At 61.3% G+C, this 49,182-nt stretch carries 42 protein-coding genes; 13 read left to right on the top strand and 29 right to left on the bottom strand.

All coding sequences use genetic code 11. The annotated features are described in order from the left end of the window. From QZ638_RS03920 to QZ638_RS03910, 3 genes are all read left to right on the top strand, one after another. Positions 1-429 (top strand): molybdopterin dinucleotide binding domain-containing protein (locus QZ638_RS03920; RefSeq protein WP_295807124.1); only part of this gene is annotated, 429 nt, incomplete at its 5' end. Between the two features lie 4 nt (positions 430-433). Then, positions 434-1,255: a formate dehydrogenase accessory sulfurtransferase FdhD gene (gene fdhD, locus QZ638_RS03915; RefSeq protein ID WP_295807122.1), complete on the top strand. Its 822-nt coding sequence runs from the start codon at positions 434-436 to the stop codon at positions 1,253-1,255. Then, a complete protein-coding gene (locus QZ638_RS03910; RefSeq protein WP_295807120.1) occupies positions 1,245-1,490 on the top strand; it encodes a formate dehydrogenase subunit delta in 246 nt (81 codons plus the stop codon). The genes fdhD and QZ638_RS03910 overlap by 11 nt, the downstream gene beginning before the upstream one ends. 19 nt (positions 1,491-1,509) lie before the next feature. On the opposite strand, the gene QZ638_RS03905 is transcribed toward QZ638_RS03910, so the two are convergent. From QZ638_RS03905 to QZ638_RS03895, 3 genes are all read right to left on the bottom strand, one after another. After that, the gene (locus tag QZ638_RS03905; RefSeq protein WP_295807117.1) at positions 1,510-3,858 is read right to left on the bottom strand and encodes a S8 family peptidase; all 2,349 of its coding nucleotides are present in this window, start codon (positions 3,856-3,858) and stop codon (positions 1,510-1,512) included. A 95-nt stretch (positions 3,859-3,953) separates the two neighbouring features. After that, on the bottom strand, positions 3,954-5,006 hold the full coding sequence (gene pyrC / locus QZ638_RS03900; RefSeq protein WP_295807114.1) for a dihydroorotase: 1,053 nt from the start codon (positions 5,004-5,006) through the stop codon (positions 3,954-3,956). Between the two features lie 130 nt (positions 5,007-5,136). Continuing rightward, positions 5,137-5,997 (bottom strand): MurR/RpiR family transcriptional regulator, encoded by an 861-nt coding sequence (locus QZ638_RS03895; protein WP_295807110.1) that lies wholly within the window; start codon positions 5,995-5,997, stop codon positions 5,137-5,139. A gap of 173 nt (positions 5,998-6,170) precedes the next feature. Between QZ638_RS03895 and murA the strand changes: the two genes are divergently transcribed. Further along, positions 6,171-7,427: a UDP-N-acetylglucosamine 1-carboxyvinyltransferase gene (gene murA / locus QZ638_RS03890; protein WP_295807108.1), complete on the top strand. Its 1,257-nt coding sequence runs from the start codon at positions 6,171-6,173 to the stop codon at positions 7,425-7,427. Beyond that, on the top strand, positions 7,424-8,317 hold the full coding sequence (locus tag QZ638_RS03885) for an N-acetylglucosamine kinase (protein WP_295807106.1): 894 nt from the start codon (positions 7,424-7,426) through the stop codon (positions 8,315-8,317). Before murA ends, QZ638_RS03885 begins: the two co-directional genes overlap by 4 nt. Before the next feature lie 45 nt (positions 8,318-8,362). On the opposite strand, the gene QZ638_RS03880 is transcribed toward QZ638_RS03885, so the two are convergent. Beyond that, complete coding sequence (locus QZ638_RS03880) at positions 8,363-10,288, bottom strand: long-chain-fatty-acid--CoA ligase (protein WP_295807103.1); 1,926 nt, start codon at positions 10,286-10,288, stop codon at positions 8,363-8,365. Between the two features lie 207 nt (positions 10,289-10,495). Further along, positions 10,496-11,047, bottom strand: a complete 552-nt coding sequence (locus QZ638_RS03875; RefSeq protein WP_295807100.1) for a DUF924 family protein — start codon at positions 11,045-11,047, stop codon at positions 10,496-10,498. A gap of 228 nt (positions 11,048-11,275) precedes the next feature. Here QZ638_RS03875 and QZ638_RS03870 point away from each other — a divergent pair, with 228 nt between their 5' ends. From QZ638_RS03870 to QZ638_RS03850, 5 genes are read left to right on the top strand one after another with little or no spacing between them, the layout of a single operon-like run. Then, positions 11,276-12,871, top strand: coding sequence for an ABC transporter substrate-binding protein (locus QZ638_RS03870; protein WP_295807097.1), 1,596 nt, complete (start codon positions 11,276-11,278; stop codon positions 12,869-12,871). Positions 12,872-12,929: 58 nt separating this feature from the next. After that, positions 12,930-13,934 (top strand): ABC transporter permease subunit, encoded by a 1,005-nt coding sequence (locus QZ638_RS03865; RefSeq protein WP_295807094.1) that lies wholly within the window; start codon positions 12,930-12,932, stop codon positions 13,932-13,934. Between the two features lie 2 nt (positions 13,935-13,936). After that, complete coding sequence (locus tag QZ638_RS03860) at positions 13,937-14,872, top strand: ABC transporter permease subunit (RefSeq protein ID WP_295807089.1); 936 nt, start codon at positions 13,937-13,939, stop codon at positions 14,870-14,872. A gap of 1 nt (position 14,873) precedes the next feature. Next, positions 14,874-15,734 carry an ABC transporter ATP-binding protein gene (locus QZ638_RS03855; protein WP_295807086.1) on the top strand — a complete coding sequence of 287 codons (861 nt, stop codon included), beginning with the start codon at positions 14,874-14,876 and terminating at the stop codon, positions 15,732-15,734. Beyond that, positions 15,731-16,558, top strand: coding sequence for a dipeptide ABC transporter ATP-binding protein (locus QZ638_RS03850; RefSeq protein ID WP_295807083.1), 828 nt, complete (start codon positions 15,731-15,733; stop codon positions 16,556-16,558). The genes QZ638_RS03855 and QZ638_RS03850 overlap by 4 nt, the downstream gene beginning before the upstream one ends. Before the next feature lie 120 nt (positions 16,559-16,678). Here QZ638_RS03850 and QZ638_RS03845 read toward each other — a convergent pair whose 3' ends face one another. After that, positions 16,679-17,599: a LysR family transcriptional regulator gene (locus tag QZ638_RS03845; RefSeq protein ID WP_295807080.1), complete on the bottom strand. Its 921-nt coding sequence runs from the start codon at positions 17,597-17,599 to the stop codon at positions 16,679-16,681. 163 nt (positions 17,600-17,762) lie between these two features. Between QZ638_RS03845 and QZ638_RS03840 the strand changes: the two genes are divergently transcribed. Beyond that, positions 17,763-17,942: a hypothetical protein gene (locus tag QZ638_RS03840; protein WP_295807077.1), complete on the top strand. Its 180-nt coding sequence runs from the start codon at positions 17,763-17,765 to the stop codon at positions 17,940-17,942. Between the two features lie 101 nt (positions 17,943-18,043). On the opposite strand, the gene QZ638_RS03835 is transcribed toward QZ638_RS03840, so the two are convergent. The 8 genes from QZ638_RS03835 to QZ638_RS03800 form a co-directional block, all read right to left on the bottom strand. Next, positions 18,044-18,481 carry a universal stress protein gene (locus tag QZ638_RS03835; RefSeq protein ID WP_295807076.1) on the bottom strand — a complete coding sequence of 146 codons (438 nt, stop codon included), beginning with the start codon at positions 18,479-18,481 and terminating at the stop codon, positions 18,044-18,046. A gap of 10 nt (positions 18,482-18,491) precedes the next feature. Continuing rightward, complete coding sequence (locus tag QZ638_RS03830; RefSeq protein WP_295807075.1) at positions 18,492-19,775, bottom strand: TRAP transporter large permease; 1,284 nt, start codon at positions 19,773-19,775, stop codon at positions 18,492-18,494. A 15-nt stretch (positions 19,776-19,790) separates the two neighbouring features. Next, entirely contained in the window at positions 19,791-20,381 is a 591-nt protein-coding gene (locus QZ638_RS03825; protein WP_295807073.1) for a TRAP transporter small permease, read from the bottom strand. 76 nt (positions 20,382-20,457) lie between these two features. Beyond that, positions 20,458-21,477 (bottom strand): TRAP transporter substrate-binding protein DctP, encoded by a 1,020-nt coding sequence (gene dctP, locus QZ638_RS03820; protein ID WP_295807071.1) that lies wholly within the window; start codon positions 21,475-21,477, stop codon positions 20,458-20,460. Between the two features lie 542 nt (positions 21,478-22,019). Continuing rightward, positions 22,020-23,660: an ABC transporter ATP-binding protein gene (locus tag QZ638_RS03815; protein WP_295807069.1), complete on the bottom strand. Its 1,641-nt coding sequence runs from the start codon at positions 23,658-23,660 to the stop codon at positions 22,020-22,022. A 1-nt stretch (position 23,661) separates the two neighbouring features. After that, entirely contained in the window at positions 23,662-24,804 is a 1,143-nt protein-coding gene (locus tag QZ638_RS03810) for an ABC transporter permease (RefSeq protein WP_295807066.1), read from the bottom strand. After that, positions 24,797-25,714, bottom strand: coding sequence for an oligopeptide ABC transporter permease OppB (oppB, locus tag QZ638_RS03805; RefSeq protein WP_295807063.1), 918 nt, complete (start codon positions 25,712-25,714; stop codon positions 24,797-24,799). The genes QZ638_RS03810 and oppB overlap by 8 nt, the downstream gene beginning before the upstream one ends. A 74-nt stretch (positions 25,715-25,788) precedes the next feature. Next, on the bottom strand, positions 25,789-27,375 hold the full coding sequence (locus QZ638_RS03800) for a peptide ABC transporter substrate-binding protein (RefSeq protein ID WP_295807060.1): 1,587 nt from the start codon (positions 27,373-27,375) through the stop codon (positions 25,789-25,791). A 409-nt stretch (positions 27,376-27,784) separates the two neighbouring features. On the opposite strand from QZ638_RS03800, the gene QZ638_RS03795 reads away from it, so the two are divergent. Then, complete coding sequence (locus tag QZ638_RS03795; protein ID WP_366936195.1) at positions 27,785-28,486, top strand: Crp/Fnr family transcriptional regulator; 702 nt, start codon at positions 27,785-27,787, stop codon at positions 28,484-28,486. Here the strand turns inward: QZ638_RS03795 and QZ638_RS03790 are convergent, their stop codons facing one another. Together QZ638_RS03790 and QZ638_RS03785 are read right to left on the bottom strand one after the other, a co-directional pair. Further along, positions 28,487-32,650 (bottom strand): cytochrome P450, encoded by a 4,164-nt coding sequence (locus tag QZ638_RS03790; protein ID WP_295807058.1) that lies wholly within the window; start codon positions 32,648-32,650, stop codon positions 28,487-28,489. It abuts the gene before it with no gap. 106 nt (positions 32,651-32,756) lie between these two features. Beyond that, complete coding sequence (locus QZ638_RS03785; protein WP_295807056.1) at positions 32,757-34,502, bottom strand: adenylate/guanylate cyclase domain-containing protein; 1,746 nt, start codon at positions 34,500-34,502, stop codon at positions 32,757-32,759. Between the two features lie 225 nt (positions 34,503-34,727). On the opposite strand from QZ638_RS03785, the gene QZ638_RS03780 reads away from it, so the two are divergent. Continuing rightward, positions 34,728-35,543 (top strand): response regulator transcription factor, encoded by an 816-nt coding sequence (locus QZ638_RS03780; protein WP_295807053.1) that lies wholly within the window; start codon positions 34,728-34,730, stop codon positions 35,541-35,543. 103 nt (positions 35,544-35,646) lie between these two features. On the opposite strand, the gene QZ638_RS03775 is transcribed toward QZ638_RS03780, so the two are convergent. From QZ638_RS03775 to QZ638_RS03715, 13 genes are all read right to left on the bottom strand, one after another. Further along, positions 35,647-36,129 (bottom strand): DUF411 domain-containing protein, encoded by a 483-nt coding sequence (locus QZ638_RS03775; protein ID WP_295807050.1) that lies wholly within the window; start codon positions 36,127-36,129, stop codon positions 35,647-35,649. Between the two features lie 146 nt (positions 36,130-36,275). Beyond that, the gene (locus tag QZ638_RS03770) at positions 36,276-36,593 is read right to left on the bottom strand and encodes a hypothetical protein (protein WP_295807048.1); all 318 of its coding nucleotides are present in this window, start codon (positions 36,591-36,593) and stop codon (positions 36,276-36,278) included. A gap of 59 nt (positions 36,594-36,652) precedes the next feature. Then, positions 36,653-37,441, bottom strand: coding sequence for an IclR family transcriptional regulator (locus QZ638_RS03765; RefSeq protein WP_295807127.1), 789 nt, complete (start codon positions 37,439-37,441; stop codon positions 36,653-36,655). 53 nt (positions 37,442-37,494) lie between these two features. Further along, positions 37,495-38,697, bottom strand: coding sequence for an aminotransferase class V-fold PLP-dependent enzyme (locus tag QZ638_RS03760; RefSeq protein WP_295807046.1), 1,203 nt, complete (start codon positions 38,695-38,697; stop codon positions 37,495-37,497). Further along, positions 38,684-39,196: a RidA family protein gene (locus QZ638_RS03755; protein WP_295807042.1), complete on the bottom strand. Its 513-nt coding sequence runs from the start codon at positions 39,194-39,196 to the stop codon at positions 38,684-38,686. The genes QZ638_RS03760 and QZ638_RS03755 overlap by 14 nt, the downstream gene beginning before the upstream one ends. A 36-nt stretch (positions 39,197-39,232) precedes the next feature. Further along, on the bottom strand, positions 39,233-40,231 hold the full coding sequence (locus QZ638_RS03750) for an ABC transporter ATP-binding protein (RefSeq protein ID WP_295807040.1): 999 nt from the start codon (positions 40,229-40,231) through the stop codon (positions 39,233-39,235). Next, complete coding sequence (locus tag QZ638_RS03745; protein WP_295807038.1) at positions 40,228-41,244, bottom strand: ABC transporter ATP-binding protein; 1,017 nt, start codon at positions 41,242-41,244, stop codon at positions 40,228-40,230. The genes QZ638_RS03750 and QZ638_RS03745 overlap by 4 nt, the downstream gene beginning before the upstream one ends. Further along, on the bottom strand, positions 41,241-42,458 hold the full coding sequence (locus tag QZ638_RS03740) for an amidohydrolase/deacetylase family metallohydrolase (protein WP_295807036.1): 1,218 nt from the start codon (positions 42,456-42,458) through the stop codon (positions 41,241-41,243). The genes QZ638_RS03745 and QZ638_RS03740 overlap by 4 nt, the downstream gene beginning before the upstream one ends. Beyond that, positions 42,458-43,576 carry an ABC transporter permease gene (locus QZ638_RS03735; RefSeq protein ID WP_295807033.1) on the bottom strand — a complete coding sequence of 373 codons (1,119 nt, stop codon included), beginning with the start codon at positions 43,574-43,576 and terminating at the stop codon, positions 42,458-42,460. The genes QZ638_RS03740 and QZ638_RS03735 overlap by 1 nt, the downstream gene beginning before the upstream one ends. Before the next feature lie 10 nt (positions 43,577-43,586). Further along, positions 43,587-44,573 (bottom strand): ABC transporter permease, encoded by a 987-nt coding sequence (locus tag QZ638_RS03730; RefSeq protein ID WP_295807029.1) that lies wholly within the window; start codon positions 44,571-44,573, stop codon positions 43,587-43,589. 90 nt (positions 44,574-44,663) lie between these two features. Beyond that, a complete protein-coding gene (locus QZ638_RS03725) occupies positions 44,664-46,565 on the bottom strand; it encodes an ABC transporter substrate-binding protein (RefSeq protein WP_295807028.1) in 1,902 nt (633 codons plus the stop codon). Between the two features lie 487 nt (positions 46,566-47,052). Next, positions 47,053-48,090: a LacI family DNA-binding transcriptional regulator gene (locus tag QZ638_RS03720; protein ID WP_295807026.1), complete on the bottom strand. Its 1,038-nt coding sequence runs from the start codon at positions 48,088-48,090 to the stop codon at positions 47,053-47,055. A 382-nt stretch (positions 48,091-48,472) separates the two neighbouring features. Beyond that, positions 48,473-49,182, bottom strand: a 710-nt coding sequence (locus QZ638_RS03715; protein WP_295807023.1) for an alpha/beta hydrolase, incomplete at its 5' end; no start/stop codon positions are given.

Raw genomic sequence — 49,182 nt, 5'->3', positions numbered from 1 at the left:
CGCTTCCCGCTGTTGCTGACCACCGGGCGCATTTTGAGCCAGTACAATGTCGGTGCGCAGACGCGGCGCACGGCGAACGTCATGTGGCATGACGAGGACGTGCTGGAGATCCATCCGCACGATGCCGAGCAGCGCGGCATCCGCGACGGCGACTATGTGCGGCTTGCCAGCCGTTCCGGCGAGACCTCGCTGCGCGCGCTGATCACCGACCGCGTGGCGCCGGGCGTCGTCTACACGACGTTCCACCACCCGGGAACGCAAGCGAACGTGATCACCACCGACTATTCCGACTGGGCGACCAATTGCCCGGAATACAAGGTGACCGCGGTGCAGGTGACGCCGTCCAACGGGCCGACCGAATGGCAGGTCGAGTACGAGGAACAGGCAAAGCAGTCGCGCCGTATCGTTCACGCGGAACCTGCTGAGTAGGCCGATGTCGCCGGAATCGCTGCGACCCTTCGAAAGGCAGTTCCGCCGCGCCGGGCGCGCGGGCTCCGGCCCGCGCATGCTGGCGGAGGAAACGCCGGTGGCGCTTTCCTATGGCGGCACAACGCATGCCGTGATGATGGCCACCCCGGCGGATCTCGAAGACTTCGCCCTCGGCTTCAGCGTCACGGAAGGCATCGTTTCCAGTGTCGACGAGATCGACACGGTCACCGTTCAGGAACTCGGCCCCGGCATCGACTTGCAAATTCGGCTGCGCGATGCAGCGAACAGGCGCTTCGAGGTGCGGCGCCGGCGGCTAGCCGGCCCTGTCGGCTGCGGCCTATGCGGCATCGAGAGCATCGACGAAGCGATGCGCGGTGTACCGGAAACGACGTCCACACGGCGCTTCAATGCCACCGAGATCACCGGTGCGGTCGGCGAGTTGCACGGTTTTCAAGCACTTCACCAGGCCACCGGTGCCGTTCACGCGGCCGGTTTCTATATTCCCGGCGAAGGCATTGTCGCCGCGCGCGAGGATGTCGGCCGGCACAACGCGCTCGACAAACTGGCAGGTGCGCTTTTGAAAGCCGGCATCGACGGCACATCCGGCGCGGTCGTCGTCACCTCCCGCGTGTCCGTCGAAATGGTCCAAAAGACTGCGGCCATCGGCGCGCCGCTCATCGCGGCCGTGTCGGCGCCGACGGCGCTTGCCATCCGCACGGCGGAGACTGCCGGCATGACGCTTGTCGCCCTCGTGCGGGGCGAGGAGTTCGACATTTTCACCCATCCCGAACGCGTGATGATTGGAGCGGCCAAACATGTCGCATGACGAAAAGTTCAAATCCGGCGACGAGCGCCTCGTTTACATGGCCAATCAAATTGCCACCTTCTTCGCCTCCCAGGCCAAGGAAGAACGTGTGGCGGGCATCGCTGATCACATCAACAAATTCTGGGAGCCGCGCATGCGCAGCCGCCTGGTCGAAATCATCGAACAGGGTGGCGATGGCCTTTCGCCGCTGGTCCTGGACGCGTCCGGGACGATCAACCGTCCCAAGGCAGCCTAGGTTCCATCCCCGTGCCGACCTAGAACGCTTTGCTCAGGCTTACGGCAAAATCCGCAACACCGTTTTCCGGCGCAGCGGCAAAGAAATCCATATTGGCGTTGACCCGCAAATCGAAGTCGTTGCGGGTGCGTTGGGTGTATGAGAAGCCGAACCGTACCGGAAAATCGCCCTCCGCGAGATCGACATCCGCCACCTCATAAGTGATCGCTCCCATCTTGCTACGTCCGACAGGAAGGCGTAGCGCCGCGTGACCCGTCAGTGCCTTGGGCTTCATGCCGGCGTAAAGTCGCGCATTGTCGACGGGCGTTACAAGCCCGGCCTTGTCCAGCACCACGCCACCGCTCGCATAGGTGAGCGCGCCATAGTCGACCAGCGTCCATGGCGCTTCCCGCGCATGGGCGACACCGAACTCGCCATAACCGGAGAGCGACCAGCGATAACCCAGTGGTGCGCTGAGTGTCAGGCCTGCGGAAAGCCGGCCATTGCTTTGCGCCATCGCGAAAGGGCTTTCTGTTTGCAGGCCGAAGAGCCCGCCGCGTGCGTGCCCCGCCGAAACCGTCAACTCGCTGACCAGACCCCTGCGCCGCGTCAAACGTGAAATCGCGAACTGCATCGCCTCGCCGGCGCTCGTCTCCGTCATGCTTCCCGCAAATTGCAGATGGGCATCCCGTCCAATCGGCATCAGACGAGAGAAAGCAAGACCGTTCTCGAACTCAGTGAACCCCTGGGAGAACAGGAGTTTCACCGAAGCGGTGTCACGCAGTTTCTGCAAGGCGGGGTATGGCATGTTGGCGAAGGCGAAGCCGAGCTTCTCCTGCTCTGCCATGAGCTGCTTTGCAAAGCCTGATCCTGCGGATGTCGGGCCCTCGCTTTCCGACGCAAATCTCGCGCCGTCCAGATAGAAATCCCCACCCAACGCATCGACCGCCATTAGAAGTCGGCTCGAAAGCGCTTTGGATATAGCGTTGCCGATTATCGGCGGGGTACCCGTGACGGCAGCGCCGAGAGGTGTCCGCGGGCCCGTGAACACATTTTCTCCCGATGCGATGGCCAGGCCGCCCACAGGTGAAAGCGCCGCTTTCATGTCCGGAACGCCGTGGCCGTACAATCGTGAATAGGCACGGCGAACACCGGGAGCGAAATCCGAGTGCCCCGACACGCTGTCTTGAAACCCGGTCCAGTCGCGCCGCGCGGTGGCGAGCAGGCGCGTGGTCCATTCCGCTGGCGAAAGATCGGGAAACGCCTGCGCGAGGATGGCGATTTCACCGGCGACCTGTGGTGCCGCATAGGATGTGCCGGTGCCAAGCGTATATGCCGTATCGGCTGCATCGGTCGGGATCCTCAGCGTTCCGTCGGCCACAACGCAATACCGCGCTGCCGACCCGCACGGTGCTGAGAGCAGATCGGCTTCGAGGATTGCGCCAGCATCGTCCACGGAAAAGAGGGCATTGCCCACCGCAATCCAGGCTTCGGATAACTCGGGCAGGAAATCGGGCAACGACGCCCAAGCGGCGGAATCCCCCAAACCCCGATTGTTGGAGTTGGCGAAAACGATGACGCCGCCTTGCTGAAACGCGTTATAGGCGTTGAACAATTCGCGCCATTCGCCGGGATCGCCTCCCTGGCGCATGGCGAGATGATTGGCGTAATCGGTTTCACCCGAGCCGGCGAAGTCGTCGACTTCGTTGTCCGCGCGCTTTTCGGATTCCCACCCCCAGGAATTGTTCTGTACCACGGCACCATGGTCACGCGCGTCCCGGGTGGCCATCGACAGATGCGCAAGAAGATCGCTGTCAAACACATCTCGCCATGAGGCGACATGAAGGCGCGCCGCCGGCGCGATGCCCATCATGCCCAGTTCATCCGCCTGCCCGGCTGCAATAGCGGCAACCGCTGTGCCGTGACTGTCGCGTCCGATGGTCCGCCCGGGTGCCGTGTGGCGGATAATCTCCTTGCCCGCCAATTCCTGATGCGTGAAGCGAAACCCATTGTCGACAACCGCAATTGTCTGGCCGAGGCCAACCAAAGGCTCGCCGTCCTGCCGCGTCGCCGTGTGGGCAATGTGAATGTTTTGCAATGCGTAAGCCGAACTGCCGGCGCAACCCGGATTTGTCGAGGTGGCGCAAAGCGGTTTCTCGCCGAACTGCAGACGAATGTGGTTCTCTTCCGCCTCCCCCGGGTCCGAGCGCAGAAACTCCGGGCTCAGCCGATAGGATTCCGCCTCGTCGCTGTGAAAGACCGGGTATCCCGTCACTGGCGACTGCGGCGGCGGAGAACCGCGCCCTGCATCCACCCGGCCACCCTCGTCACAGGCGACGAGAGTAAAGCCGGTAACGGCAAGAAAAGCGTAGGGGAAAGCACGGCCCATGGCGAAGGCGTTCCGTCGTCGTGTTTGACGGGATCAACGCGAAAGAACGCCTTATGTGCAAGACAATCCGGCGTTATGGGCAGCCACGATGCGCTTCAGCCGATTGGTTGATTGTCCACCGCCCAGTGCAGAGGGAACATGGGGTCGAAGACCGTGATCGTTCCATCGGCGCTGTAAACCGAATTGGGGAATTCGACCGGTGTCTCGCGGCGCACCAGCGTGATCGTCTCCTCGTTGGCAGGCAGGCCATAATAAGCTGGTCCATTGAGTGAGGCGAACGCTTCGAGCTTATCCAGCGCGCCTTCCTCCTCGAACACATGCGCCAAGCAGGACATGGTGTTGATGGAGGTGAAGATGCCCGCGCAGCCGCAGGCCGATTCCTTCGCCGGATCGAGATGCGGTGCCGAATCGGTGCCCAGGAAAAAGCGTTTGTCGCCCGATGTCGCGGCCTTCCGCAGCGCCAACCTGTGCTCCTCGCGCTTGGCGACAGGCAGGCAGTAGTAGTGTGGGCGGATACCGCCGGCCAGAATGGCATTGCGGTTGATGATCAAGTGGTGCGTGGTTAGCGATGCCGCGAGGTTCTGCTTTGCGCTTTGCACATAGTCGACGCCGTTCTTCGTCGTCACATGCTCCATGATCACCTTAAGCTCGGGCAGTCGCTCGCGCAGCGGATTGAGCACCCGCTCGATGAACACCGCCTCACGGTCGAAAATATCGATGGAGGCGTCCGTCACCTCGCCATGCACACACAGCGGCAAGCCGATCTCGGCCATTCGCTCCAGCACCGGCTGCACCTTCATGAGATCGCGCACGCCGCTCTGGGAATTGGTGGTCGCGCCCGCCGGATAAAGCTTCACCGCCGTGATTTGCCCGTCGCGGTGGCCCGCGGCCACATCATCCGCATCGGTCTGCTCGGTCAGATAGAGCGTCATCAGCGGCGTGAAATCGTGGCCCTCGGGCTTCGCCGCGACGATGCGGTCGCGATAGGCGAGCGCATCCTTCACCGTCACCAACGGCGGCACCAGGTTGGGCATGATGATGGCGCGGGCAAAATCGGCGGAGGAATGCGGCAACACCGCTTCCAGAACGGCACCGTCACGCAGATGCAGGTGCCAGTCGTCGGGGCGGCGGATGGTCAGGCTTTTCACGGAACGTCTACTCCGGACAGGAAAATTCGGCGCGCAGAAGCTGCGCTTTCCTTTTCCTTCGCCCATGCCGCGGTGGATTTCAAGTGGAGGAGCCGGCACGAGACCGCCCTCAAGGCCGTATAATGAAACGTCATTTCGCCGCCGGCATCTTCAACGCCGCAACCGACGCCTCGCTGTTGTGGACATAGTCATTGGCATCGCGCTGGCGCTGTAGGATCAGGATAAACAGGAAATCCATCAGCGTAAGCTGCGCGTCGCGTGAGGTAATGGCCGAGGAGCGCACACGTTCCTCGTCGGCCACCGTGTGCAGACGAATATCGGCGACGCGCATCAACGGGTTCTGCTGCAGTCCGGTTACGGAAATGACGCGAGCGCCACGCGCCTTGGCCAGTTCCGCTATGCGCACCGTCTCGATACTGGTGCCCGAATACGACAACGCGAAAAGCACATCGTCTTTGCCCAACGAGGAAACATTGGCCATCTGCACATGGCTGTCGCTGTCATGGAGTGCATTCCGGCCAAGCTTCTGCAGCTTGTAGGAGAAGTCGCGCGCCACCAGCGAGGACGCGCCCACCCCGGCAATGTGAACGCGCCGCGCGCCGTCGAGCGCATCCAACGCCCGAGCGATTTCGGGCTCGTGATTGGCTGCGATGGTCTGCTGCATGGAGAGCAGCTTGCTGCTGATCAGCTTCTGCGAAATCGTCGCATGGCTGTCGCCCATCTCGATGGTCGAGTGGATCATTCCCGGCGGCACCTGCCATTCCTGTGCCTTGGCCTTGCTCACTGCCAGTTTCAGTTCCTGATAACCGGCGTAACCGAGTTTCTGGCTGAACTTGACGACGCTTGATTGGCTGCGGCCGGTTTCCTCGGCAAGGGCCGCCGAAGAGAGACTGAGCACCCGGTCGGGATAGTCGACGATGAACTGGCCGATCTGACGGTCCGCCGGGGCCATGGACTCGAGCTGCGCGTCGATGATCTTAAGGACGGACATGACTTCCTTTCGCGAGATGCCGGGCGCGGGCAGTGAAACTAGAACAGTTTCCGGATCGTGGGAATCCCACAGGAATTGCACGATGGAATAATATATTCCCGCAAGGGCTTGATCAAAGGAATTCCTCAATAGAGACTGAGAAACTGCCAAACGGTGTTTCCGGAAGCATAATCATGGACAGACTGAAAATTACGGGCGGGCAGGCGCTCAGGGGCACGGTAACGATCGCCGGAGCGAAAAACGCCGCGTTGCCGCAGATCGCCGCCGCGCTTCTCAGTCCACATCCCGTTGCGCTGTCGAACCTGCCGCTTGTGTCCGATGTGGAGAACATGCTGCGCGTTGCCGAGCTTTACGGTGCGGCCGTAACGCGCAATGCCCATTCGGCAACCATCGATGCCGGCCTCGTTGCCGCCCGTGAGGTTTCCTACGAGACGGTACGCAAGATGCGCGCCACAGTGCTCTTTCTGGGGCCATTGCTCGCACGATTTGGCGAGGCGCGAGTCTCTCTCCCGGGCGGCTGCGCCATCGGCGCGCGTCCGGTTGACATGCATCTGAAGGCGCTCGAGATGCTGGGCGCGGAAATCGGCATTGAAAATGGCCTGATCGTTGCGCGGACGCCGAACAGCCTGAGAGGCACGAGAGTCATCCTGAGTTCGCCTTCCGTCGGTGCGACAGAGACCGCGATGATGGCGGCCACCGCCGCACGCGGTGAAACGGAAATCCTCAATGCCGCGCGCGAGCCCGAGGTGGCCGACCTTGCAGCCTGCCTGAACGCGATGGGCGCGAAGATCGAGGGAGCGGGAACGCACCGCATCATCATCGAAGGAAACACCGGATGGCGCGCGGCCGTGCATCAGGTCATCCCCGACCGTATTGAAGCCGGCACCTACGCGGTGGCTGCGGCCATTACAGGCGGGATGTTGGAGCTGGTGAACGCCCGCATGGAAAACCTTGCAGCCATGATCCAGGCGCTGGAGGTGATGGGCGTGAATGTGTGGCCGAGCGACCGCGGGCTGGTGATTTCAAGGAACGCACCGCTTCGCACCGCCGATCTCACAACCGAACCTTATCCCGGGTTCCCGACGGACCTTCAGGCGCAGTTCATGGCGCTGGCCTGCTGTGCCGAAGGCACGTCGCTGATCCGCGAGACGATATTCGAAAACCGCTTCATGCACGTGCCGGAGCTGACACGGCTCGGGGCCGATATCGCGCTGCAGGGCACCACCGCCGTGGTGCGGGGCGGCAAGCCGCTAAAAGGCGCCCAGGTGATGGCGACGGACCTGCGCGCTTCGGTTTGTCTGGTGCTGGCGGCGTTGGCCGCCAAGGGCGAAACCGTCATCAACCGCGTTTATCACATCGACCGCGGCTATGAGCAGCTCGATCGCAAGCTGGCGCTGTGTGGCGCGAAGATCGAACGGTTGCGGGCATGAGCGAGGGGCATATCCATTTTTACCTTGGGATCGACGGCGGCGGTACGGGCTGCCGGGCCCGCATCGAGGATACGCACGGAACGGTGCTCGGTCAGGGCCTTTCCGGACCGGCGACCACAAGGCTCGGAGTCGATGGGGCCTGGGCCTCGGTGCGGCGTGCTTTTGAGGCGGCCATCGATGAGGCTGGGTTCAACGAAAAGCAAATCGCCCGCATTCATGCCGGTGTCGGTCTTGCCGGCATGCGCCGCAAGGGCGCTATCGCAGCCTTTGAAGCCCTGCCGCATCGCTTTGCCCGCATCGTCTTCGCCAGCGACAGCGACACGGCCTGCCTCGGCGCGCATTCGGGCCTCGACGGGGCTATCGCCATTGCCGGAACGGGGTCGGTCGGTCTTGGGCTCGTGAAAGGCCGGCGGTTGCGCATCGGTGGTTACGGTTTTCCCATTTCCGACGAAGGCAGCGGTGCGGATATCGGCCTCAACGCCGTGCGCGCGGCACTGCAGGGGCATGACGGACGCATTCCTCTAAGCCTGCTGCTGACCGAAATCATGAACCGTTTCGATGACGACCCCGCCGAGGTGGTTGCGTGGATGGACCGGGCCTCGGCCACCGATTACGCAACCCTTGCGCCAATGGTGCTGCGCCATGCCGATCAGGGCGATGCCGCGGCACGGCGCATCGTGCAGGATGCGGCCGCGCAGATCGACATGCTGGTGCGCACCCTGTTCGATCAGAAAGCACCCCGCGTCACCCTGCTCGGCGGCCTGTCCGGGCCTCTGGAGCCCTGGCTTTCGCCCGATGTGCGCCGGCGCCTTAAACCGGCTGACGGTGACGCCGTGGACGGTGCGATCATCCTTGCGCGCCGGGCGGCGGAGGGACTGCCATCCCTGTAGGTCGCGTGGGAAGGCCCGCGGGAATCGGGCGGGCCTCGTTCGTTCTCAGCGCAGTTCCTTACGCAGTATCTTGCCGACATTGGACTTCGGCAGATCGTCGCGGAACTCGACATATTTGGGACGCTTGTAGCCGGTGAGGTTCTCCTTGCAGAACTTCTTCAGATCCTCTTCCGTAAGACTCTCATCCTTCCGGACCACGAAGAGCTTGGGCACCTCGCCGGAATGCTCATCTTCGACACCGACGATGGCTGCCTCGAGAACACCCGGATGATTGGCGATCACATCCTCCACCTCGTTGGGGAAAACCTTGAAGCCGGACACCACGATCATGTCCTTCTTGCGGTCGACGATGGTGACCTTGCCGTCTTTGGCCATGGTCCCCATGTCGCCAGAGCGGAAGAACCCGTCCTTCGTCATGACCTTCGCGGTTTCATCGGGGCGGTTCCAGTAGCCCGCCATGACCTGCGGACCGCGAATGCAGATTTCACCCACCTTGTCGAACGGCAGGTCCTTCCCCTTGTCGTCGCGGATGGTGACCTCGGTTGAGGAGATCGGAAAACCGATCGTGCCGGTGAATTCCTTTGCGTCGAAACGATTAACCGTGGCGACCGGCGAGGTCTCCGACAAACCGTAGCCCTGCGAAATGACGCAGCCGGTCAGCTTCTGCCAGCGTTCGGCGACAGCGCGCTGCACCGCCATGCCCCCACCGAAGGTTACAAGCAGGCTCTTGAAGGAGAGTTTGCGAAAATCTTCATTGTTGAGCAGCGCATTGAACAGCGTGTTGAGGCCTGGGAAAATGTGGAAGTCGTAGTTCTGCAGTTCCTTCACAAAGGCCGGAATGTCGCGCGGATTGGGGATCAGAACATTGTTACCGCCGAGTTTCATGCCCATCAGCGCATTCACCGTCAGCGCGTAGATGTGGTAGAGGGGCAGCGCACAGATCAGAACCGGCGCATCGGGTTTCGCCTTGCCGATATAGGCGCTGCGGAACCACAATTCGTTTTGAATGACATTGGCCAGCACATTGCTGTGCAGCAGCGTCGCGCCTTTCGAAACGCCGGTCGTGCCGCCGGTGTATTGAAGGAAGGCATTGTCGGACAGAGCGATGTCCACCGGCTTGAATCCGTGCGAGGTGCCACGCTTCACCGCATCGTTGAAGGAAACATGCCCCGGCAGCGACCAGTCGGGCACCATCTTCTTGATCCGGCGTACCACGAAATTGACAATGTATCCCTTGAGCCCCAGGAGATCGCCCATCGAGGCGACCACGACATGCTTCACAGACGTCTTGGAGGCAACAGCCTGTAGCGTATGGGCGAAGTTCTCCAGTATGACGATGGCCTCGGCGCCGGCATCGTTGAGCTGATGCTCCAGCTCGCGCGGCGTGTAGAGCGGATTGACGTTGACGACCACATATCCCGCCCGCAGCACCGCCATCATGGCCACCGGATACTGAAGCACGTTGGGCATCATCAACGCCACGCGCGCGCCGCGTTTCAACCCGAGAGATTGCAGATAACCGGCAAAGTGCTCGGAAAGCGTCTCCAGATCACGATAGCTGATCGACTTGCCCATGCAGGTGAACGCCGGACGGTCGCTATAGGTCTTGCAAGCGTCGACAAGCAAATCGCCCAGCGAAGTGTTGGGGAAATCCCCCATCTCGGCAGGCACGTCTTTCGGATAATGCTCGATCCACGGGCGGTCCTTCGCTGCCTTCGAACTTCCGGTCGCCTTGCGCGGTGTCGTCTTGCGGGCCGGCGCTTTGACGGGCGTCGTGGACTTCCCCGCCGGTTTCGCTGTCGATTTTGTCGATGACTTGGCCTTGGCCGGTGACTTGGTCGCGGATTTCGCCGCCGATTTCTTGGCCGTAGCCGATGCGGCCTTGCTGACCGCCTTGCCGCTCGTTCCGCCCTTAGCGGCGCGCGTGGTCTTGTCTTCGCCGTTGGCGGGCGTCTTTGCGCTTTTTGCCACCTGCTCCTCCCAGAAAGAAAACCCAGCTATAACGTTTACGTTCACGTAATACCAGACGCAACACAAACAGTCATACGACGACTGGACAAACGTGCAGCATCATGGCGGTCTCCAGCTTAAAAGCGGAGTGTATTGCGACAGCCCGGCGCTTCACAAGTGTGTTCGTAACGTCCGACCTGTGCGATGGAGTGGCAAGCGGCGACAATTTCATTGGCCGTAACCTGCATGTTCTCCCAGAAAAGCCAGTTCCTCTGGGCCACTCTCGCGGCCGAGCACGCGATTGCGATGCGGGAAACGGCCGAAACGGGCAACGATGTCACGATGCTCTATGGCGTATTTGAGAGCTTCTTCCTGGCCGAGCGACTTGAACAGCATGACCGCCCGCTCTTGGTCGGCAAGCACCTCGGAATGCATAAACGGCATATAGAGGAACTGTCGCTCGGGCTCGCTCATCCCTTCGTCGAACCCTTTCTCCACGGCGTGGCTGGCAACCCGCATGGCGAGTTCGTCCGAGGCGAAGGCACCTCGCTGGCGGCGATGGATATTCCGTGGAAACTGATCGAGCACGATAATGGCAGCGAGTGCCGCCTTCGGGTCGGCGAAAACGCTTTCGGGAAGATCTTCCATCAACTGTTCATGGAGCGTGGAAAAGCGCTCGCGTATCGCGGTGTCCGTTTCCTCGCTGACTGTGAACCAGTCCTTGGGCGTCAGCGTTTCAAACCAGAAGTCCAGAACCTCCTGATACCAATTAACGCTCATACGTTCTTCTCCTCGAAACGACGACACTGTTGCGGATATGGTTTTTCGCACAACCATACTACAAGAGCGAGAATGGAGTTTTATTGCATCCATTGACGCAGATTCGACAAATAATTGCATTTAAGGCGGTAAAGTGATCGAGGGAGTTCCCTCTCAATTCGAACTTTGCTTATATGCCAGCTTCCAGGGCCTCGGGAGTAGGCCCATGTGAGAATCAGGGAGACCTCAATGAAAAACAAACTGACCTTCGCGGCTGCGCTGTTGGCCGCCACGGTGCTGAGCGGCGCTGCGGGCGCCAAGACACTTGTCTATTGTTCGGAAGGAAGCCCGGAAGGCTTCGACCCGGCGCTCTATACCGCGGGCACCACGTTCGACGCATCGTCGAAGCCAGTCTACAACCGCCTCGTTCAATTCGAACCGGGCACCACCAATACCGTTCCGGGTCTGGCCGAGAGCTGGGAGATTTCGGACGACGGTCTCGAGGTTACCTTCAAGCTTCGTGAAGGCGTCAAGTTCCACACCACGGACTTCTTTACGCCGAGCCGCGATTTCAACGCCGACGACGTGTTGTTCTCCTTCAACCGCCAGCTCCAGGAAGACCATCCCTACCACGCTTATGTTGAAGGCGCGTCCTGGGAATACTTCAACGGCATGTCCATGCCGGATCTGGTGAAGTCCATCGAGAAGGTCGACGACTACACGGTCAAATTCGTCCTGAACCGTCCGGAAGCGCCCTTCATCGCCAATCTGGCCATGGATTTTGCCTCCATCTTCTCGAAGGAATATGCCGATCAGCTTTCCGAAGCCGGCAATCTTTCGGACCTGAACCAGAAGCCGGTCGGCACCGGCCCCTTCCAGTTCGTCGCTTATCAGCCCGACGCCGTGATCCGCTATAAGGCGCATCCGGATTACTGGAATGGCAAGCAGCCGATCGACGATCTGGTGTTCGCCATCACCACTGAGGCTTCGGTGCGCCAGCAGAAGCTGATCGCCGGCGAGTGCCACATCACGCCTTACCCGAACCCGGCCGACATCGAGAGCCTGAAGGCAAACGAAGCGCTGAAGGTCGACGAACAGGAAGGCCTGAATGTGGGCTATCTCGCCTACAACACCAAGGTCGCGCCCTTCGACAATGCGCAGGTCCGCAAGGCGCTCAACATGGCGATCAACAAGGAAGCCATTCTCGACGCCGTGTTCCAGGGCGCCGGCCAGGCGGCCAAGAACCCGATCCCACCGACAATGTGGTCTTATAACGACGCGGTCGAGGATGACGCCTACGATCCGGAAGCATCCAAGAAGATGCTTGAGGAAGCAGGCGTGAGCGACCTTTCCATGAAGGTCTGGGCGATGCCCGTTCAGCGCCCCTACAACCCGAATGCGCGCCGCATGGCCGAGCTGATCCAGGAGGATTTCTCCAAGGTCGGCGTCAATGTCGAGATCGTCTCCTACGAATGGGGTGAGTATCTCGAGCGCTCCAAGGCGGAAGACCGCGACGGTGCGGTGCTGCTCGGCTGGACCGGCGACAATGGCGACCCGGACAACTTCCTCGCCGTGCTGCTCGGCTGCGACGCCGTGGGTGGTTCCAACCGCGCGCAGTGGTGCAACGAAGAGTTCGACGGTTTGATCCAGAAGGCCAAGACGCTCTCCTCGCAGGAAGAACGCGCCGAGCTCTATGAAGAGGCCCAGCTTGTCTTCAAGCGCGAGGCGCCGTGGGCAACCATCGCTCACTCGGTCGTACACATGCCGATGCGCAAGGAAGTGACCGGCTACAAGATGGACCCGCTTGGCGGTCACGCCTTCGAGGGCGTCGACATCGCCGAATAGGCCCCTTCACCGAGAACAGGAACCGGCGGCAGCGTGAGCTGTCGCCGGTCGTGCATTGATGCTTCGATTCTTTATTTCCAGGCTGGCACTGTTGATCCCCACCTTCATCGGGGTCTCGATCGTCGCCTTTTCCTTCATCCGCCTCCTGCCCGGCGACCCGATCATGCTTTTGGCCGGCGAACGCGGCATGAGCGAGGAGCGCTATCAGCAGCTCCAGGCGCTCTACGGCTTCGATCAGCCGCTTTTCGTGCAGTATTTCAACTACATGACGGACTTGCTGCAGGGCGATTTCGGCACCTCCATCGTCACCAAGCGGCCGGTGCTTCAGGAGTTTCTGACGCTGTTCCCGGCGACGATCGAGCTGTCGCTGTGCGCCATCATCGTGGCGATCGCCGTCGGCGTTCCGCTCGGGGTGATCGCCGCCGTCAGGCGCGGCTCCTGGCTCGACCAGACAGTCATGGGCGCCGCTCTCGTCGGCTATTCCATGCCGATCTTCTGGTGGGGCCTGCTGCTTATCATCTTCTTCTCCGGCATTCTCGGCTGGACACCGGTGTCGGGCCGCATTTCGCTGCTCTACTTCTTCCCGCCGGTTACGGGTTTCATGCTGATCGACAGTCTTCTTTCGGGTCAGGCGGGCGCGTTCAAATCGGCGCTGTCGCATCTCATTCTGCCAACCATCGTTCTGGCCACGATCCCGCTTGCGGTGATCGCCCGTCAGACACGTTCAGCCATGCTTGAAGTGCTGGGCGAGGATTATGTGCGCACCGCGCGCTCCAAAGGCCTGCCGCCGCGTCGTGTGATTGGCCTTCATGCACTGCGCAACGCACTCATTCCCGTGGTGACCACGATCGGCCTGCAGGTAGGTGTCCTGCTTGCGGGCGCCATCCTCACTGAGACGATCTTCTCCTGGCCGGGCATCGGAAAGTGGATGGTCGATAGCGTGTTCAAGCGCGATTATGCCGTGGTGCAGGGCGGCCTTCTGCTCATTGCGGCCATTATCATGATCGTGAACCTGATCGTGGACGTTCTCTACGGTCTGATCAATCCGAGAATCAGGCACTGACCATGACCTCGACAAACACAAAAGATCCGAACGCCGCCGTCGGTCTCGAAGGCGGCACGGTCATCGCGGTCACGCGGCGCGCCCGCCTTGCCGAGTTCTGGTATTATTTCAGCCAGAACCGCGGCGCCGTGATCGGCCTGTATGTTTTCCTCGCAATCGTTGCAATCGCGCTTCTTGCGCCTCTGATCGCGCCGCACAGTCCCAGCCTGCAGAACCGTGGCTTTTTCCTGCTGCCTCCAGTCTGGCAGGAAGGCGGCAACTGGTCCTTCCTTCTCGGCACCGACGCGGTGGGCCGCGACGTGCTCTCGCGGCTGATCTACGGAGCGCGCTTCTCGCTGTTCATCGGCGTGGTGGTGGTATCGGTCGCCGTTTCCGTGGGCATTCTGGTCGGCCTCATCGCCGGTTATTTCCGCGGCGCGGTGGACACGGTCATCATGCGCGTGATGGACATCATTCTTGCCTTCCCGTCGCTGCTTCTGGCGCTGGTTCTGGTCGCCATTCTTGGGCCGGGCCTCGTCAACGCGATGATCGCCATCGCGCTCGTCCAGCAGCCGCACTATGTGCGCCTGACGCGCGCGGCGGTGATGTCCGAGAAGGGGCGCGACTATGTGACCGCGGCACGCGTTGCCGGCGCGGGCAACATCCGGCTGATGTTCAAGACCATCCTGCCGAACTGCACCGCGCCGCTGATCGTGCAGGCGGCCCTCTCCTTCTCGACGGCGATCCTCGATGCGGCGGCACTCGGCTTCCTGGGCATGGGCGCGCAACCGCCGACGCCCGAATGGGGCACGATGCTGGCCGAGGCGCGCGAGTTCATCCTGCGCGCCTGGTGGGTCGTCACCTTCCCCGGTCTCGCCATCCTGATCACCGTGCTGGCCATCAACCTGATGGGCGACGGTCTTCGCGATGCGCTCGATCCCAAGCTGAAGAGGTCGTGACATGAGTGATGCTCTTCTCGACATCCGCAATCTGAGCGTCGAGTTCGAGACGGCGGGCGGCACGCTGCGTGCGGTGGATGGCGTTTCGCTATCCGTCGAAGCGCGCGAGGTGCTGGCCATCGTCGGCGAATCGGGCTCGGGAAAATCCGTGTCGATGTTGGCGGTCATGGGGCTTCTGCCCTGGACGGCCAAGGTCACGGCGGACGCCATGACCTTTCAGGGGCGCGATATTCTCAACCTGTCCCCCGCCGAACGGCGCAAGATCGTCGGCAAGGACATTGCCATGATCTTCCAGGAGCCGATCGCCAGCCTCAATCCGTGCTTCACGGTGGGCTTCCAGATCGACGAAACGCTCAAGATGCACACCGACCTTTCGGCGCGCCAGCGGCGTGACCGGACGGTCGAACTCTTCGAGGCGGTGGGCCTGCCCAATGCGGGTGACCGGCTGGCCTCGTTTCCGCATCAGATGTCGGGCGGCCAGTGCCAGCGCGTGATGATCGCGATGGCAATAGCCTGCAATCCCAAACTGCTGATCGCCGACGAGCCGACCACCGCGCTCGACGTGACGATCCAGAAACAGATTCTCGATCTTCTGGTGTCGATCCAGGCCGAGAAGAACATGGGTATGATCATGATCACCCACGACATGGGCGTGGTGGCGGAAACGGCCGATCGCGTGATCGTGCAGTACAAGGGCAAGAAGATGGAGGAGGCCGATGTGCTTTCCCTCTTCGAAAAACCCCAGCATCCCTACACCAGAGCACTGCTTTCGGCCCTGCCGGAGAATGCGACAGGCGACCGCCTGCCGACCGTCTCCGATTTCGTGTTCGATGAAACCCCGCAGACGGGAGCCCGTCCATGAGCGAGATCGTCCTGGAAACGCGCGGCATCACGCGCGACTATCACATAGGCGGCGGTTTCTTTGGAAAGGGCCGCACCATCAATGCCCTGAAGGGCATCGACCTCAAGGTCGAGAAGGGCAAGACGTTAGCCATCGTCGGCGAATCGGGATGTGGCAAATCCACCCTGGCCCGCATCATGACGATGATCGACGCCCCGACTTCGGGCGAACTCCTGATCGACGGCAAACCGGTGGAGATTGGCAGTAAGGGCGTCGATTCGGAGATGCGCCGCAAGGTGCAGATCGTCTTCCAGAATCCCTACGGCTCGCTGAACCCGCGCCAGAAGATCGGCGACGTGCTGATGGAACCCTTGATCATCAACGAGAAGGTCCCCGTCAAGGAACGGCGCGAACGTGCCATGGAGATGCTCTTGAAGGTCGGCCTGCAGGCGGAGCACTTCAATCGCTATCCGCACATGTTCTCTGGCGGCCAACGTCAGCGCATCGCCATCGCGCGCGCACTGATGCTCAGGCCGCGCCTGTTGGTTCTGGACGAGCCGGTCTCCGCACTCGACCTTTCGGTGCAAGCCCAGGTTCTGAACATTCTGGCCGATCTGCAAGAGGAATTCAGCCTCACCTATGTCTTTATCAGCCACGACCTATCGGTGGTGCGCTATATCGCCGACGAAGTGATGGTGATGTATTTCGGCGAGGCCGTGGAATATGGAACACGCGACGCCGTGTTCTCAGACCCGCAGCACAATTACACCAGGACGCTGTTTGCCGCGACGCCGCGCGCCGATGTGGACAGCATAAGAAAGCGGCTGGCGGATAAAGCGGCCTGAAGAACGGCAGCCGGGCACACATCCGCGCGCGACAGTCGAGAAGAAGCCCGGGGTCGGCAGAGCCCCGGGCTTCTTAGAATCATAAGTTTATCCCCTGAGTGCGCTTGCTGCAGTGGGTTCTTAAGGGCTCTTCGGCAGCGCATAGCCCGCCTCCTGTGCCCAGCCCACATGCTCGCTCGCCTTCTCGAGAAGCCAGGTGCGCATGGCCATTGCCGAAGGACTGACCGGTCCCCGCGACACTGAAGACAAATAGTAGCTGTTGCGGCCGGCAACGGAGGGTCCGCAGGGGCGCACCAACCGGCCATCGCGCAACATGGCCGCCGCCGTGACATCATCGCCAAGCGCCACCCCGAGCCCACGCGCCGCTGCTTCCAGGCAAAGCTGCGTTCGGTGAAAGATAAGATGGCCCGATGCGGCGCTGAGGGTCGTGCCCTGCCGTCGCAAAAGCTCATCCCACGTATTCACACCACGGTCGTAGATCAGCTTGTTGGCGATCAGCCCATGGCTGCGCACATGCCCGGCGTGCTCCGGCGCGCAAACGGGGAAGATCGTGAAATCCAGAAAAGGCTCGCGCGAATAGCCCGGCACGTCGAGCCGCCCCCAGGTGAGCGCCAGATCCGTGTCGGGCGCGATTGTGCGCGGTGGCTCAGGATAAGAGCGCAGTTCTAGCTCGATGCCGAGCGTTTCCAGCACCTCTTCGGTGAGCAACGGCATGAGCCACAGTGCGGCCAGATCCGAGTCGGATTCAAGCACAACCCGCCCCTTGGCGTTGCGGCTCGCGCGCGTGCCGGTATCGAGAGAAATAAGCATCAGCGCATCGGCGACGATCTCCGCATAGCGTGCCCCGCCTGGCGTGAGCGCCACCTGCCGATGCCGTCGCTCGAACAGCGGCATGCCGAGCTCGGTTTCGAGATTCTTGATGTAGCGGCTGACCGATGCATGCGTGACGCCGAGCTCTTCGGCGGCGCGCGAAAAGCTCTGATGCCGGGCAGCGGCATCGAAGGCCCTGACGGCGTTGAGATTGGGCAAACGCTGGCGCATGATTCAGTGTAACATAAACGCACACAACAAGAAGAATAATTTCTATTGTGTAAAACGACCGCATACCCCAAATAGGAACTGTAGCGTTGGGTTGACCGGCCCCAAACCGGTGGCACAGCGCGGCAGACTCTCTACATTTCAAATCCCTCTCGAGGAGGTTCTGATGTCACACTACACTGTGGGCGTTGGTTCCAGCCCTGAATTGCAGCGCTATGCGCGGCAGGCGGACAAGGCCCGTTCGACGATTCTGAAACACGCACTGGCCGCACTTGGAACGCGGATCGGGCATATCTGGCGCAGGCCCACCGGCACGCCGCCAATCGGTGGAGCCGATCCGGTTTGACCCTGCCAGAACAGAGCGCCGAATCGCTTTTGGAACACGACGCATAAGGGCCGGACCCGCTGATGGGATCCGGCCCTTTTCATTTGCGGAACTGCGTGTGTCTACACAACCATGACCGGGCAATCGGCCAGGCTCGTGACCTTGTGCGACACGCTGCCCAGCAAATACCCTTCCAGATCGCCCAACCCACGGCTGCCGAGAACGATAAGGTCCGCCTCGCGGTCTTTGGCAAACTTGACGATCGTGCGCGCCGGCTGGCCGTTCTTGACGAAAGCGCGAGGGCTTTCCGCTCCCAGTTCCAACGCCGCCTTCTTGGCCGCGTCGGCAATCTCCTTGGCATGCTCGCGCATGGCGTCGTCGAGATTCTGGGGGTCGTCGGGCCTCACCATCGACATCGATGCCTCCAGAAGACTGTGATGGCGGAACACGGTGAGCATCATCAGCTCGGCGCCGGTGGTTTTCTGCATCTGAACGCCCATCTCGAGCGCCTTCAATGCGTTTTCCGAGCCGTCGACGGGGACGAGTATCCTCTTGAACATCGAGCTCCTCCTAATCGAATGCCAGGCTGGGCAGGAACAGGGCGATCTGCGGAATGAAGATCAGCGCCGCGGAAACGCCCAGCAGGATGAGCGTAAACGGCGGAATGCCGCGGATCACATCCATATACGGTCGCTTGAAGATGGCGATGGCCGTGAAGATGTCACACCCGAAGGGCGGCGTTGCAGATCCAATGGCCACCTGCAATGTGATGATGGTGCCGACGAGTACCTTGTCGAGCCCCACCGAATCGACAACCGGCGCGAAGATCGGCACGAGGATCAGTATCACGACAATCGGGTCGACGAACATGCAGCCGATGAAGAAGGAGACCGAAATCACGGCAAGAACCATCTTCGGCCCCATCTCGTCGATGCCGATGGCGCCCAGAATCTCCTGCGGGATCTGCGCGAAGGAAATCACCCAGGAAAAAGCCGTGCCGGCGGCGACGAGAATGAACACCACCGCGGTGATCAGGCCGGTCGACTTGGAAATCTTGTAGATGTCGCCAAGGCTGAGCGAACGGAAGATGACCAGTTCCAGGAACAGTGCATAGGCAACGCAGATGGCCGCCGCCTCTGTCGGACTGACAATGCCGCCATAGATGCCGCCGACGATGATCACCGGGAAGAACAACGGCCAGATGGCCGCGCGCACCGCAGCCACCCGTTCGTTCCACGGCGCTTTGGGCTCCGTCGGCACGCCTTTGACCGTGGCATAGATGATGCAATAGGCGGAGAACAGAACCAGAAGCAGAAGCCCCGGGCCGATACCCGCGATGAACAATTCGGCGATCGAGGTTTTGGAGACCACGCCATAGATGATCATGCCGATGGACGGCGGGATCAGGAAGGCGATATCGCTGGCATTGATGATAAGCGCGAGAACGAAGGAATCGTTGTAACCGGCCTTCAGCATGCGCGGGCGCAGCGGCGATCCCACCGCCACCACCGTGGCCTGGGTCGAACCGGAAACGGCGCCGAACAACGTGCAGGCGGTCGCGGTGGAAACCGCGAGGCCGCCCTTGATGTGACCGATGAACTTCATGACCATGTCGATTAGCCGGTCGGCCGACTGGCCGCGGGTCATGATGTCGGCCGCCAGGATGAACATGGGCACCGCAATCAGCGATGCCGGACGGATCCCGGCCAGCATCTGCTGAACCATGAAATCCATGCGGTCGAAGCCGCCGAACAGGCCGTAGAAACCATAGGCCGAGCCCAGTATGAGCGGGATCATCATCGGGAAGCCGAACAGCAGCAACACGATCATGATTGTGGAGATTTTGAGTGTCATGGTCGCTTGTCCCGCTCAGATCTCGATTTCGTCTTCGTCATATCCCTCCAGCACGTGGGTGGAGAGATAGATGTCCCGCTGGACGACGTTCTTCACCGCGGTGAGCGTGTACTGCACACCCGTTATGAAAAAGCCGATGGGAACCCAGAGATAGATCCAGTAGACGGGGATCTGCATAGCCGGAAGCACGCGGCCGGACCTGGCCACATCGCCGATGTAGCCGATGGCGAAATAGCACAGTGCGAACATGGTGATGGACGTGATCACCGTGATCACGATCATCAGCACCTTGCGGGTTTTCGACGGCAGGGCATCGTAAAGCGCCGACATGCGGATATGGCGACCGTGACGCGCCGCATAGCCGATACCGGCGAATGTAATCAGGATGATGAGGATGCGGTTGAGCTCCTCGGAAAAAAAGATCGTGCTGCCGATTGCGCGGCTGACCACATTGGCGATGGTGTTGATCGCCATGAGCATGACGCCGAGCGCGAGCATGATCGATTCGATGCGGCTGATGACGGTGTCGAAAATTCCGAGCGCGCCGGGCAAGGTGGACTTGTAGGCGTCCTTGGGCGGTTCGGGGGTTTCGTCTGCACTGCCCATCTTCGTTCCCCTCAGTGAGATGGCAAAGCCCCCGCGGCCGGAAAAGCCGCGGGGTTCGTTGTTTTGTGTTGGGCAGTTACTGTGTCGCTGCCTTCAGGTCTTCCTTCATCTGATCGAGGATCTTCTGGCCGCTATCGCCCGTCATCTCGATGAACTTCGCCTCGACCTGGGCTGCGGCTTCCTTGAAGGGTCCGCGCTGTTCCTCGGTCAGGTCGCTGATGGTCATCTCGGGCTTGGCTTCCTTGATCTTCGCCAGCGAGTCTTCACTCAGTCCCTTCTGGTACTCGAGAATATGCTCGAATGCCGCTTCGGACGCGCTCTGGATGAGCTGCTGGTCTTCCTCGCCCAACCCGTCATAGAACTCCTTGTTGGCCATGACGGCGGTGGTGAAGTTGTTGTGGCCGGTGAGCGTGATGGCGCCGGTCACTTCGTACATCTTCGTGGACTCGACCCAGAAAAGCGGGTTTTCCTGGCCCTGAATAATATTGGTCTGCAGACCGCCATAGACCTCGCCCCAGGGAAGCGGCGTCGGCGTCGCACCGAATGCCTTGTAGCTTTCCACCAGAAGCGGGTTGGTCATGACACGGAACTTCACCTCGTTGAGATCGGCGGGTTTCTCCACCGGCTCCTTGGTGTTCATCACAACTTCGCCCTCGGGGAACATCTTCAAGAGCTCGAGCCCCTGCTCCGCGTAAAGCTCCGGGAACATTTCGTTGATGGCCTTGGAGTTGCGGAAGAACTCGCCCAGCTCCTCGGATTTCGCCGGCAGGAGATAGGGCACGAAGAAGACCTGCGCTTCGGGAATAAGCGCACCGGTAAAGCCTGGCGACTGATCGACAAACTGCAGAATGCCGGCCTGTGCCTGCTCCATGATATCGGCGGATTCGCCGAGCGTACCGAACGGGAAGAGCTGGATCTCGTGGTCCGAATTGGCCTCGATCTCTTCCTTGAACTTCTGGGCATAAACACCCTGCACGTCCGTCATCGCTTCTTCGAAGGCGTATTTCCAGGTTTCCGCCTGGGCGGCAACGGCACCGGCCAACACGATAGCGGTGCTGGCAAGGCCGGCCATTACGCGGGATTTGATGGAACGCATTCTGTTCTCCTCTGGTCTTTTGACAAACTGGTTAGGCAAAAAAGTAAACGCCCTTTTGCCGATTTGCGGCAGAGGGCGAACGTTCTTACACAAACGTCTTCAACTGGCTGGAAACCAGCCAGGCACGGTCGCGATTCCGCGTAAACGTGCTTTTGCCGGGAATTTACGACGCCGTTTCTTGCTGCGCCCAAGAAGCAGGGGGAACGATGCAGCACTCACCAAATCCGGGGCGATAATCGCCCGCTGTCGGCAGAGCGAACGCAAATAACCACACCGTGCCGGTGTGGCTCCCTCGTTCATGCCAATCATTTGGAGTGCGTTCAAACGCCCCTCCTTAGCTCCCTGTCGTCGTTCGACTTGGCCAGCGTGAAACAGACACGCGGCAGAGTCAATCGATTGTCAAATCGATTGTTTCCCTGATCGAAACGGCGGGAGCGGAGCAAAGTTCCACAACACGCGAAACTTTTTGTGTTCAGCTGCAATGAATCGCGCGCGAAACCCGCGCCGAACCGCCTGCATTCCGCAAACGGACCCGTTTGACACTAGACGCGCGCGGCTGCCTGACGGCTCAGGACTTCCCTGAGATTGAAGGCGGCCTCCATCAGATCCTTCGTATAATCGCTCTGTGGATTATCGAAGACCTCCCCTGTGGGTCCCTCCTCAACGACCTTGCCGGACCGCATGACGATCGCGTAGTCGGACAGCGCCTTCACGACGGCCAGATCGTGGCTGATGAAGATGAAGGACAGGTTGTGGCTCTTCTGGATGCGGCGCAGCAGTGTGATGATTTGCTTCTGCACCGAGCGGTCGAGCGCCGAGGTCGGCTCGTCGAGCACGATTACGGTCGGCTTTAGGATCACCGCGCGCGCGATGGCAATGCGCTGGCGCTGGCCGCCGGAAAATTCGTGCGGGAAACGGTTGCGCATGGACGGGTCGAGCCCGACCTCCTTCAACGCCTCTATCGCCCGCTTGTCGCGTTCGCGGCCAGACAGGCCAGGCTCGTGGACCAGCAGCCCCTCGGTGATGATCTCGCCCACCGTCATGCGGGGGCTGAGCGAACCGTAGGGATCCTGAAACACCATTTGCAGGTTGCGCCGGAAGGGACGCATCGCCGCCCGATCGAAGCCCTGGATCGATGTGCCCTGATAGACCACCCGCCCCTCGGAAGGAAGCAATTGCAGAAGCGCGCGACCAAGTGTCGACTTGCCGGAACCCGACTCCCCGACAATGCCTATGGTCTGACCGGCACGCAACGTCAGCCCGACATTCTGCACCGCCTTGATTTCATAACCCGGGCCTGAAAGAAGCCCGCCCTTGATGGAGAAGGTGACGCACACATCCCTGGCGTCGAGCAGGATCGGTTGATCGTCACCGACTGGCGGCTTGTGGCCTTCCGGTTCCGCCGCCAGCAACATCTTCGTGTAGTCCTTCTGGGCCCGCTGAAAGATATCGGCGGTCTCGCCCGTTTCCACCACGCGCCCCTTCTGCATCACATAGACCCGGTCGGCGAAGGCCTCGACAATGCCGAGGTCGTGTGTGATGAAAAGAATGGCCATGCCGAGCTTCTTCTGAAGCTCCGCCAGCAAGCCGAGGATTTCGGCCTGGATGGTTACATCGAGCGCCGTCGTGGGTTCGTCGGCGATCAGCAGATCCGGATCGTTGGCGAGCGCCATTGCAATCATCACGCGCTGACGCTGACCGCCGGACATCTCGTGCGGATACGACTTCATCCGCCGTTCCGGATCGGGGATGTGAACGAGTTTCAACAGTTCCAGCGCGCGCTTGCGGGCCGCCGAGGCCGAAAGCCCGCCATGCACTCGGATCGGCTCACAAATCTGCCGCTCGACCGTGTATAGCGGATCGAGCGAAGTCATGGGTTCTTGGAAGATCATCGTGATCTTGGCGCCGCGGATCTTGTTGAGCTTCGATCGCGCGAGGCCGATGAGCTCCTGGCCGCGATAGGTGACGGAACCGGAGACGGAACCGTTGGCGGCCAGAAGCCCCATGGACGCCATCATGATCTGGCTCTTGCCAGATCCGGATTCGCCCACGACAGCCACCGTCTCGCCGGCGTTGATGTGCATGTCCACGCCCCGTACCGCCTCGACGGTGCCGTCGGGTGTGTCGAAGGTCACGCGAACGTCGCGGAAGTCGAAGATGGGCTCTTGATTCTGCTGCTTCATCTCACCGGTCCTTCGGATCGAGCGCATCGCGCAGGCCATCGCCGAGGAAGTTGAGCGCAAACAGCAGCAGCGTCAGCGCCAGCGAAGGATAGAGGAGCATATAGGCTGCACCGCGCATGTTGCGCGCGCCCTCAGAGATCAGTACGCCGAGGCTGGTAAGCGGCTCCTGCACACCGAGACCGAGGAAGGATAGGAAGCTCTCCAGTAGAATGACCTTCGGGATTAGCAACGTCATGTAGATGATGACGGGGCCGAGCGTGTTGGGAATGATATGCCGCTTGAGGATTCCGCCGGAGCCGACTCCCAGCGCCTCGGCCGCCTGCACGAACTCACGCCGTCGAAGCGCGATCGTCTGGCCGCGTACGATGCGCGCCATGTCCAGCCATTCGACGGCACCGACGGCGATAAACATCAAGACGACATTGCGCCCGAAGAACACCACGAGCAGGATTGCGAAGAACGTGAAAGGCAACGAGTAGAGTATATCGACGATGCGCATCATCACATTGTCGATGCGCCCACCCAGAAATCCGGCCGTTGCGCCATAGATCACGCCGATCAGCAACGCCACCCCGGTGGCGAGTGCGCCGATCATCAGCGAAATGCGGATCGAAATCAGCACGCGCGCGAACAGGTCACGTCCGTTCGCATCGGTGCCGAATATGAAACGCAGACGCTGGACGTCCGCCTCCATGACGATCGACTTGTTGTCGTTGCCCTGCTCGACGATCCGGGCATTCGAAAACAGGTCCGAGCGGTCGAGATAGCGCGTCACACGCGGATCGATCTCGCGGCTGGAATTCGCCTGGATGCGCAGCGTATTGCCATCGAGCTCGATCGACTGGGTCTCGAGCCGGGCCCGTGAAAGCGCGGATTCGGCGAGCGGCACGATCTCCGCCTGGCGCGGATAGGCTTCGAGGCTGGCCGGCACTTTCACGAAATCCGAATAGACCCGTGCGTAAGGATGCGGCGCGAGCATCGGTCCGAAAATGCCGGCGAAAACGAACATGATGAGGATGAACAGGCTGACCATGGCGGCGCGATTCTTGCGCAGCCGCATGAACGCAGTTTCCCAGAGCGAACGGCTTTTGGTGGTCGGCAGTTCGCCCTCTGGCGGCATAGGGCCGGTGGCGATGTCAGTCATAGCGCACTCTCGGGTCCAGCGCCGCATAAAGGAGATCGACAATGAGATTGAAGATCACCACGAAGACGGCGATGATGATGACGGTGCCCATGACCAGCGTATAATCGCGGTTCAAGGCACCCTGAACGAAGTAACGGCCGATGCCCGGCAGGCCGAAAATGGTCTCCACCACGACCGAGCCCGTCAAAAGGGCCGCCGCGGCGGGCCCCAGATAGGAAATGACCGGCAGGCAGGCCGCGCGCAATGCATGAACCACAACGATCATGCGCGTTGGCAGACCGTATGCGCGTGCGGTGCGAACATGGTCGGACCGCAGAGCCTCGATTGTGGAGCCGCGTATCAGTCGGGCGATGATGGCCACCTGCGGCAAGGCCAGCGTGATAACCGGAAGCACAAGGGATTCCGGACTGTTCCAACCGCCAGCGGGCAACAGGCTGAACCAGACGCCGAAGATCAGCGACAGCAGCGGCGCGACCACGAAATTGGGCACGGTGATGCCGAACGTGGCGACCGCAATGACCGAATAGTCGACCCATGAGTTCTGGCGCAGTGCGGCGACGGTGCCGAGCAGGCACCCGATCAGCAATGCGACGAGCAGAGCCAGTCCACCCAGCTGAATGGACACGGGCAGGCCATTGCCGAGCAGTTGCTGGACGGAGAAGTCGCGATAGATGAAACTCGGCCCAAGGTCGCCGCGGGCGAGGTTGCCGAGATAATAGAAATACTGTTCCCAGACCGGCTTATCGAGGTGAAAAACGCGGTTCAGGTTTTCCAGAACCTTGGCTTCCAGCGTGCGCTCGCGGTCGAAGGGACCGCCCGGCGCCACCCGCATCAGGAAAAAGGCAAAAGTAATGATCAGGAACAGGGTCGGAATTGCGCCGAGAAGACGGCGCACGGCATAACCGAGCATCGCTACCAACTCTCATGTCGGTTCGATGCCGCCCGGCTCCACATGGAGCCGGGCGGGAAGATCGAACGCTGTTGTTACTCGCTGATGCTCATGAAACGCGTCCCGTGGACGTTCTGGATGTTGTCCTCCCAGCCATTGAGCTTGGGCGACACCAGAGACAGAGACGAGTAGAAGAGAAGCGGAATATACGGCATGTCGGCCATGAACATGGCCTCCGCTTCGCGCAGAATGTCCGCGCGCTTGACGAGGTCGGACTCGGCCGCGGCCTTGTCCATCAGCGCATCGTATTCCGGGTTCTCATACTGGGCGTAGTTGAAGCCGGTATTGTCGCTCTCGACCAGGAACAGGAAATTCTGCGGGTCGGAATAGTCGCCGATCCAGCCGGCGCGCGCCACGTCGAAATCCTTCTCGTCGCGCAGATTCGCATAGTGCGCGGACAGGTCGCGAACGTTGAAGTCGACATTGACGCCGAGCGGCTTCCACATGTCGGCGATCGCGGTCGCCGTGTTTTTGTGGTTCTCGGAATTGTTGTAGGCCAGTTCCACCGTAAGCGGATTGTCGGAGCCGTAGCCGGCCTCTTCCATCAGTTCGATGGCCTTGTCCTCGCGATCGAGCAGAGACATCTCTGCCCAGTCGGCCTCGGAGCCACCGCCTTCATAGTTGCCAATGCCGGGCGGAACCAGCGAATAGGCGGGCAGCATCGCACCGGCCCAGATCTCGTCACCCAGGAACTGGCGATCGATGACCATGGACAGCGCCTGGCGCACCTTCGGATCCGACATCGCTTCGCGCTTCATGTTGAGCGCGTAGTAATAAGTGCCCAGGTAAGGGGAGATGCGAACCTGATCGCCCAGGCGCTCCTTCATGGACTTGATCTGCTCCGTTGGCAGATCGGAACAGCTCATCACTTCGCCCGCTTCGAAGCGGCGCACACAGGTGGCGCGGTCCTCGAAAGGGATGTATTCGATGCGGTCGATCTGGACGCTGTCGGCCTCGTGGAAATTCTCATTCTTCTCCATGACGATCTTGTCGCCGGGCGTGAAGGAAACAAGCTTGTAAGCACCGTTGGTAACGATGTTTTCCGGCTGGACGAAATCCGTGCCGTGCTCCTCGACCGCGCCCGGGTTCACCGGCAGACCGGTCTGGTGCGTCAGAAGCTCCAGGAAAAACGGTGTCGGCTGCTCAAGCGTGATTTCGAGCGTACGGTCGTCGACCGCCTTGACACCCATTTGATCGGGCTCCATCTCGCCCTTGTTGATCGCTTCGGCGTTCTTGATGGGGTATAGGATATTGGCGTATTTCGCGCCCGTATCTGGCATCATGATGCGGCGCAGGGAGAATACGAAATCCTCAGCCACGACCGGATCGCCGTTCGACCATTTCGCGTCGTCGCGCAGGTTGAAAGTGTAGACGGTGCCGTCGTCGGATACGCTCCATTCCTCGGCCACGCCGGGAATGATCTTCGCACCGGCATCGTAGACGACCAGGCCTTCGTAAAGATCGCGCATCAGATGGGCTTCGGCGACCAGCGATGTCTTGTGCTGATCCAGCGTTTCCGGATCGCCGTCATTCCCGCGCACATAAGTCACGGCAGAGGCTGCCATCGCCGATGAGACAAGAATTGTGCCCGCAAGCAGCGGCCGAACTAGGGATTTCAACATTTCCCGCACTCCCATTTTTTACTTGCTTGTCATCCAACCAAAGGATGAGAGAGGCGGCATTTGGCAACGAAATTCCGTATACGTCAAACGCTTTTGGGCAGATTTTCCAAAGGATGCAAGAAATGCGCAACAAATCCCGCAAGCATGCATCGCCATTGGAAACAAAATTACCGAGAATCCGCATTCTGGTATTGGAAATCACCGAATTTCAGGAGCATTGGAGGGGCGGCGCCTGTGCAGACATTGCGTGAGGGGCATGCGAAGCCATGCCGGATAGGCTCATCCAGGCCCGCAGCGCGGCAGCGGGAAAGGCAAGCGTCACGGCGAGCACCATTCTGCTCCGCGTTGACGGGCGCGGCGGCGCCGATCATTATTTCATTGTTGCAATATCCAGACAGCGTGGAAGCTCTTGGAAAACACCATCGCACGCGTCTCCCGGAACCTACCGCAAGGCAAGACCTCGAGGGAGACCGCAAACCTGAACGCAGAGCATTTCGAAACCCTGTTCGGCGCTTGCCGGCCGGAGCGACACAAGGCTGGCGCGTATCTATTCATGCATGAGGATCCCGCCGATCGCATCTACGGCGTGATCTCTGGCACAGTCGAGATTTCCACTTATTCCATCAGCGGCCGCAAGCTTGTTGCCAATATCGAACTGGCGCATAGCCTGATCGGTGAAATCGGAGCGCTCGACGGCGGTGTACGCACAGCCAGCGCCATCTGCCTGACGGATTGCGAACTGGTTTCGCTGAGCCGCACGCAACTGATGCGCAAGCTCGCGGAGAATGCGCCTCTCGCTCTGGCAATGATCGAACTGTTGTGCACCCGTCTTCGCTGGATCAGCAACGAACGAAGCGACCAGGCCCTGCTCAAGGTGGAAGCACGGCTCGCCAAGCGCCTGCTGCTGCTGGGCGAGCGGATGGCCGACGAGGCGGGCTGGATCAGAATATCGCAGTCCGAGCTTGCCGCGTTCTTGGGCGCGACGCGGGAATCCGTCAACAAGATGCTGAATGCCTGGCGCAATGAAGGGCTTATTGCGATCAGACGCGGGGCGATCCGGCTGCTCTCCAGGTCCGGTCTGGAAGAGGTCGTCCATCTTGAGGACGAGTGATCACAGCCTGGACAGCAGATAGCGCAGGCTCGAACGGCTGGGCATGAAGAAATAGCCGCCACCGCGCGTCGTCACGAAACTCGGCAAATCGCGCAGCAGCAGGCGCCCCTCGCTCATTGGAATGGAAAAGCTGCCTGTGCCTTCATTGGCGCCGATGGTTGGGTCCTTCTCATCCGTTAATCCCTGGAAGAACGACGATGACACCCAGCTCTGCTGCATGAATTCGTACTGCCTTTCGATATCGGCATTGAGACACATGAAGAGGAGGCCCGCTTCCTGGCCACTCTTATAGGTGCGACCGCAGCGCAGTATGCGATGGCGGTTGTTGATCTTGAGCTGGGTTTCCGGATCGGCCCCAAGCGAATCTCGTGGATTGGAACGACGCACGTGCGAGCCCAGCGGGCACTGCAACCCTTGCGGGTCTTCCGTGGCGAAGGCGAAATCGTTGTCCGGCGCGCGGTCGGGGCGCCCATTGGGATTGCGCACCAACGAGGTGCCGTCATGCCAGCGCCCCACCATCTTGGCCGCGATCCATTTGGCATCGAGTTTGGAATTGCCGGTCTCCACCCGCGCGGCTTCCGCCGCGTGCCGGCAATAGGTGTTGAAGCTCGAAACATGCTGTTCGAGCTGACGGATCACCATGAAGCTGCCATTGCGGCCGAAATCGCGCAGCGTCGCTTTGCCACCGAAAATTGGGCCTTCAGCAGCGGTTTCCAACGCCGGCAGGATGCCCTCGCTATCCTGCGTTTCCGCCACCGTGGGCGTCGGCGGAAAGAATCCGTTCTCGTCCTCGTAGCCCAGCACAAACTCGCCGGGCGCGATCAGGTGCATCGGAGCCACGGGGCCGTTGGCACGCGGGGTGCCACGCACCACGGGCTGGGAGACACCGTCGGCGAAACCGAAATGCTCGACGGCCTGCTTGCCCTCCCGCTTGATCTCCAGTGGCAGTTGCGCAACCGGTTTCACCCCGGTTTTGTCCGCCGCATGCAGCAATGCCTGAATATCGGGATCGAGAATTTCATAGCTGGCGGCATAGCAGAGGACGGCCATGTCGACCGGCTTCTGCTGCGACCCCCACAGCCAATGCTCCGGTGCGCTCTTGCCGATATCGTCGAGAACGCGGCTGCGCGCGTCCGTTGCCATACCCTGTCGGAAAGCTGACGGAAAACCGTCGAGACCGTCACCGCCCGGATGGTCGCTGAAGCCTAGCCGCCTCAACCCATCGGCGCCAAGCAATGTGATCATGGCCCGCTCGGGCGGAAGCTGATTGCCGAAACTGGTGTGTTTCAGCACGAACGCCAACCACTCCCGCCGCGCAGCGCGCGGCAGGTCCGCCGGGATGTGGAACGCAAGCATTTCTGCCTTTGCGAGCGGGCCAAGAGGACCGAAGAAAATCGATTGGATCTCATCGGTTTCGATCGTTCGGCGCGGGCGCGGCTGTGAACCGAAGAGCCGCAGCCAGTCGCGCGCTTCGCTCTCGGTTTCCGCTTTCGCGATCCCGCTGCGGATGAGTGAATTGATCCGGATACGGCCGGTGGTAAGGCCGGGATAGGCCGCGTACCAGAACAGCGTCGGCACCTGCTGCGCTCGCGCCCAGCGTTTGAAGCGGTCGCCATCCGTCGCTCCGTCGCGGAACAGCATCCGCGTTTTTGGAAAGCCCACCGTGTTGCTCCAAACGCCGGTAAGTCCCGCATGGGCCTTCGTGATGAAGTCCTCCAGATAACTTTCCCAGCTCCCGCCGTAATTGCTCAGAAAAACAAGTTGCTTCGTATTGGGCAGAAGCACCCAGCGGGCGAAGTGAATCGTGTTGATGTCGGCCAGATAGCCCGGTCGGAAAACCTGCCGAGCCATGATTGAGATGAGATAGAAGGAGAGCCGGAGTGTCAGCCGGCGCAGCCATCCGGTCTTGCGAATGGAGACTGCGGTCAGATGATTTTGCGCCAGATGGTTTTCGCGTCTGGAAATCTCGTCGAGCAAGGCAAGTTCCGCGCTCTCGTCGCCTGGAAGGTCGCGCTTCTCCAGATACCGCAGATACAAAAGCAGCAACAAGCCGATGAAAGCGATAAGCATGCTCACACCGATCAGGGTGAGCACGATGGAGGTGCCGAGGATCAAGAGGTTGCGGAAGAATCCCGCTTCATAGCCGAAGACCAGGCTGTAGGTGATGGCAAGACAGATGAGCAGGGTCACGGAGACCGTGACCAGAACCTTCGGTGCCCGCAATGTGCGCTTGACCGCACTGGCGAGGGTCCCGGCCGGCTTCTCCAGCAACGTGTCGGCCGGTTCGAAAGCCCAGTCGTAGCGCCCCTGCTTGGCCAGCACTTTGCGCACCCGGTCGAGAATCTCTCCGGCTTCGCTCCCTTCTGGCGCTGCCGCGATTTCGGCCCGCGCCGCTTCTTCCAGTTCGGCCTCCGCCCTGATGCGCCTGACCGAGTGGCCCGGCGTTCCCGAGAACACTAGGCCAGCATTGCTGCCGAAAGTGGGGGATATATCCAACGTGTTCTGGCGAATTAGCGTATCGGCGGACCGCCGTTCGCCGGGCCCGCAGGCGGTCTGCAGAAGATCGTGCAGCACGGGTTCGGCCGCTTTTGCAAACGCAGTCACAACCTCGTCCCGCGTGCCGTCGCCCGAAAGTTCGATGACCAGATGGCAAGCGCCTTTCGCACCATCCTCCTCTTGTCCATCGATAATCGCGATGCTGGCGAAATGAATGACGCCGCTCTCGTCCAACGCGGTTTTCATCGCCTCGCCCGATGGATTGCCGAGCGCGTCGACCTTGTCACGAAGCGCGTCCTTCGGGACGTCTTTCGCACAGGCGATTACCGCCGTTACCATGGCATGCTCGACGGTTTTGGACAGCGGAGCGGGATCGAAACAGAGAACGAGGCTCTCCGGGTAGGCTCCCAACCGCGTCAAGCGGCCCGCGCGTCCTTCGGCGCGCCGCAAGCCCGGTTTGGAGAACAGGACACGAAAGCATTCCGCAATCTGTATCCGGGCAATCGCCGCACCGATGCACTGATGAATGCCGTGGCCGAAGACCAGATAATCGCGCGCCGGCCGTTCCATGTCGAAACGCTCCGGCTCACGCACCGCCGCCGGGTCGAACATGGCCGAGAGCGTCGCCGGCATCACCGATGTACCCGCCTTGATCTTTCGCTCGCGGCGCGTGCCCTTGGCGATCACCGCATCGCGTGCGGTATAACGGAACGGGCCGATCCAGATCGGCTTGAAGCGCATCGTTTCTAGGATTGCACGTTCAAGTCGCGCATCGTCACCGGTCGCGATGGCCTCTTCCAGTGCCCGGCGCGCTTCGGGCTTGGAAAGCAGGACATCCAGGCAATTGCCGCTCGCGAGAAGATTGGTCGGTGTAAAGCCTGCGATCATGCCGAGCATGATTGCGTGAACATCGCCCAAGGCGATTTGCGGATCGTCCTCGTCCAGCATGTCGACCAGCCGGCCAAGCGGTGTGGTACGCGGAATCGTTCCCTCACGCACGGCCGCGATCGATCGGTCGATCGTGTGCCTCATACGGTCCGCGGCCACCACCGCCAGCTCGCGCGCGACGGGGTTCGCTCCTGGATCGGCGAAGAACAGCCCGCTTAAAGCGTTGGCCCGGTGAGAGAAGGCGTCCTCGTCGTCGATCGCGATGCCGAAATAGTCGCGGCAGATGCGCACCGGCACGATGCGCAACAGGTCGCCGACGGCGTCGAAACGCGGTGCGGCCCGCTGCATGATCGCCTCGGCATGCCTTGCCGCCAGCGGGCGCACCACATTCTCCACCTCATCCACCGGAAATGCGCTGAGAACGGTCGATTTCATGCGCCGGTAATCGGGCCCGTCCTGCATGCCGAGAATGAAATTGGTTCCGCCCGCAACCTCTGTCATTTCAAGACCGTAAGGTGTTTGGAAGACGTCCTGACGCTCCAGCACCTCGCGAACGTCGTCGTTGCGCGTGACCAGGGCGAAACCGCCGATTTTCAGAATGGGATGAAAGCGCCGCAGGAGCCCCAGCGCCCAGCGCGGATTCTCCAGAAGGCGGCTTGTGAGCTTCGCGCGCCAGCCCTTCGCGCGAATCCGCTCGATATCGAATGGCGGCATGTCGGCCACCGGCCCCTGATTGCGCTGCGCCTCGCGCACGCCATCGAAATACTTGGTCGTCGCCATTGCGTTTTCCTCGGACGGTATGGCCATACGTGCGAACGGGCAGGACATGTGTGAAGCAGTTCACGCTGGGCCCAATTCCATCGCGCCTCCGTGCCGGGTCCTTGCTCTAACCGGCCAGGTTGTAGTTATCGATCAGGAACGCGGTGGCCGATTTCTCCGCAAAAGGAATCCATGCCACGCGTTCGAGCGAGAAGTCGGGATGGTAGGCTTGGAAAAGCGCCCTCTCGCGCCGTGCCTCCTCCATGCGATCGCAGCGCGCCAGGGCCCCGATCTTGAGAAAGCGTGCATAGAAATAGCGCGGCGACAGGCCCAGCGATGCTTCTGCCGCCCCGATCGCCTCTTCCCAGCGCTGATCGAAGCAACATGCGGCGGCCAGTTCGCCAAGATTGTGAAACCCGTAAATGTCGAACGGGCTCAATCGCCGCGCCGTTTCGAACAAGGGAATCGCCGTGGCCGCGTCCCCGAGCAAAAGATGTGCGCTGCCCATGGCCGAATGGGCAAAGGCGAAACTGGGATTGATCTGCAGAGCCTCGTGCAAATGTTCGATAGCCGCTCTCGGCTGTCCGCGCATGATCGCAACGGCGCCGAGATGCGCGTGAGGGCGGGCGTCCTGGCTATCCATCAGCAGCGCCTTGCGCGAGAAATCCGTCACATTGTCGAGGTCGTCGCCCGCCCCCGACCGAAGCCAACCACGCCAGAAATACCACCACGCCAGTTCGTTCAGCACGGCGCTGGAATTCGGCGCTTTTCTGCGCGCCTGTTCGAGACAGTCGAGCGCCAGCGTCGTGTCCTCGCGCGTGCGGCGCTGCATATGCCAGCGCGCACGCCGCACGAGCTGCCAGGTCTCCAGGCCTTCCCATGGCACCTGAAAGGTGCGCGCCTGTTCGACCCGCTCCACTTCCTTTTCGAGCATTGCAACGATCATGCCGCCAATCTCGTCGTTCACCAGCGAAAGCTCGTCCAGCGGGCGGCGGAAGCCGCGCGACCATACGAGCCGCTCGTTGACCGCATCGGTCAGCGTTATGATGAGATCGAAATGGCTTTTGGCCCGGGCGAGTTTTCCATCGACCAGATACCGCGCGCCGAGAGCGCTTCCGGTCATGCGCGCGCCTAGGGCCTTGTCGCGAAACTGGAAGCTGGATTCCCGCGCGATGACCGGAAGCCAGCGGGTGCTGCACAAACCTTGAATAATGTCTTCGGCGACACCGTCGGCGACATAATCGAACTCCTGCGCTCCGGCCTCGTTCTGAAACGGCAGGACCGCGACGGCCGGCGGAGCGGCCGGGTCGACCGCCTGCCGCGGCGCGACCTGTGTTTGCTCGCCTTCCTCCCGGCTGGCGACGAAGATGCGCACCGGTAGCGCGATATTCTTCAGTCGCTGCTCTCCCAGATCGGCAAAACTGGCCGCCACCTTGTCCTTGACATGGTTCCAGGTCGTTTCCGAGATCGCCAGCCCGTTATAGGGGGCGAGTTCCTGGATACGCGCGGCGATGTTGACATCGTCGCCATAGAGACTTGCACCGCGCACAATCACGTTTCCGGTGTTGATGCCGACCCGGAAAGGCATGCGCCGGTCGCCCGGCACGCGATCGTTCAGATCGACGATCTTCTGTTGGAAATCGAAAGCGGCGCGCAAGGCGTCGATCGGCGTGCCGAATTCCGCCATGATGCTGTCTCCGGCCGCACCGAAAGTGCGTCCGCCCGCAGCGTCGCAACTGTCGGCGATGATCGACCGCCGCTCCTCGAATGCGGCCACCGCGAATTCGTCGTCGATCCCCATCAGCCGGGAAAACCCGACCGCATCGATGGACGCGATGGTCGTGACCTGTCGGGTGTATTGCCCCTCGGACATTTTTTCTGTTGGTGCCCCTCAATAAACAGCAGCGTAGCCCTGCGTGGGAGTTCGGGCAACCATGAAGAGCGTGGGCCGCCTTATCGGCCCGTTCGAAGTCCATCTTCGGGAGAAGATTCGTCCAAAACACCGAGTGTAGCCAATTTCACAGAAGTCACATGCTGACGTGATTAATCTGACGCCCGTTAGCAGATCAATCTCGACGACAAACAGCGGGTATTCGACATGACGGCCTTATCAGTTTGTACCGCATCCTCCTATGGAACGGGTGTGCCGCTTGAAGGGGCTCGCCGTGTTTCGATCGACAGCGACGTCGCCAGGAACGGAGGGGCACCCGGCCCGCTCAACGGATCGTCCAGTCGCCTGCTGGCGCAGAAGGGCTCGGTCATCCTCATCGACGATCGCATCCTTGCCCGCGATTGTCTGCGCAGCAGCCTGGCCGCGCGTCACGCGCCCTGGGACGTCATTGCCTGCAGCACTTTCGAAGAATGGCAGAATGAAGCGGACCGGCATCCTCCACTGGCCGCTGTGCTCCTCCATGTGGGTTCCGCAAACATCACGGAATCCCACATGGAGGAGTTGATCAGACAAACCGTCAAGGTTTCCGGATCGGCGCCGCTGATCATCCTGGCCGACCGGGACGACGTGGTGCAGATCGTCAACGCTCTCGACTATGGGGTACGGGGCTACATACCTTCGTCGGTAAGTGTCGAGGTTTGTGTCGAAGCCATAAACCTGGCGCTTGCCGGCGGGGTCTTTGTGCCCGCAAGCACCGTGTTCGCGATGCGAGAAGTGATCAACACCGACGCAACGCACGACCAGCGCCTGACGGAACTGTTCACGCCGCGCCAGATTCAGGTGGCGGAAGCCATCTGGCAGGGCAAGCCCAACAAGATTATCGCCTATGAGCTGAACATGTGCGAGAGCACGGTCAAGGTGCATATCCGCAACATCATGCAGAAGCTGAAGGCGACCAACCGGACCGAGGCCGCCTACAAGTTGTCAAATCTGTTTACGAGCAACGGCATCGATCTGTTGTGACACGCGCGCATCGGCGGCGGGCCGGCTCCGGGCATGGCCACCGGCAAGGGTGGCCATGTCCGGGCACAGTGTCGGCCGGATCGGACTGAATCCGTCGAACCGGCTACTCCATTCCGGCTTCAAGGAAAACCGACGAATTTCCATCGGAAGACCCGTCAAACGAGTAGACCGTGTAGCGCGCGTCGGGATCGTATCCCATTCCAGGCGAGCCTGCGGGCATGCCGGGAACGGCAATTCCCTTGACCCCGGGCTGTTCCGACAGAAGCTTTTGAACGGCTTCGACGGGCACATGCCCTTCCAGCACATATTTCCGCTCACCGCCCGTGACCGCAGTGTGACAGGCTTCGAGATCGCCCGGCACTCCGGCCTGATCTTTGACGCGGGAAAGCTCCTCCAGATCGGTCGTTTTCATCGTGTAACCGGCTTCCTGCATGGCTTCGACCCAGAGTTCGCAGCAACCGCACCACGGAGTCTTGAAAACCGTGATGGTCTTGTCCGCGCTGGCGGACGCGGCAAGCGCGAGACCGGAGGTCAGGAAAACAGCCAGCGCTGCGCCGGCCGTCAGCTTGCATGTGCGTTTGTTCATCGTCTTTCACTTTCGATTGTTCGTGCAGCGCCTTCACGTCTTCCGGCCATGAAACGAGACGGGCCGGGCAAACGCGAAACGTGCGGGTATGCATGTTTCGAAACGGATCGGAGAGCGGCGCCGCGTTGTGGCGCGTCTCTCATCTCTCAGGAGACGATGGGTGGGCGAAACAGTCCGGAGATTACGGGCCGATGTGGCGAAAAGACCGAGGGTTCGGTCAACGGCGCGAGTCTCGGGTGGATGAGCGGCGTATCGAGCGGTGCGAGATAATGGCAATCCATTACACAGCCGGAAGACGCATAGGCATTGCCGTTCTCTGTCCCGGCGCAGCAGCGCATTCGCGCCTCGTCCTCCGCCTGTGTCGCGACGTCGGACATACCGTCGCTCGCGACCGCCTTCACTGCGGGAAGCGATCCCGCAACGACAAAGCCGATCAGCAGAAGAAAGGTCAGAACCTTATGCATGCCACGCTCTTAATTCGTATCGATGGGAAAATCCATCGGACATGCTGCGGGTCGACCCGTTATCTGCGCGTCCATCCAAGACGCGCTTCGATCTTGTATGCGCTTTTTTGGACCAGATCTTTCAGATCCGGCTCTTTCTGATCCACTTTGTGGTCGGGAACCACGATGGAGATCGTCGCCCGGCACGCGCCTTCCCCGTCGATGATGGGTGCCGCGATGCAGGCAACGGAAAAATCCGACTCGCCGGCCTGAATCGAAAGCCGCTCCTCATAGGCCTTCCGGGCTGCCTGAGAGAGCACCGCCACATCGGTTTCGGCGTTACCGGTCGGCGAAGGCTGTATGGCCTGCGACAGAACGGCTTGACGCTCTTGCTCCGGCAGGTGACCGATCAGCAGGCGGCCCGAAGCCGACCAGTTGAGCGGCGTCCGCGAGCCCACACGTGAGGACACCTGAAAATGATCGGGGCCGTCGACCATGGAAAGAACGACCATCTGGTCACCGTCGCGCCCGCAGATCTGCACCGTCTCCCTGGATGCGAGGGCGAGATCGACCATTTCCTGGTTCGCGGCCGTAAGGAGATCCAGCCGGCGCGCATAGGTCAGGCCGTAGTGATAGAAACGCGGTCCGAACCACAAGGCACCATTGTCCTGACGGTCGAGGATTTCCTTACCGACCATATCTTCGACCAGACCATAGACGGTTGATGCCGGCGCGCCCACGGCGCGGGCGATCTCATACGCCGTGGCCGGACGGTCGGATTGCTGGAGGAAATCCAGAATCTGCAATATCCGGTCGAGTGCGCTCGTTCGCGTGCGCTTCTCGCGCGTTCCATCCGTGGTCGGTTGCATGTTCACTGTATCGCTCGTCCCGTTGGCCAACCGGCCGTCTATAACACCTGGTTTCAGTCCGGCCAATTGAGGAGACCCGCCTCCAGCCGCGTGGCACGTTCGGCGAACGCGCTCACCAAAGGTTCCGGTGCGGCAGCCGCATTGTCGAGCTCTTCGGCGATGCGCCGTGCAACAATCGCCTCTTCGTCCGGATGCAGATTGCACGGGTCGAGGAAGAAATATCCATGCTCGGCCTCATGATCGCGAACCACGATCGGCGGTTCACCGGCCGCCAGTCGATCGGCCAGGTCCCAGGCGGTGATGCGAGCGGCGTCCGCGTCGACGTCGATTCGCAGGCGATCGAGCGGATTGTCGGTCGGGTCGGGCGTTATGTGGGCGGTGATGCCGGGCCGGCCCTCCAGTGTTTTTGCCCAAAGGTCGAGCGCCTTGCGCTCGCGTTCGCGGATCCCGGCATGGTCGCGGTTTTCCCATGCCTCGAGCGCTGCGATAACGCCGGCAATGCCTTCCTTGCCGATTTTCATGCCGCGACCGATGCCCCGGTTCTGCAGATAGGCGGCACGGACCAGCGCCTTGTCGCCGGCAACGATGCCAGAGGTCGGACCGCCGAGAAACTTGTGACCGGAATACAAGACAATATCCGCTCCGGCGGCGAGAAAACCTGTCAGATCGTATTCCGAAGCCGCATCGACGATCACCGGAACGCCCTTCGCGTGCGCGGTGGCGACGAAATTGGCGAGCGGGATCTGCCCATATTCGACGACATGATGGGAAACCACATAGACGGCAGCGACCGTGTTCTCCGTGATCGCGCCTGCGAGCTGGTAGGCGTGTGCGCTCGTCGCCTGACCAACCGGTACGACCTTCGCGCCGGCGAGGCGGATCGCCTGGTCGATGGGCGCGCCGTAGCTCACCAGATGTCCGGCCTGAACCACCACCTCATTCTTGAGTCCACGCGTGTCCGGGAGGCGCTCTATCGCCGCAAGGTCGCTCCCCGTCATGGCGGCGGCGACGGCAAGCGTAATGCCGGCCGAGCACGAAGCGGTCACACAGCCTGCTTCCGCGCCGGTCAACCGCGCGATCGTCCTGCTGGCCGTACGCTGGAGGTCGGACATCTCCGTCCACTGGCTGAGAACGGAGGCGACGGTCTCCACGGCCTCGGGCACCACGATGGACGCACCGAGCGAGGTCATCGTTCCGGACACATTGATGACCGGCCGCAGGCCGAGCCTGGCGCGAATATCGTCATTGGTCAGCATGGGCTTCGTCCTCTATCGCGATAACGGCTTCGATCTCGACGGTGATCCTGCCGGGCAGGGATCCGAACCCGACGGCGGAACGCGCATGGACACCGCGATCGCCGAAAACATCGATGAACAGGTCGGAACACCCGTTTATCACGGCTGGGTGCTCGGCGAATTCAGGATCTGCGTTGACCATGCCCAGAAGCTTTACAACGCGTTTGACGCGCGACAGGTCTCCAAGCGCGCTCTGCATCACGGCGATCAGGTTAATTCCGGTGAGGCGCGCGTGTCGATATGCGTCTCCGGCGGACACGTCACTGCCAACCTTTCCGGTATGCTGACTGCCGTCGGGTTTCGTCGGCCCCTGTCCGGAGAGAAACATAAGGTTGCCCTCCTGCACGTGGGTCACGAAATTCGCCACCGGCGGCGGCGGCGGAGGGAGGACGATCCCCAATGCCTCGAGGCGATCGTAGGGCGTCGTTTCCGGGCGTTTGGCAAGCTCGGAAAAACTCATGCGGAAACTCCAAGGTTCGAGTGTCTCGTTGTCTGGTCAGGCCGTTTCAAGCTCGTCCTGGCGGATACAGGCCACGGCGTGATCCCGCTCGACGGTTACGGTTTCCGGGACGGCTTCGGCGCAAGCGGGGATGGCATGGGGACAGCGCGTGCGGAACACGCAGCCCGACGGCGGATCGAGCGGGCTGGGAATATCGCCCGCCAAAGGCACGCGGTTGCGCTCGACGGTGGGGTCGGGCACGGGCGCGGTGGCCAACAAAGCCTTGGTGTAGGGGTGACGCGGATTTGCGTAGACGCGCCGGGACGGCCCTCGCTCCATCACGCGGCCGAGATACATCACAACCACCTCGTCACAGAGATACTCGACAACCGATAGGTCGTGCGAGATGAAGAGCAGTGTCAGGCCAAGGCGCTTTTGCAGGTCGTTCAACAGGTTGAGAACCTGTGCCTGCACCGAGACGTCGAGCGCCGAAACCGGCTCGTCGGCAACGACGAAATCGGGCTCCACGGCGAGCGCGCGGGCGATGCCGATCCGTTGGCGCTGGCCACCTGAGAATTCGTGCGGAAAGCGGCGAGCGTGATCGGGTGACAGACCGACCAGCGTCAGCAGCTCGGCCACGCGCTCCCGGCGTTTTACGCCACGCGGGAAGCCGCGTGCGTCCAGCGCCTCGCCGATAATCGCGTCGATTCGCATGCGCGGATTGAGGCTCGAAAAAGGATCCTGAAAGATGATCTGCAATCTTTGCCGATAGGCACGCAGCGCGCGCTCGGACAGGGAGCAGAGATCGACACCGTCGAACACGGCCTTGCCCGATGTCGGCTCGATAAGCCGCAATATGGCGCGGCCCGCCGTCGTCTTGCCCGAACCGGATTCGCCGACCAGCCCGACCGTGGTGCCGCGCCGGATCGAAAAGGACACATCCTCCACCGCATGCACGGTGCGCCCGCCGCGACCGACGAAGCGTTTGGTCAACCCCTCGACGGCGACGAGCGGCGCCTCGCCGTTCTGTGGTTTGGCTGTGGAAGTTTCAATCACAACTCGCTACTCCTCAGGCAACGCGACAGGTGGCGAGGTCCGGCCTCCTCCAGCGGCGGCGGCGCGACGCTGCACGCCTCGAGCGCGAACTCGCAGCGCGGGGCGAAAGCGCAGCCCGGCGGCAGGGAAGTGATCGGCGGCACGGACCCGGTGATGGAATAGAGCGCTCGGCGTTCGCCATCCTCGGTGATGTCACGGCCCGCATGCGGCGTGCAGGCGAGCAATCCCCTCGTATAAGGGTGCTTTTGATGCGCGAAAAGGTCGTTCACGCGCGCCTGTTCGACCACGCGGCCGGCATACATGACGGCCACCTCATGGGCGATTTCGGCGACGACGCCCAAATTGTGGGTAATGAACAGAATCGACATGCCGAACTGCTTCTGCAGCCGCCGCAGAAGATCGAGAATCTGCGCCTGGATGGTCACGTCGAGCGCGGTGGTCGGCTCGTCGGCGATCAGAAGCGAGGGATTGCACGCAAGCGCCATTGCGATCATGACGCGCTGGCGCATGCCGCCCGACATCTGGTGCGGGTAATCGTCGAGGCGGTTTTGCGCGTCCGGTATTTCGACACGCTTCAGCATCTCGAGCGCGCGCGCGCGCGCCTCCCTGCGGTTGACCGGCTCGTGGAGCGCGATCATCTCGCCGATCTGGTCGCCTACCGTGTAGAGTGGATTGAGGCTGGTCATCGGTTCCTGGAAGATCATGGCGATCTCCCGGCCGCGCATGGCGCGCAATCCTTTCGCGGAGAGTTTCGCCAGATCGTGCACGCGCTCGCGGCGGTCGCGAAACAGGATTTCACCCCCGGCGATACCGCCCGGTTTCGAGACCAGTCCCATGATCGACAACGACGTGACCGACTTGCCCGAGCCGCTCTCGCCCACCACGGCAAGTGTCTCGCCCCGCTTGAGGTCGAACGTTACCCCATCCACGGCCTTCGCAGTGAAGCGCTTGGTCTGGAACCAGGTGCGCAGGTCGCGCACGGAAAGAATGGTGTCTGCCGGCAACGTCGTCACAGCGCCCACCCGCAATGCGGACATGCGTGAAGGGCGGCTTCGGGCGAAGGCTGATAGCGGCTGGCGGCAATCGCTTCGGCCCGCAGGATCGCGTGGCGTGGAGAAAACAACTCGCTCAGCCTGCTGACGGCGCCCTTCGAATCCTTCACCTCGATCGACGATTGTTCCATCTCAAAAACCGTGAACTCGGCCGGTTTCCCGACTGCCAGAAGTTTCTCGTGTGGCAGCCCGATGGCCTTGCGCGGATTGACGGTCGATGCGGCGATAACATCTTCGAGCGACATGCCAAGCGAAAGAAGCTTCGACATGGTCGTGGCCATGTCCCAAACCGAGCCGTCCATAGAGCGGTTGTGCAAATCGGTGGAGATGGTGTGCGGCGACAGATCGCGCGACAGGGCGGCCTTTGCCACATCGAAGGAGAACGAGGCGCCGCCATGCCCGACGTCGAGAATGACACCGCGTGCCGCGGCCTCCTCGACAAGTGTGTAAAGGTCCTCGTCTTCGAGGATCGAACCACCGAACTTGCCGTTGAAGCAGTGAGTAACGATGTCGCCCTCGCCCAACAGGCCGAGAATATCGTCGTAAAGCGGCGGCGGTTCGCCCACATGCACCATCAGCGGCAGCTTCAGCACCCTCCCGATTTTCTTGGCAATGCGCACCGGCGTCAGATCCCACCCGCCGGTGATGACCGCGCTGGCGCGCACCTTCAACCCCACGATCACATCGCGATTGGCCTCGATGCACTGTGCGATCCGGTCGATGTCGATGGAGCGCATATCCATCAGCTCCGATACGCGGTTGCAGGCGACCAGGCCGATGGAGCCGATGTTGAGAAACGCATAGACATTCTCGCGGGCCGGTTCGATGATCAGCTCGCGCAGTCCGTGAAAATTGGCCTCGCCCGCGGAGCCTGCGTCGACGATTGTTGTGACGCCGCGTTCCGCGCCGGCCTGCGCCGGTTTTATGGAAATGTCCGTGCCGCCATACCACACATGCGCGTGCAGGTCGGCCCATCCAGGCGAAAGGAACGCCCCGTCGCAGTCGATCACGCGAACGTCGTCGCCGGCCTCGATGGTCTCGGCGAGTTCGGCGACGCGGCCACGCGTATCGACCGCTATGTCGAGCACTGCGCCCTTGGCTTCGCCGAAGCCGATCGGCCGGGCGTTGCGCAGGAGCAGGGGGGAGGATGCGGTCGAAAAGCGATTGCCGATCATCAGATATCCTTTGCAAGCCGGGGGTCGAGCAGGTCGCGCAGACCGTCACCCAGAAGCTGCAGCGCAAGCACTGTGATGACGATGGCGAGCCCGGGAAAGAGCATGATCCATTCGGCCGTGCTCATGAACTGGCGTCCGATGGAGATCATCGTGCCCCATGTGGGAATGTCCGGTGAAATACCGACACCGAGGAAGGAAAGGCCGGCCTCGGCCAGAATCGCCTGCGCGAAAATGAAAGTCGCCTGCACGAGAAGCGGTGAAGTCACGTTGCGCAGCACATGCCTCACAAGGATCACCGGCGTCGGCACAGCGAGCGCGCGCGCCGCTTCCACATAGGGCAGCTCACGGATGACGAGAGTCGAGGCGCGGACGACGCGAGCCAGCCGGGGCGCATAGACGATGCCCAGTGCCAGCACGACATTCGCTGCCGACGGACCGAGCGCGGCAACCAGAGCGATGGCGAGCAGAATGTCGGGAAACGCCATCATCGCATCGATGAGACGTGAGACCGGTCCGTCCGCCCGGCGGAAGAAACCCGCAATCAGGCCGAGGAAAATGCCGATCAGCGATGCGACTCCCACAACCAGGAAACCGACGGTCAGCGATGTGCGGCCCGAATAGAGGACGCGCGAAAAGATGTCGCGCCCCAGATCGTCCGTGCCAAGCAGATTGATCTGCTGCCGCCGGTCATCGACGCCAAACAAATGGATATTGGACTGGAACAGGCCGAAGAAATCGTAGTCATCACCCTGATGGAACAGGCGGATCGGCAGCACGGCTTCCGGGTCCGTCTCATAAAGAACCCGCGCGGTTTCGGCATCCCGCTCGCGCGACAGGCCATAGACGAACGGCCCGACAAACCGGCCTTCATGAAACAGGTGGATGCCCGTGGGTGGCGCCAGTGTGCGCAGCCTTTGCACCTCGAACGGCGCATAGGGCGCCACCATGTCGGCAAACAGCGCGCACAGAGCCAAAATGACCAGGAACCACAGCGAAACGACCGCCAGGATGTGCTTGGTAAAGCGCCGCCAGATGAGCTGTGCAGGCGTTGCGGTATAGAGATCTTCCTTGCGGTCCTTGGCAGGCGCAGCGGTGGTGTTGATGGTCTGATCGGTCATGGCCAATCCCTCACGCATTGCGGATGCGCGGATCGAACCACGCGAGCAGGATGTCGGAGATCAGCGTGCCCACGACGGTAAAGACGCTGAGAATGAGAATGAAGCTGCCGGCCAGATACATGTCCTGCATCTTGAGTGCCTGCAGCAGCAGCGGCCCGGTCGTAGGCAGGTTGAGGACAACCGCCGTGATGACGTCGCCCGAAAACAGCGCCGGCAAGGCCCATCCAACCGTTGAAATGAACGGATTGAGCGCCACGCGCACCGGATACGTCCACACCACGCGGGCCTCGCTCAAACCTTGCGCATAGGCGGTTTCGACATAGGGCTTGCCCAGCTCGTCCAGCATATTGGCGCGCATGACACGGATCAGACCCGCCGCACCGCCGGTCGCCAGAACAACCAGTGGGATCCACAGATGGCTCAGGAGATTGCCGAGCTTGGCAAAGCTCCAGGGCGCATTCTGATATTCGGGCGAGAACAGCCCGCCCACATCCATATTGAGATAGGCGAAGGCCAACCACATCAGAATCAGCGCCAGCAGGAAATCGGGAATGCCCTTGCCCAGGAAGCCGAACACCGTGAACAGGTGATCCAGAAACGAATATTGCCGCGAGGCCGAATAGACACCAACCGGAATGGCGATGGCCCAGGTCAGCACCAGGCTCGCCGAGGAAATCGCCAGAGTCAGCATCAGCCGATCCCAGATCAGGGTCGAGACCGGCGCATTCCATTCCAGCGAATAGCCGAAATCGCCCCGCAGCACGATATCGCTGATCCAGCGCCAATACTGCACAATCATCGGGTCGTTGAGCCCGAACTGTTCGCGCATCAACTCTTCCTGCAGCGGCGAAATATACTCACCGGCATGGCGCAACTGCGCGGCATAGGCGGTGACATAGTCGCCGGGCGGAAGCTGAATGATCACGAACGAAATGAACGAGATGAAGATCAGCGTCGGAATCGCCAGCAGGGCGCGGTTTCCGATAAATGCGAGCATGGTTTGGGGTCTCCGGGCCGGACACCATCCTCACATGGCGCCGCGGCAAGCCGGGACGGGCGCACCCGTCCCGGACAAGGTCTTTTCGCTTTAGTCCTGTTCGATCCAGAACTGCTGGGTGCGCGCCAGGCCCACACCGCGGAAGATGTCGTCCTGTACAAGGTCGGCCTGTACATTGTGCAACTTGTTCGAGACGATATTGACCACGGTGCCGGCGCCATACACACCGATCACCCAACCCTGGTTGACGAAGATTTCCGCCATTTCGGACACATATCCATCGGCGACTTCCACCGATGCCGACTGCGACGCCTGGTCCCAGAGATCATAGATCTGCTGCAGCTCAGCGCTCGGCTCCATGCCCTCAGCTCCATCGGTATTGTACCATTTGAAGCTCTGGTTGGCGTAGCCGTCCGAGCCCATGATGCGGCGCGGATCGGCCGGCACATAGGTCAGGCGATCAAACGGAATCCAGTGCATCTGGAAGTCGTTATTGGCGCGGTTATTGTCCCACTGGGTCCGGTCGATCACGCGGGGCAGAAACTCGATGCCGACATCGGCAAAGTTTTCTGCCAGCAGTTCGAGTGTCTTGGCATGGGCGGCATCATTGGCCTCGACAACCAGGCTGAACCGCTGCCCGTCGGGTCGCAGGCGGAAGCCGGCACCATCGCGTTCGCTCAGCCCCGCTTCGTCCAGCAATTCATTGGCCAGATCGGGGTCATATTCGGTCCAGTGGGTTGATAGCTCTTCGCTGTAATAGGGCGACCCCATCACCGGCGCAGTCTGCAACTCCTTTGCCAAACCCGACTGCGTCAACTCGTTGATCAGTTCACGATCCACGGCCACCGACATGGCGTGGCGTACTGCCTCGGTTTCGAACAGCCCGCGCAACACCTCGTCGGTGGTGTTCATATTGGGCACCAGCGACCACACATTGGAGTCCAGGCCGGGCACGATGTGATAGCCACCCCGCTCCTCGTTCTCCTTGTAGAAGGTGTAGTTATCCAGGCCCATATAGCGCGCCTGCATATCGATCTGCCCCTGCGCCACCATCAGGTTGAGCGTTTCGGGATCCTGGAACAGCCGGTGCTCGATGCGGTCGATATAGGGGAGCTGGTTCCCCTCCTGGTCCACGGCATAATAATAGGGGTTGCGGACCATGGTGACGGTTTCGGCCGGCGCCGGCGTTTCGATCTTCCACGCGGTGATGACCGGCAGATCCGGGTTGTTCCACCAGCCGGTCAGGGCGCCCTTGGAGCCCCAGAGGTCGGTCCAGGCCGCGACATTGTATTCCTCGGCCGCCGCTGCGAGTTCTTCCTCGCTGGCATATTTGTCGTTGAACTGGCTCAGATAGTGCTTGGGAAACAGGAAGCTGGGCCGGTCAAGGCTGGGTTCGCCCGTGGAGTCCTTGGCCAGGATCTGCAGAAAATAGACATAGGGCTGGGCGAACTTGATGGTGAAGGTGCGCTCGTCCTGAACCTCAAGTTCAAGCGGCACGCCGCCGGGGGCAAAGGTGGGGTCGATCGTCGGCACCAAAGCCGGGTTGAGGAAAACATCGTTGTACCAGAACTCGACATCCTCGGTCGTGACCGGCATGCCGTCGGACCATTTCAGCCCCTCAAGCAGGGTGAAGGTGAACTCGGTTGAATCCTCGTTGACCGAATAGCTTTCGATATAGCCCGGGGTCAGCACGGCTGTGCCGTCCGCATCTGCGGTCCATTTGAGCACGCGCTCTTCCATCAGCTTGGTCGGACCCCAGCGGTCACCCGGACCGCTATAGGCGCGACGCCAGACGCCGCCATATTCGCCCACGCTCAGGGCTTCGACCACGGTCGGGTTGGCCGGCAGGCGTTCATCGACCGGTGGCAGGCTCCCAGCCTCCACCATTTCACTCAACATCGGCGCTTCCTGGAAGGCCCATGCCGATCCGGCCATTGCTGTTGACGACAGCGCCGCTAAGGCAATCGCCGCGACCCAATTCTTGGCATTCATAGACTTCTCCTCAACTCCAGCGCCAGGGCCGCGATGGCGACACAGCGCATAATTCAGCCATGAGAGGCAGATAGTAGTGAATGCAAAAATTTTTGCATGATCCCTCACCTCTCCCCGTCACACTCAATCTTCAATGCCGATTTTCTTGGTTTTCTGGCACCAATCGCTGTGACGACGGCCATCCTTGCCGCGGAATTCGCCAAACGCAATATGAAACAATTTTCATTACTGCCGCACAGAGACGCATTAGCGCGCTTTGAGGTACGTGCTTCCATACAAGAGTTGTTTGGGATTCAATGTCTTACAAAATCGGGTTCGCCATTGCGGACACCATCAACGCCGCGTGAAAAAATTCTCCAACCGGTTACTTAGAGGCGCCCGCGTGCCTGTCTCTGGCGATGTTGGCAGGGCCCACTGCCCCATGCCCGATGGAAATCAATGCGCACGGGCACCTAATCAGAAAGCCCCATCGTGTCATTGAATGATGTCAGGTCAGCGAACGGACACTGCCGCGCACGGTCAGCCGGCACCCCAGTTCCAGACGATTGGCCGGCATGCCCGCATCTGCCGCCACAATGCGTTGCTCGAGCAGGTTGAGGGCGGCAAGGCCAATATAGTCGAGCGGCACGCTGACCGTTGTCAGCGTCGGCGAGGTGAATTCACCCAGCGCCACACCGTCAAAACCGACCAACGATATATCCTTGGGAAGCGCATAATTGGCCTCCTGCAGGGCGCCGATAACACCAAGCGCCAGATTGTCCGCCGCACAGAAGATGGCGGTCACCCCACCCAGACCGTCATGCTTGTCGATCCAGCGCCGCATGGCCGCCGCCCCCATGTCGGGAAAATAGCCCTCGGCATAGTGGACATACGCCGTCTCGAGGGACAATTCATTGGCGCGGAACGCGTCAAGAAAGCCATCGCGCCGCCGCCGGACGGTGCCGCGCCCTTCCCAGGTCAGGTGCAGGATCGAGCGATGCCCCTGCTTGATCAGCCAGTTGGTGGCATAGCGTGCCGCAAATCTGTTGCCAGGCGTAACACTGTCGATCTGCATTTCATGGTCTTCGCCATTCATCAGCACGGCGGGGATACGGGAACCCGCGATAGCCCTCAACAGGTCTGGGCGATCATCGCTGAGCAGCAGGATACCGTCCACCTCGGCCTGCCGGGCCTGCTCGACCAGCTTGGCGCCACTGAAATTAGGCGTATCCACCTCGATCGGCAGCACCCGAATGGACCGCCGCTCGCATTCGCGCATCAGCCGGCTCAGCAGCGTCCAGGAGAACAGATTGTGCTGGTTGTTCGGAAGCGTGTCACTGGGCACCGCCAGCATGATGCTGCGCAGCACGGCAATGGTGGCCTTTTCGCGTCGCCGCGCCAGATAGCCGAGCTCCCTTGCCGCACCCAACACCCGCTCGCGCACCTCCAGCGAAATGGTGGCGGTGCCATTCAACACATGGGACACAGTCGACGCCGCAACCTCAGCGCGCGCGGCAATATCCTTGATCCCGACTTTCCGGTTCACGCAGACTTCCTCTGGAATTGGCGTTCCATTCCGACTCTATGTGACCTGAAGGGGTATTTCGCAACCGGTCTTTGTCCGGCCTGTCACCATTCTCGTCCCTTTCTGCCTCGGCACAGCGCAGCCACGCCCAGGGCGCTTTCAGCCCCATGTCCGGCACTACACCCTGCGGCAGGAGGTGCCGGGCACAAACTTGGGCGCCAGCACGAAGTCTTGCGCAGGCTCGTGCACCGCTTCGGGGCTGGTGACCCTGGTTCTGCGCGAGCGGCTCTCAGCACAAATCGGCCAGCGGATCGCTATCCGCAACGACCCGGAGCGCGCCATCCTGTTCAGCCGGGAAAACGGCGAACGGCTGCCCTGAATAGCGCCCTGAAAACGCGCCCCCTCAGTCCGCCAGGAAGGCGCGAAGCCCCTCGATCTGCGCGCCGCTGGCAAGCGTCGGCGCGTGGCCACAATCGGGGATGGTCACAAGTTGCGGGCAAGGCCCTCGCATACGCATGGCGCTCGCCACCGTCGGCGGCAGCACATCGGAGTGTTCCCCGCGGATCAACAGGGTCCGCGCGGTCACCGCATCATAGGCTTCCCAGACGTCGAGGTCGGCCTTGTTCTCACCCATGGTCGAAACGATGGCGGGGTCGTAGTGCACGGTCACCTGACCTGTGTTGGTCCGGCGCATCGAGGTATCGACCATCCTGCGCCAGAAACACTCTGAATTGTCGCCGAATGGCGCATAGGTGCGCCGCAGCCATGCTTCGTAATCGGCAATGGTATCGAAAATTGGCGGATTGCCGACATAGTCGGCGATGCGCCTGGCACTGTCATAAGGAATATCCGGGCCGACATCGTTGATGACGAGGTGGGTGATCCTCTCGCGCAATGTCCCGGCAGCCAGGGTGATCCCCAGCAGCCCGCCCATCGAGGTGCCAACCCAACCAAGCTGATTAACGCCGTAGTGGTCAAGCATGGCGCCGGTCATCGCGCCATAGGTGGCAAAGGTGTAATCGGCCGCGCCCCGCCGCGCCCAGGCTGACAGCCCGCGGCCCAGCGTATCGGGGCAGAGCACAAGATAATCCACGGACAGGGCCCGCGCCGCCT

It is taken from the genome of uncultured Nitratireductor sp. (assembly GCF_913053745.1).
GTDB lineage: Bacteria > Pseudomonadota > Alphaproteobacteria > Rhizobiales > Rhizobiaceae > Nitratireductor.
The sequence above is the reverse complement of the archived record's forward strand: the minus strand, read 5'-3'. Positions and strand labels throughout refer to the sequence as shown.

Excerpts from the sequence above, each read along its gene's own strand:
- fdhD (WP_295807122.1), top strand. The coding sequence starts at position 434 with ATGTCGCCGGAATCGCTGCGACCCTTCGAAAGGCAGTTCCGCCGCGCC.
- QZ638_RS03910 (WP_295807120.1), top strand. The coding sequence starts at position 1,245 with ATGTCGCATGACGAAAAGTTCAAATCCGGCGACGAGCGCCTCGTTTAC.
- QZ638_RS03905 (WP_295807117.1), bottom strand. The coding sequence starts at position 3,858 with ATGGGCCGTGCTTTCCCCTACGCTTTTCTTGCCGTTACCGGCTTTACT.
- QZ638_RS03895 (WP_295807110.1), bottom strand. The coding sequence starts at position 5,997 with ATGTCCGTCCTTAAGATCATCGACGCGCAGCTCGAGTCCATGGCCCCG.
- murA (WP_295807108.1), top strand. The coding sequence starts at position 6,171 with ATGGACAGACTGAAAATTACGGGCGGGCAGGCGCTCAGGGGCACGGTA.
- QZ638_RS03885 (WP_295807106.1), top strand. The coding sequence starts at position 7,424 with ATGAGCGAGGGGCATATCCATTTTTACCTTGGGATCGACGGCGGCGGT.
- QZ638_RS03875 (WP_295807100.1), bottom strand. The coding sequence starts at position 11,047 with ATGAGCGTTAATTGGTATCAGGAGGTTCTGGACTTCTGGTTTGAAACG.
- QZ638_RS03870 (WP_295807097.1), top strand. The coding sequence starts at position 11,276 with ATGAAAAACAAACTGACCTTCGCGGCTGCGCTGTTGGCCGCCACGGTG.
- QZ638_RS03865 (WP_295807094.1), top strand. The coding sequence starts at position 12,930 with ATGCTTCGATTCTTTATTTCCAGGCTGGCACTGTTGATCCCCACCTTC.
- QZ638_RS03860 (WP_295807089.1), top strand. The coding sequence starts at position 13,937 with ATGACCTCGACAAACACAAAAGATCCGAACGCCGCCGTCGGTCTCGAA.
- QZ638_RS03855 (WP_295807086.1), top strand. The coding sequence starts at position 14,874 with ATGAGTGATGCTCTTCTCGACATCCGCAATCTGAGCGTCGAGTTCGAG.
- QZ638_RS03850 (WP_295807083.1), top strand. The coding sequence starts at position 15,731 with ATGAGCGAGATCGTCCTGGAAACGCGCGGCATCACGCGCGACTATCAC.
- QZ638_RS03845 (WP_295807080.1), bottom strand. The coding sequence starts at position 17,599 with ATGCGCCAGCGTTTGCCCAATCTCAACGCCGTCAGGGCCTTCGATGCC.
- QZ638_RS03840 (WP_295807077.1), top strand. The coding sequence starts at position 17,763 with ATGTCACACTACACTGTGGGCGTTGGTTCCAGCCCTGAATTGCAGCGC.
- QZ638_RS03835 (WP_295807076.1), bottom strand. The coding sequence starts at position 18,481 with ATGTTCAAGAGGATACTCGTCCCCGTCGACGGCTCGGAAAACGCATTG.
- QZ638_RS03830 (WP_295807075.1), bottom strand. The coding sequence starts at position 19,775 with ATGACACTCAAAATCTCCACAATCATGATCGTGTTGCTGCTGTTCGGC.
- QZ638_RS03825 (WP_295807073.1), bottom strand. The coding sequence starts at position 20,381 with ATGGGCAGTGCAGACGAAACCCCCGAACCGCCCAAGGACGCCTACAAG.
- dctP (WP_295807071.1), bottom strand. The coding sequence starts at position 21,477 with ATGCGTTCCATCAAATCCCGCGTAATGGCCGGCCTTGCCAGCACCGCT.
- QZ638_RS03815 (WP_295807069.1), bottom strand. The coding sequence starts at position 23,660 with ATGAAGCAGCAGAATCAAGAGCCCATCTTCGACTTCCGCGACGTTCGC.
- QZ638_RS03810 (WP_295807066.1), bottom strand. The coding sequence starts at position 24,804 with ATGACTGACATCGCCACCGGCCCTATGCCGCCAGAGGGCGAACTGCCG.
- oppB (WP_295807063.1), bottom strand. The coding sequence starts at position 25,714 with ATGCTCGGTTATGCCGTGCGCCGTCTTCTCGGCGCAATTCCGACCCTG.
- QZ638_RS03800 (WP_295807060.1), bottom strand. The coding sequence starts at position 27,375 with ATGTTGAAATCCCTAGTTCGGCCGCTGCTTGCGGGCACAATTCTTGTC.
- QZ638_RS03790 (WP_295807058.1), bottom strand. The coding sequence starts at position 32,650 with ATGGCGACGACCAAGTATTTCGATGGCGTGCGCGAGGCGCAGCGCAAT.
- QZ638_RS03785 (WP_295807056.1), bottom strand. The coding sequence starts at position 34,502 with ATGTCCGAGGGGCAATACACCCGACAGGTCACGACCATCGCGTCCATC.
- QZ638_RS03780 (WP_295807053.1), top strand. The coding sequence starts at position 34,728 with ATGACGGCCTTATCAGTTTGTACCGCATCCTCCTATGGAACGGGTGTG.
- QZ638_RS03775 (WP_295807050.1), bottom strand. The coding sequence starts at position 36,129 with ATGAACAAACGCACATGCAAGCTGACGGCCGGCGCAGCGCTGGCTGTT.
- QZ638_RS03770 (WP_295807048.1), bottom strand. The coding sequence starts at position 36,593 with ATGCATAAGGTTCTGACCTTTCTTCTGCTGATCGGCTTTGTCGTTGCG.
- QZ638_RS03765 (WP_295807127.1), bottom strand. The coding sequence starts at position 37,441 with ATGCAACCGACCACGGATGGAACGCGCGAGAAGCGCACGCGAACGAGC.
- QZ638_RS03760 (WP_295807046.1), bottom strand. The coding sequence starts at position 38,697 with ATGCTGACCAATGACGATATTCGCGCCAGGCTCGGCCTGCGGCCGGTC.
- QZ638_RS03755 (WP_295807042.1), bottom strand. The coding sequence starts at position 39,196 with ATGAGTTTTTCCGAGCTTGCCAAACGCCCGGAAACGACGCCCTACGAT.
- QZ638_RS03740 (WP_295807036.1), bottom strand. The coding sequence starts at position 42,458 with ATGATCGGCAATCGCTTTTCGACCGCATCCTCCCCCCTGCTCCTGCGC.
- QZ638_RS03735 (WP_295807033.1), bottom strand. The coding sequence starts at position 43,576 with ATGACCGATCAGACCATCAACACCACCGCTGCGCCTGCCAAGGACCGC.
- QZ638_RS03730 (WP_295807029.1), bottom strand. The coding sequence starts at position 44,573 with ATGCTCGCATTTATCGGAAACCGCGCCCTGCTGGCGATTCCGACGCTG.
- QZ638_RS03725 (WP_295807028.1), bottom strand. The coding sequence starts at position 46,565 with ATGAATGCCAAGAATTGGGTCGCGGCGATTGCCTTAGCGGCGCTGTCG.